At 66.2% G+C, this 56148-nt stretch carries 52 protein-coding genes and 1 pseudogene (2 of these 53 only partly in view); 27 read left to right on the forward strand and 26 right to left on the reverse strand.

Annotated features, from left to right (window positions below; genetic code table 11):
- On the reverse strand, positions 1-309 hold the 5' portion of the coding sequence (gene gspG, locus LOY42_RS12050) for a type II secretion system major pseudopilin GspG (protein ID WP_102683924.1). The gene continues 117 nt to the left of window position 1, outside the view; the window shows 309 of its 426 coding nt (coding positions 1-309); its start codon is at positions 307-309; its stop codon lies off the left edge, out of view.
- A 186-nt stretch (positions 310-495) separates the two neighbouring features.
- On the opposite strand from gspG, the gene LOY42_RS12055 reads away from it, so the two are divergent.
- The 4 genes from LOY42_RS12055 to LOY42_RS12070 all read left to right on the forward strand — a co-directional run bounded on the left by LOY42_RS12055 (position 496) and on the right by LOY42_RS12070 (position 5822).
- A complete protein-coding gene (locus tag LOY42_RS12055) occupies positions 496-1095 on the forward strand; it encodes a lytic transglycosylase domain-containing protein (protein ID WP_139671241.1) in 600 nt (199 codons plus the stop codon).
- A 98-nt stretch (positions 1096-1193) separates the two neighbouring features.
- Complete coding sequence (locus LOY42_RS12060; RefSeq protein ID WP_110699227.1) at positions 1194-2639, forward strand: ATP-binding protein; 1446 nt, start codon at positions 1194-1196, stop codon at positions 2637-2639.
- Positions 2640-2932: 293 nt separating this feature from the next.
- Positions 2933-4426: a sensor histidine kinase gene (locus LOY42_RS12065; protein ID WP_102685490.1), complete on the forward strand. Its 1494-nt coding sequence runs from the start codon at positions 2933-2935 to the stop codon at positions 4424-4426.
- Positions 4395-5822 carry a sigma-54 dependent transcriptional regulator gene (locus tag LOY42_RS12070; RefSeq protein ID WP_139671239.1) on the forward strand — a complete coding sequence of 476 codons (1428 nt, stop codon included), beginning with the start codon at positions 4395-4397 and terminating at the stop codon, positions 5820-5822. Before LOY42_RS12065 ends, LOY42_RS12070 begins: the two co-directional genes overlap by 32 nt.
- A 168-nt stretch (positions 5823-5990) precedes the next feature.
- On the opposite strand, the gene LOY42_RS12075 is transcribed toward LOY42_RS12070, so the two are convergent.
- The 3 genes from LOY42_RS12075 to LOY42_RS12085 all read right to left on the reverse strand — a co-directional run bounded on the left by LOY42_RS12075 (position 5991) and on the right by LOY42_RS12085 (position 8405).
- Positions 5991-6290, reverse strand: a complete 300-nt coding sequence (locus LOY42_RS12075) for a hypothetical protein (RefSeq protein ID WP_139671235.1) — start codon at positions 6288-6290, stop codon at positions 5991-5993.
- Between the two features lie 108 nt (positions 6291-6398).
- A complete protein-coding gene (locus tag LOY42_RS12080; RefSeq protein WP_038706074.1) occupies positions 6399-7751 on the reverse strand; it encodes a GntP family permease in 1353 nt (450 codons plus the stop codon).
- Positions 7752-7865: 114 nt separating this feature from the next.
- On the reverse strand, positions 7866-8405 hold the full coding sequence (locus LOY42_RS12085) for a gluconokinase (RefSeq protein ID WP_102685267.1): 540 nt from the start codon (positions 8403-8405) through the stop codon (positions 7866-7868).
- Between the two features lie 207 nt (positions 8406-8612).
- On the opposite strand from LOY42_RS12085, the gene LOY42_RS12090 reads away from it, so the two are divergent.
- Positions 8613-9632 (forward strand): LacI family DNA-binding transcriptional regulator, encoded by a 1020-nt coding sequence (locus LOY42_RS12090; RefSeq protein ID WP_102685268.1) that lies wholly within the window; start codon positions 8613-8615, stop codon positions 9630-9632.
- Positions 9633-9748: 116 nt separating this feature from the next.
- Here the strand turns inward: LOY42_RS12090 and LOY42_RS12095 are convergent, their stop codons facing one another.
- Positions 9749-10639 (reverse strand): bile acid:sodium symporter family protein, encoded by an 891-nt coding sequence (locus LOY42_RS12095; RefSeq protein WP_258600786.1) that lies wholly within the window; start codon positions 10637-10639, stop codon positions 9749-9751.
- A gap of 173 nt (positions 10640-10812) precedes the next feature.
- Between LOY42_RS12095 and LOY42_RS12100 the strand changes: the two genes are divergently transcribed.
- Complete coding sequence (locus tag LOY42_RS12100) at positions 10813-11691, forward strand: Dyp-type peroxidase (protein WP_139671230.1); 879 nt, start codon at positions 10813-10815, stop codon at positions 11689-11691.
- A 78-nt stretch (positions 11692-11769) separates the two neighbouring features.
- Here the strand turns inward: LOY42_RS12100 and LOY42_RS12105 are convergent, their stop codons facing one another.
- From LOY42_RS12105 to LOY42_RS12130, 6 genes are all read right to left on the reverse strand, one after another.
- Positions 11770-13056 (reverse strand): alginate export family protein, encoded by a 1287-nt coding sequence (locus LOY42_RS12105; protein ID WP_256582611.1) that lies wholly within the window; start codon positions 13054-13056, stop codon positions 11770-11772.
- A gap of 168 nt (positions 13057-13224) precedes the next feature.
- Positions 13225-13992: an SDR family oxidoreductase gene (locus tag LOY42_RS12110; protein ID WP_139671226.1), complete on the reverse strand. Its 768-nt coding sequence runs from the start codon at positions 13990-13992 to the stop codon at positions 13225-13227.
- The gene (locus LOY42_RS12115) at positions 13989-14780 is read right to left on the reverse strand and encodes an SDR family NAD(P)-dependent oxidoreductase (protein ID WP_258600789.1); all 792 of its coding nucleotides are present in this window, start codon (positions 14778-14780) and stop codon (positions 13989-13991) included. Before LOY42_RS12115 ends, LOY42_RS12110 begins: the two co-directional genes overlap by 4 nt.
- Complete coding sequence (locus tag LOY42_RS12120; RefSeq protein ID WP_258600791.1) at positions 14777-15595, reverse strand: molybdenum cofactor biosynthesis F family protein; 819 nt, start codon at positions 15593-15595, stop codon at positions 14777-14779. The genes LOY42_RS12115 and LOY42_RS12120 overlap by 4 nt, the downstream gene beginning before the upstream one ends.
- A 75-nt stretch (positions 15596-15670) precedes the next feature.
- Entirely contained in the window at positions 15671-16330 is a 660-nt protein-coding gene (locus LOY42_RS12125; RefSeq protein WP_139671220.1) for a helix-turn-helix transcriptional regulator, read from the reverse strand.
- A 2-nt stretch (positions 16331-16332) separates the two neighbouring features.
- Positions 16333-17820, reverse strand: coding sequence for an aldehyde dehydrogenase family protein (locus LOY42_RS12130; protein ID WP_139671217.1), 1488 nt, complete (start codon positions 17818-17820; stop codon positions 16333-16335).
- Between the two features lie 283 nt (positions 17821-18103).
- On the opposite strand from LOY42_RS12130, the gene LOY42_RS12135 reads away from it, so the two are divergent.
- From LOY42_RS12135 to feaR, 5 genes and pseudogenes are all read left to right on the forward strand, one after another.
- Positions 18104-19273: a p-hydroxyphenylacetate 3-hydroxylase oxygenase component gene (locus tag LOY42_RS12135; protein ID WP_139671214.1), complete on the forward strand. Its 1170-nt coding sequence runs from the start codon at positions 18104-18106 to the stop codon at positions 19271-19273.
- A gap of 74 nt (positions 19274-19347) precedes the next feature.
- Positions 19348-19857: pseudogene (locus tag LOY42_RS12140) on the forward strand (flavin reductase family protein); the annotation flags it as partial.
- Positions 19858-20111: 254 nt separating this feature from the next.
- Entirely contained in the window at positions 20112-21611 is a 1500-nt protein-coding gene (locus tag LOY42_RS12145; protein WP_258600794.1) for an APC family permease, read from the forward strand.
- Entirely contained in the window at positions 21592-22155 is a 564-nt protein-coding gene (locus LOY42_RS12150) for a DUF3156 family protein (RefSeq protein ID WP_258600796.1), read from the forward strand. The genes LOY42_RS12145 and LOY42_RS12150 overlap by 20 nt, the downstream gene beginning before the upstream one ends.
- 172 nt (positions 22156-22327) lie before the next feature.
- Positions 22328-23293: a transcriptional regulator FeaR gene (gene feaR / locus LOY42_RS12155; RefSeq protein WP_139671387.1), complete on the forward strand. Its 966-nt coding sequence runs from the start codon at positions 22328-22330 to the stop codon at positions 23291-23293.
- 66 nt (positions 23294-23359) lie between these two features.
- Here the strand turns inward: feaR and LOY42_RS12160 are convergent, their stop codons facing one another.
- The 8 genes from LOY42_RS12160 to LOY42_RS12195 all read right to left on the reverse strand — a co-directional run bounded on the left by LOY42_RS12160 (position 23360) and on the right by LOY42_RS12195 (position 33868).
- Positions 23360-23725: a cupin domain-containing protein gene (locus tag LOY42_RS12160; RefSeq protein WP_023631207.1), complete on the reverse strand. Its 366-nt coding sequence runs from the start codon at positions 23723-23725 to the stop codon at positions 23360-23362.
- Between the two features lie 31 nt (positions 23726-23756).
- Positions 23757-25055 carry an FAD-binding oxidoreductase gene (locus LOY42_RS12165; protein ID WP_139671202.1) on the reverse strand — a complete coding sequence of 433 codons (1299 nt, stop codon included), beginning with the start codon at positions 25053-25055 and terminating at the stop codon, positions 23757-23759.
- Positions 25056-25447: 392 nt separating this feature from the next.
- Positions 25448-26605, reverse strand: a complete 1158-nt coding sequence (cprA, locus tag LOY42_RS12170) for a cationic peptide resistance protein CprA (RefSeq protein ID WP_139671196.1) — start codon at positions 26603-26605, stop codon at positions 25448-25450.
- A gap of 366 nt (positions 26606-26971) precedes the next feature.
- The gene (gene pdeM, locus LOY42_RS12175; RefSeq protein ID WP_102685247.1) at positions 26972-27652 is read right to left on the reverse strand and encodes a ligase-associated DNA damage response endonuclease PdeM; all 681 of its coding nucleotides are present in this window, start codon (positions 27650-27652) and stop codon (positions 26972-26974) included.
- 4 nt (positions 27653-27656) lie between these two features.
- Positions 27657-30251: a ligase-associated DNA damage response DEXH box helicase gene (locus tag LOY42_RS12180; protein WP_139671192.1), complete on the reverse strand. Its 2595-nt coding sequence runs from the start codon at positions 30249-30251 to the stop codon at positions 27657-27659.
- Positions 30251-31906, reverse strand: coding sequence for an ATP-dependent DNA ligase (locus tag LOY42_RS12185; protein WP_258600801.1), 1656 nt, complete (start codon positions 31904-31906; stop codon positions 30251-30253). Before LOY42_RS12185 ends, LOY42_RS12180 begins: the two co-directional genes overlap by 1 nt.
- Positions 31906-32916, reverse strand: coding sequence for a ligase-associated DNA damage response exonuclease (locus LOY42_RS12190; RefSeq protein ID WP_139671186.1), 1011 nt, complete (start codon positions 32914-32916; stop codon positions 31906-31908). Before LOY42_RS12190 ends, LOY42_RS12185 begins: the two co-directional genes overlap by 1 nt.
- A 121-nt stretch (positions 32917-33037) precedes the next feature.
- The gene (locus tag LOY42_RS12195) at positions 33038-33868 is read right to left on the reverse strand and encodes an alpha/beta fold hydrolase (RefSeq protein ID WP_139671184.1); all 831 of its coding nucleotides are present in this window, start codon (positions 33866-33868) and stop codon (positions 33038-33040) included.
- A gap of 121 nt (positions 33869-33989) precedes the next feature.
- Between LOY42_RS12195 and LOY42_RS12200 the strand changes: the two genes are divergently transcribed.
- Positions 33990-34427, forward strand: a complete 438-nt coding sequence (locus LOY42_RS12200; RefSeq protein WP_102685253.1) for a MerR family transcriptional regulator — start codon at positions 33990-33992, stop codon at positions 34425-34427.
- Positions 34428-34459: 32 nt separating this feature from the next.
- Here LOY42_RS12200 and LOY42_RS12205 read toward each other — a convergent pair whose 3' ends face one another.
- The gene (locus LOY42_RS12205) at positions 34460-35410 is read right to left on the reverse strand and encodes an acetoacetate decarboxylase (ADC) (protein WP_408981080.1); all 951 of its coding nucleotides are present in this window, start codon (positions 35408-35410) and stop codon (positions 34460-34462) included.
- A 197-nt stretch (positions 35411-35607) separates the two neighbouring features.
- On the opposite strand from LOY42_RS12205, the gene LOY42_RS12210 reads away from it, so the two are divergent.
- The 3 genes from LOY42_RS12210 to katB all read left to right on the forward strand — a co-directional run bounded on the left by LOY42_RS12210 (position 35608) and on the right by katB (position 39000).
- Complete coding sequence (locus LOY42_RS12210; protein WP_258600805.1) at positions 35608-36834, forward strand: NADH:flavin oxidoreductase/NADH oxidase family protein; 1227 nt, start codon at positions 35608-35610, stop codon at positions 36832-36834.
- A gap of 46 nt (positions 36835-36880) precedes the next feature.
- Positions 36881-37294: an alternative ribosome rescue aminoacyl-tRNA hydrolase ArfB gene (arfB, locus tag LOY42_RS12215; RefSeq protein WP_139671177.1), complete on the forward strand. Its 414-nt coding sequence runs from the start codon at positions 36881-36883 to the stop codon at positions 37292-37294.
- Positions 37295-37458: 164 nt separating this feature from the next.
- Entirely contained in the window at positions 37459-39000 is a 1542-nt protein-coding gene (gene katB / locus LOY42_RS12220) for a catalase KatB (protein ID WP_139671174.1), read from the forward strand.
- Positions 39001-39127: 127 nt separating this feature from the next.
- On the opposite strand, the gene LOY42_RS12225 is transcribed toward katB, so the two are convergent.
- From LOY42_RS12225 to LOY42_RS12250, 6 genes are all read right to left on the reverse strand, one after another.
- Entirely contained in the window at positions 39128-40033 is a 906-nt protein-coding gene (locus LOY42_RS12225) for a MurR/RpiR family transcriptional regulator (protein ID WP_102685257.1), read from the reverse strand.
- 81 nt (positions 40034-40114) lie between these two features.
- Complete coding sequence (locus tag LOY42_RS12230; RefSeq protein WP_102685258.1) at positions 40115-40879, reverse strand: ABC transporter ATP-binding protein; 765 nt, start codon at positions 40877-40879, stop codon at positions 40115-40117.
- A 19-nt stretch (positions 40880-40898) separates the two neighbouring features.
- On the reverse strand, positions 40899-42011 hold the full coding sequence (locus tag LOY42_RS12235) for a succinylglutamate desuccinylase/aspartoacylase family protein (protein WP_110699177.1): 1113 nt from the start codon (positions 42009-42011) through the stop codon (positions 40899-40901).
- Between the two features lie 9 nt (positions 42012-42020).
- A complete protein-coding gene (locus LOY42_RS12240) occupies positions 42021-42719 on the reverse strand; it encodes an ABC transporter permease (RefSeq protein WP_258600815.1) in 699 nt (232 codons plus the stop codon).
- Between the two features lie 12 nt (positions 42720-42731).
- A complete protein-coding gene (locus LOY42_RS12245) occupies positions 42732-43421 on the reverse strand; it encodes an ABC transporter permease (protein ID WP_139671169.1) in 690 nt (229 codons plus the stop codon).
- Positions 43422-43445: 24 nt separating this feature from the next.
- A complete protein-coding gene (locus LOY42_RS12250) occupies positions 43446-44222 on the reverse strand; it encodes an ABC transporter substrate-binding protein (protein ID WP_102685262.1) in 777 nt (258 codons plus the stop codon).
- Positions 44223-44867: 645 nt separating this feature from the next.
- Here LOY42_RS12250 and LOY42_RS12255 point away from each other — a divergent pair.
- The 12 genes from LOY42_RS12255 to LOY42_RS12310 all read left to right on the forward strand — a co-directional run.
- Entirely contained in the window at positions 44868-46847 is a 1980-nt protein-coding gene (locus tag LOY42_RS12255; protein ID WP_258601179.1) for a cytochrome D1 domain-containing protein, read from the forward strand.
- Positions 46844-47497 carry an SCO family protein gene (locus tag LOY42_RS12260; RefSeq protein ID WP_258600817.1) on the forward strand — a complete coding sequence of 218 codons (654 nt, stop codon included), beginning with the start codon at positions 46844-46846 and terminating at the stop codon, positions 47495-47497. Before LOY42_RS12255 ends, LOY42_RS12260 begins: the two co-directional genes overlap by 4 nt.
- Positions 47494-48150: an SCO family protein gene (locus tag LOY42_RS12265; protein ID WP_258600819.1), complete on the forward strand. Its 657-nt coding sequence runs from the start codon at positions 47494-47496 to the stop codon at positions 48148-48150. Before LOY42_RS12260 ends, LOY42_RS12265 begins: the two co-directional genes overlap by 4 nt.
- Positions 48151-48184: 34 nt before the next feature.
- Positions 48185-49666, forward strand: coding sequence for an ABC transporter substrate-binding protein (locus LOY42_RS12270; RefSeq protein WP_372241237.1), 1482 nt, complete (start codon positions 48185-48187; stop codon positions 49664-49666).
- A 19-nt stretch (positions 49667-49685) separates the two neighbouring features.
- Entirely contained in the window at positions 49686-50327 is a 642-nt protein-coding gene (locus tag LOY42_RS12275) for a SurA N-terminal domain-containing protein (RefSeq protein WP_258600821.1), read from the forward strand.
- A gap of 238 nt (positions 50328-50565) precedes the next feature.
- Positions 50566-51099, forward strand: coding sequence for a response regulator (locus tag LOY42_RS12280; RefSeq protein WP_173862474.1), 534 nt, complete (start codon positions 50566-50568; stop codon positions 51097-51099).
- Positions 51100-51153: 54 nt separating this feature from the next.
- A complete protein-coding gene (locus LOY42_RS12285) occupies positions 51154-52842 on the forward strand; it encodes a GspE/PulE family protein (protein ID WP_258600823.1) in 1689 nt (562 codons plus the stop codon).
- The gene (locus LOY42_RS12290; protein ID WP_139671151.1) at positions 52823-53605 is read left to right on the forward strand and encodes a hypothetical protein; all 783 of its coding nucleotides are present in this window, start codon (positions 52823-52825) and stop codon (positions 53603-53605) included. Before LOY42_RS12285 ends, LOY42_RS12290 begins: the two co-directional genes overlap by 20 nt.
- Position 53606: 1 nt before the next feature.
- A complete protein-coding gene (locus LOY42_RS12295; RefSeq protein ID WP_046855693.1) occupies positions 53607-54149 on the forward strand; it encodes a pilus assembly protein in 543 nt (180 codons plus the stop codon).
- Positions 54136-54687, forward strand: a complete 552-nt coding sequence (gene pilO / locus LOY42_RS12300) for a type 4a pilus biogenesis protein PilO (RefSeq protein WP_198754290.1) — start codon at positions 54136-54138, stop codon at positions 54685-54687. The genes LOY42_RS12295 and pilO overlap by 14 nt, the downstream gene beginning before the upstream one ends.
- A complete protein-coding gene (locus LOY42_RS12305) occupies positions 54687-55190 on the forward strand; it encodes a hypothetical protein (protein ID WP_258600833.1) in 504 nt (167 codons plus the stop codon). The genes pilO and LOY42_RS12305 overlap by 1 nt, the downstream gene beginning before the upstream one ends.
- Positions 55187-56148, forward strand: partial view of a secretin N-terminal domain-containing protein gene (locus LOY42_RS12310; RefSeq protein ID WP_046855690.1) — the 5' portion only. It continues 916 nt past the right edge of the window; the window shows 962 of its 1878 coding nt (coding positions 1-962); it begins with the start codon at positions 55187-55189; its stop codon lies off the right edge, out of view. The genes LOY42_RS12305 and LOY42_RS12310 overlap by 4 nt, the downstream gene beginning before the upstream one ends.

Here is a 56148-nt window from a genome sequence, read left to right on the forward strand (position 1 = left end):
GCGGCCCCAAGGGTCCTGTGGCACGGTCTTCTGCAGGTAGGGGCCAGACCAGCGCGCTTCGCCACCAGGCGCGACCACCAGGGCTTGCAGGCCCTGCTCGCTGCTGGGGTAGTGGCCGACCTCCAGGCGGTAGAGGTCCAGGGCCTTGCCCAACCCCTCTATCTGTGCCCGGGCCACCTTGGCCTCGGAGCGTCCCAGTTGGCTGAAGTACTTGGGCGCGACGATGCCGGCCAACAGGCCCAGCACCACCAGCACCACCAACAGTTCGAGCAGGGTGAAGCCGCGTTGGGGACGGATGCTGCGTTGCATGGTGAAACCCTCCGTTGCATTTATCCCTGATATGCAACAGCCGTGCACGTCTGCGCCGGGCCCTTGCGCCATGGGCTGCGGCGGGCGGCACGCGGCTTGCGTCGCAGTCGAAAAGCCCGGGTTAACGGGGCATCTCCCCCACATCGGGGGCCACGCTTGGGTTATTTGCGGCGGGAGGCGAACGACATGCGAGGACTGATCCTGGGATTGGCGGCGGGGCTGATGGCGTTCGGCGCCCAAGCCGACATCTATGTCTCCAGCGACGGCAAGGGCGGCTTCGTGCTGTCCAATGTGCACCGGCCTGGCCGGCATTACGACCGGGTCATCAGCGAACGTGCGACAGCGGGCGGGCCAGTCAATGCGCAACTGATCACCGGGCGGCCCTATGCAGACCTGGTGGCGGCCGCGGCGTTGGCCCACGGTGTGCCCCCGGCGTTGCTGCACGCGCTGATCAAGGCCGAGTCCGGCTACAACCCCAAGGCTCGCTCGGCCAAGGGCGCGGCGGGGCTGATGCAACTGATGCCGGACACGGCGAAGGAGATGGGCGTCAAGGATGTACTCGATCCACAGGCCAACGTGCAGGGAGGGGCGCGCTACCTCAAGCGCATGCTCACGCTGTTCGACAACGACATCACGTTGGCCGTGGCGGCCTACAACGCGGGGCCTGAGGCGGTTCTCAGCCGTGGACGGGTGGTGCCGCCGTTCGCCGAGACCCTGCGCTACGTGCCGAATGTGTTGCGCGACTATCGCCTGCTGCGCGGGCTGGCTGGGGATGCGCCGCTTTGAGCGGCAAGGTGTTCTCCGTGATCAATAGCCTCACCTCACCCATGCTTTCCCCAACTCTGGGCTATAACCTGTAGAGGTGCCCAGCCGCGGAGCCCGCCATGGACCTCGCCCCCCGTCCCGACACATTGCTGCCCGCCGAAATCGGCCAGGCGCGCAAGCCGTTCGACCTGCTGCGCTGGTACGCCTGGGTCAGCCTGGCGATCATCCTGTCGGTGGGGGTTGGCCTGGGCCTGATCTCAAGCCGCTTCATCATTGACGAGAGCGTCGAGCGCGATGCCTTGCTCACCGCCCAGTTCATCACCTCCATCGCCGACGCCGAAGTGCGCCATGTCTCGATTCCCAACGTGCGGACCATGGGTGAGCTGCTAGATCCGCGCACCGACCATGCCTTGCCCGATGTCGACCCTGAGGCCCGGCGCCGGGCCCGTGGCGAGTTCCTCGACCATATCGCGCACCTGCCGGACATGCTCCTGGCCAACATCTATGCCCCTGATCGCACGGTGATCTGGTCGAGCAACCCGGCGCTGATCGGCAAGCTGATCGAATCGGACGACGACCTCGACCGGGCATTCGAGTACAAGATGCGGGTGTCGGCCAGCTACCACAACTTCGAGCAGGCGCGCAGCGAGCAGAAGTTCGTCACCCCGCCCGAGCAGCTATTCATCGAGAACTACATCCCCTTGTTCGACGCCGACGGCGAAAACGTCATGGCGATGGTCGAGATCTACAAGGAACCCCATGATCTGATCGTGCGTATCGAGCACGGCCTGCTGCTGATATGGCTGGCCATCGCCGCGGGTGCCGGCCTGGTGTATGTCGGTCTGTACGGCATCATGCGCCGCGCCGCCCGGCTGGTGGCGGTGCAGCAGAAACGGCTGATCGGCAACGAAACCTTCGTGGCCCTGGGCGAGGTGTCGTCGGCGGTGGCCCACAGCCTGCGCAACCCGCTGGCCAGCATCCGCTCCAGCGCCGAGCTGGCCCAGGCCTTCGACGATGGCCCGGCGCAGAAGAACATCAGCGACATCATCAGCCAGGTCGACCGCATGTCGCAGTGGGTGCGTGAGCTGCTGCAATCGCTGCGCCCGCTTGGCGATGAAGCCGTGGCGGTGGATGTAGCCCAGAGCCTGCGCGACAGCTTGCAGGCGTTTGCCCACGCGCTGGAGCGCGGCGGCGTGCGGTTGCTGCTGCCTGAGCTGCCAAGCGTGCAGGTGCTGGGCCAGCCGGCGCTGCTCGGGCAAATCTTCAGCAGCCTGATCGCCAACGCCCTGGAGTCGATGGAGGCCGGTGGCGAGCTGCGTGTTGAAGTGGTGCGCAATGATCGGCGTAATCTGAGCCTGCGGCTCTCGGATACCGGCAAGGGCATGAACGAGCAACAGCAGCGCATGGCCTTCCGGCCATTCTTCACTACCAAGCAAGGCGGCGTGGGCGTGGGGCTGATGCTGGTGAAAAGGATCATGGAGCGCTTCGGCGGCTCGGTGCGGTTGAGCAGTCGTGAGGGGGCAGGGACCCGGGTACTGCTGAATTTTCGGGTGGCATCAACTTAACCTTAAGCTGTAGATATTGAGTCCAAAACACTGATTTATAAGGAAATTATCAAAAATGGGTGAGCGTTACCCAAAAGTGGGGAATTATCCAACAAGCAAGATTAATAATAATCTTCAACATAATGATTTATAAAGAAAAATCATAAATTCAAGTTGCTGGCTGGTTTTTTGCTAGACCTCTCGCAAGCCTGCGCTGACACCTTCAGCAAAGGTTCGATGGAGTCACTTTGCTACCACCGGTAGCAGAGCAGCATGCCGGTGAACCTCATCGGCGTTCAGGTGGGAACGACGCGATGCAGACGCTCGAAAACGGTGCCCCCGACAAGGCCGCGCCTCCCGCCAGTGGGTTGGCAACGCCGCTGCACGAGTTCAACCTGCTGCGCTGGTTCTCGCTGGTCAGCCTGCTGATCATCGCCTCGGTCGCCGGTGGATTGGGCTATGTGTCGACACGTTTCGTGGTGCGCGACAGCGTCGAGCGCGATGCCATGCTCACCGCCCAGTTCATCCAGGCCATGGCCCAGGCCGAGGTGCGGCACTCGCAGCTGCCGCCGGGCATCACCATGGGCGAGTTGCTCGATCCGCGCCTCGACCAGCAGCACCTGCAGTTCACTCCGCAGTTGGCCGAGTCGACCCGGGTGGAGTTCCTCGACCACGTCGAGCACCTGCCCGACACCTTGCTGGCCAATGTCTATGCCCGCGACCGCACGGTGGTGTGGTCGACCAACCCGCACCTGATCGGCAAGCGCATCGATGAAGATGACGATCTGGAACGCGCCTTCCGCTCGCGCAAGTCGGTGTCGGCCAGCTATCACAAGGCCGACGAGGACCGCGAAGAGCAGAAGTTCCAGCGCGAGCCCCGGCACCTGTTCATCGAGAACTACATCCCGCTGTTCGACAGCCAGGGCGAGCAGGTGCTGGCGATGGTCGAGATCTACAAGGAGCCGCATGACCTGGTGCGGCGCATCCATCGCGGTTATGTGCTGATCTGGGCTTCCACCTTGGTCGGAGGGGCGTTGATCTACTTCGGCCTGTTCTGGATCGTGCGCCGCGCCGCCAGCCTGCTGCATCACCAGCAAGACCGCCTGGTGGCCAGCGAGACCTATGTGGCCCTGGGCGAGATGTCCTCGGCGGTGGCTCACAGTTTGCGCAACCCATTGGCCAATATCCGCTCCAGCGCAGAACTGGCCCAGGACATCGCCAGCCCGGCGGCGCAGAAGAACATCGGTGACATCATTACCCAGGTCGATCGCATGTCGCGCTGGGTCCGCGACCTGCTGGTATCGCTGCGCCCGACCAGCGACGAAGCCGAGTCGGTCGACCTGGTGGCGGCCATCGAGGATGCGCGGCAGGCCTTCGCTCCTCAGATCGAGCGCAACAACGTGCGCTTCGCCTTCGTCGGGCCTGCGACGCAATGGGTGGCCAGCCAACCGTTGCAACTGACGCAGATCCTCAACAGCCTGTTTGCCAACGCCCTGGAGGCCATGCCCCAAGGCGGCGAGCTGCGCGCCGAGGTGCGCCAGCTGGAGGGGCAGCAGGCGCAACTGCAGCTCAGCGATACCGGGAAGGGCATGAGCGAGCAGCAGCGGCGCATGGTGTTCAAGCCGTTCTTCACCACCAAACAAGGCGGCCTGGGTGTTGGCCTGGCCCTGGTCAAAAGGATCATGGAACGCTTTGGCGGCGCGGTCGAACTGACCAGCCGCGAAGAGGAAGGAACCCGCGTCAGCCTGACTTTCAATATTGCAGCGGGAGGGGACCATGGAGCACAGCATCCTGGTGGTCGAGGATGATGAAATCCTTGCCGACAACATTCGCACCTACCTGAACCTCAAAGGGTTCGAGGTCACGGTGTGCCACAGCGCGGAACTGGCGCTGGAGCAGATCAAGCGTGCCCGGCCTGACGCCGTGCTGACCGACAATTCGCTGCCCGGCATGAGCGGCCACGACCTGTTGCGCTCGCTGGTAGCCCAGGCGCCGGAGCTCAAAGTGATCATGATGACCGGCTACGGCAACGTCGAAGACGCCGTGCTGGCCATGAAGGAGGGCGCGTTCCACTACCTCACCAAGCCGGTAGTGTTGGCCGAGCTCAAGCTGATGCTGGACAAGGCCCTGGCCGCCGAACGCATGGAGCGCACGCTGTCGTTCTACCAGGAACGCGAGGCGCAGAAGTCCGGTTTGCAGGCATTGATCGGCGAGTCGCCGGCCATGCTAGAGCTCAAGCACACCTTGCAGCAGCTGCTCGATGCCGAACGGCGCATGGCCAGCGGCGACCTGCCGCCGGTGTTGGTCGAGGGCGAGACCGGTACCGGCAAGGAGCTGGTGGCGCGCGCCCTGCATTTCGACGGCAGCCGGGCCAAGGGGCCGTTCATCGAGTTCAACTGCGCCTCGATTCCCGCCAACCTGCTGGAGGCCGAACTGTTCGGCCACGAAAAAGGCGCGTTCACCGATGCCAAGGAGCGTCGCGTGGGCCTGGTCGAGGCGGCTGACGGCGGCACCCTGTTCCTCGACGAGATCGGCGAGATGGACCTGGTGCTGCAGGCCAAGCTGCTCAAACTGCTGGAGGACCGCACCATCCGCCGCATCGGCGCGGTCAAGGAGCGCAAGGTTGACCTGCGGGTGATCAGCGCCACCAACTGCAACCTCGAGCAAATGGTCCAGCAGGGCAAGTTCCGCCGCGACCTGTTCTTCCGCCTGCGCATCATCGCCCTCAAGGTGCCGCGCCTGTTTGCCCGTGGCCAGGACATCCTGCGCCTGGCCCGGCACTTCCTGGCCCACCACGGGCGGCGCTATGGCAAGCCCAACCTGCGCTTCTCGGCCGAAGCCGAGGCGCTGATGCTGGGCTACGGTTGGCCGGGCAATGTGCGGGAACTGCGAAACATGCTCGAGCAGACGGTGCTACTGGCACCGAGCGAAGTGATCGGCGCCCATCAGTTGAACCTGTGCCTGACCCTGGTCGACGAGCCACAGGCGCAACCTGCGCAGGTGCTGGCGTTCGAAGCGCCGCGCCACGAGCTCCCCGGTACCGCCAGCCTGCCGGATATGGAACGCGACATGGTCTGCCGCACCCTGGACCGCACCGACTGGAACGTCACCAAGTCGGCGCGTTTGTTGGGGTTGTCGAGGGATATGCTGCGCTACAAGATCGAAAAACTTGGGCTGACACGGCCGGACAAGCGGCAGTGGTGAGCGGGCGGGCTGATTGCCTGTCAGTTTCGCGTTTGTGGGGCTGCCATGCAGCCCATCGCCGGCAAGCCGGCTCCCACAGGTACAGCGCAGAATTCAGCAATTGCGCGGTCCCTGTGGGAGCCGGCTGGATTTTCCTACTGTGCTGAGTAACGCCTGGTTTCACAAAGCTTAAGGCTTGCCGCCGTTGCCCGACCCTCCGCCGTCACGCCCCATCCCCTCCGAGCCGCTGTCCCCCATCCCCGGCAGATCACGATCATCGTTCTGCTCGGCTGGCGGGCTGTCCGGGTCATTGCCTTTGATCCGCGGGTCGGTATCCCGTGGCATGGGCTTCTCGATCGGGTTGAGGGTGCTGTCCACGCCGGGCTTGGGCGCCGGGTTGTGCGGGTCGTCAGGGTAGGTGGCGCCGGTACCGGCGGCGAAGGCCAGGGGCGAGACGAGCAGGGCGGCAAGCAGGAAGGAACGGTTCATGCGGGCAAGCTCCTTTGCAATGACAAGAAGTCGGCCCCGCCTGCGCAGGGCCTCGTTCTCATATGGGCCATGGCCCCATCAGCAAGGTGCCATCACGGCGACCAACGGTCACACCACCATCGACAGCAGCATGATGAAGATAATGCCGACCACCGAGAGGATGGTTTCCATCATGCTCCAGGTCTTGAACGTCTCGGCCACGGTCATGTTGAAGTACTGCTTGACCAGCCAGAAGCCGGCGTCGTTGACGTGGGACAGGATCAGCGAGCCGGCGCCGGTGGCCAGCACCAGCAGTTCGCGGTTGACGCCCGGCACCAGGTCGATCACCGGGGCGACGATGCCGGCGCCGGTGATGGTGGCCACCGTGGCGGAGCCGGTGGCGATGCGGATCACCGCTGCCACCAGCCAGGCCAGCATGATCGGCGAAATCTCGGCCTGCACCGCCATCTGCCCGATCACGTTGCCCACGCCGGTGTCGACCAGCATCTGCTTGAAGCCACCGCCAGCGCCGACGATCAGCACGATGGCGGCGGTGGGGGCCAGGCTCTGGTCGAGCATCTTCATGATCTGCTGGCGGTTGAAGCCACGGGCCGAACCGAAGGTGTAGAAGGCCAGCAGCAGTGCGGCGAGCAGGGCGGTGATCGGGTGGCCGATCAGGTCCATCCACTGACGCACGATGTGCTCGGCCGGCAGCACCACGTCGGCGAAGGTCTTGAGCAGCATCAGCACCACCGGCAGCAGCACGGTGATCAGGGTCACGCTGAAGCTGGGCAGGTTCTGCTGGTTCGACTCGCGGGCGATCTGGTCCATCAGCTCCTGGGACGGGTTGCCCGGGATGTAGCGCGAAATGAAATTACCGAACAGGGGGCCGGCAATCACCGCCGTAGGCAGGGCCACCAGCAGGCCATAGAAGATGGTCTTGCCGATGTCGGCGTGGAAAATGCCGATCGCCAGCAGCGGGCCCGGGTGCGGCGGTACCAGGCCGTGCACCACCGAAAGGCCCGCCAGCAGCGGGATGCCGATCTTCACCAGCGATACGCCGGAGCGGCGGGCGACGATGAACACCAGCGGGATCAGCAGCACGAAGCCGATCTCGAAGAACAGCGGGATGCCCACCAGGAAGGCGGCGAACATCATCGCCCAGTGCACCTTCTGCTTGCCGAAGGCGCGGATCAGGGTCTGGGCGATCTGGTCCGCGCCGCCGGAGTCGGCCATCAGCTTGCCGAGCATGGTGCCCAGGGCCAGGACGATGCCGACGAAGCCGAGCACGCCGCCGAAGCCGTCCTGGAACGACTTCATCACCTTGGCCACCGGCATGCCGGAGGTCAGGCCGAGAAAGCCCGCGGCTATGGTGAGGGCGACGAAGGGGTGGACCTTGAAATGGGTGATCAGCAGGATGAGTCCGACGATGGTGACCAGCGCGTCGAGTAGCAGGAAGGTATCGGTAGCCAGTCCGAACATGGTTCGTGAACCTCGGTCTTTTCGTTGTTGTTTTGGTATCGCGTGTCTTGCGGTAATCAGCCTTGAGAGGCCTGGAGACAGCGCTGTCTTTGGTGAGCCGGAAAAACCGCCGGGTCAGGCAGTCCGCGCCAACGCCTGCTCACCGCAAGGCTTTAGCCACTGATGCACGTCCTCGGCCAGCGTGGGCAGCGGGCGGGTGGCGTCCAGGGCCAGGGTCAGGGGCTCTGCGTGCGGCGGCTCGAGCGCTGCGAACTGGCTGTCGATCAGGCTGGCCGGCATGAAGTGACCGGGGCGCGCGAGTACGCGTTTCTCGGCTTCCTGCGGGGTCAGCTCGAGGAACACGAAGCACAACTCGGGCACGGCCAGGCGCAGGGTGTCCCGATAGCGGCGCTTGAGGGCCGAGCAAGTGAGGATCGGGCGTTCACCGGCGGCGAGGGTGGCCTGCAGCTCCTCGCCCAGGCGCACCAGCCAGCCGGCACGGTCGTCGTCGTTCAGGGGAATGCCGGCGCTCATCTTGGCGATGTTGGCGGCGGGGTGGAAGGCATCGCCTTCGATCAGGCGGCCGCCGCTGCGGGTGGCAATTGCAGCACCGACGCTGCTTTTACCGCAGCCGGCCACGCCCATGACCACGATCGCGGACAGGGAAGGGTTCATCTGTACCTCCTGCTGGGTGAGATAGCGCTGTCTCGGTCGCGACGAGCCGAACACCATGCGCCACCCTCCCGGGTGTTATTGATCTTGTCTTTGGCAGTATGGACGCTGAACGCATGCCTGCTACCAAGATTGCATTGCCTGCATCCAGAGACAGCGCTACCTTAGTGACCGTTCCCCATTCCTGCAAGCAGTAAAATTACAATACTCATGTCCCGTACTGGCTCGCGTACTACCGGTCGTCCCACCCTGGCGGAAGTCGCCAGGCTTTCCGGGGTTTCCCCGATCACCGCCTCCCGCGCCTTGCGTGGCGTCAGCACCGTCGCGCCGGAGCTGGCACAGAAGGTCATGGCCGCGGCGGCGAGCCTCGGCTATGTCGCCAACCCGGCCGCCCGTGCCCTGGCGTCGGCGCGCAGCCAGTCGGTGGTGGTGTTGATCCCCTCACTGTCCAACCAGCTGTTCATCGACACCCTCGAGGCCATTCACGAGGTGATGCGCCCCCGTGGCCTGGAGGTGCTCATTGGCAACTATCACTACGATGTCGCCGAGGAAGAGAACCTGATCCGCAATTACCTGGCCTACCAGCCGTGCGGCGTGTTGCTCACCGGCTTCGAGCGCAGCGAGGCCTCGCGGCAGATGCTGGCCGCGAGCCAAGTACCGTGCGTGCACATGATGGAGCTGGGCGGCGAGGGCGATGCCTTGTCGGTAGGGTTCTCCCAGCACGCGGCCGGGCGCGCCGCGGCGCGTCACTTGATCGAGCGTGGCCGCCGACGTCTGGGGTTCATCGCCGCGCAGCTCGACCCTCGGGTGATGCAGCGCGCCGAAGGCTTCCGTCAGGCGCTCGCCGAGGCCGGTCTGCAAGCCCCCGAGCTTGAAGTGCTCGACCCGCAACCCTCGTCCATCGGCCTGGGCGGCACGCTGTTCAGCCGCCTGCTGGCCCAGGCGCCGGATGTCGACGGTATCTTCTTCTGCAACGACGACCTGGCCCAGGGCGCGGTGCTGCAGGCCCTGCGCGAAGGCATCGAGGTGCCGCGCAGGGTGGCGATGGTGGGCTTCAACGACCTGCCGGCCTCGGCGCACATGGTCCCGCGGCTGACTTCGATCCGTACCCCGCGCGCGGCAGTCGGCCGTGGCGCGGCGCAGGCGTTGCTGGCGCTGCTCGACGGCAAGCGGGTGGCTACTGGGCAGCAGGACTTGGGCTTCGAGCTGATGGTGCGGGAGAGTTCCTGAACGGCCACAGGCGCTCTGCCTGCACAAGACGGATGCGGATATCCCCACCCATGGACCTGACCCGGCTTGAACAATAATGATCAAGGCTCTGGCCATGTCCCTGGGATTCGTCTATCTCACGATGGCTGCTCTGCCACGTTCTCCAGTGCTTGCCCGCGGCTGACCCACCAGCCGAACCCTGCCGCGGTGAAGAACATGATCAGGCTGTAGATCGCCGCCGGCACCGCCATGGTCGCGTTGTTCAGCAGCGACGGGCTCAGGGCCAGCGCGATGGCCAGGGTGCCGTTGTGGATGCCGATTTCCATGCCGATGGCGATCGCCTGGCGTTTCGGGATGTTCAACAGGCGTGGCACCCAGTAACCCACGCCAAGGCTGAGCAGATTGAACAGCAACGCGGCGCCACCGACGATCGGCGCGTACTCGACCACGGTCTGCCAGTCCTTGGCCAGGGCCAGGACGATGGTGAAGGCCAGGAACAGCGCCGCGACGATCTTCATCGGCTTTTGCATGCGCGCGGCGAAACGCGGCGCCCAGTGACGGATCAGCATGCCCAGCGCCACCGGCAGCAGGATGATGGCGAACACCTGCATGACCTTGGCGAATTGCAGGGGGATGGCCTGGTCCGATGCCATGAACCACATCAGCGACAGGTTCACCAGCAGCGGCATGGTGAGGATGGCGATCAGCGAGTTGACCGCGGTGAGGGTGATGTTCAGCGCCACGTCGCCGTGGGCCAGGTGGCTGAACAGGTTGGCCGTGGTACCGCCGGGCGAGGCGGCCAGCAGCATCAGGCCCACCGCCAGTGCCGACTCGAGGCCAAAGCCGTTGGCGATCAGAAAGCACACCAGCGGCAGCAGCAGGATCTGGCAGGCCAGGCCGATCACCACCGGCTTGGGGTACTTCACCACCCGGGCGAAGTCGGCGAGGGTCAGCGACAGGCCCAGGCCGAGCATGATGATGCCCAAGGCCAGCGGCAGCAGGGCGGTGAGCAAGGGGGAGGCGGTCATGGGCGGTCTCTCGGGCGAAGGATCCCGAGGAGTGTAGGTGGGTGCGCAATGATAGCTAATCGTGTCTGGACGATCTTGGTAACCGTTTGTTACTGGCCTGGTGACGCCATGTCGCGTTGCGATGCCGGGCCTGTGGCAGTAGCATTCGCGCTTTTGCCGAGGATTAGCCCGTCATGCCGTTCCAGCAAGGTCTGCTTTCCACCCCGGTGCCGGCCCATGCCCGTCACCTGTTCTTTGCCCTCGATTCCCTGGAAGCACTGCCCGCGGTACTGGATCAGCTGTTGCCGCAGGTCGATGGCCACAGCCTGATCCTGGCCGTCGGCGCGCCACTGGCCAAGGCCCTGGGCCGCGAGGTGCCGGGCCTGCGCAGTTTCCCGCAACTGGACGCGGTGGTGGAGAATCCGGCGACCCAGCACGCCCTGTGGCTGTGGCTGCGCGGTGCCGAGCGCGGCGAGCTGTTCCTGCGCGCCCAGGCCTTGCAGCAGGTAATGGCGCCGGCCCTGCGCCTGGTCGACGGCGTCGAGGGTTTCCTGCACCGCGGCGGCCATGACCTGACCGGCTACGAGGACGGCACCGAGAACCCGGTGGACGCAGACGCCGTCGCTGCCGCCATCGTGCCGGGCGACATCCCAGGCCTGTCGGGCTCGAGCTTTGCCGCCTTCCAGCTGTGGAAGCACGACCTTGGCTACTTCAAGTCGCTGCCCCAGGCCGAGCAGGACAACATCATCGGTCGCCGCCTGAGCGACAACGAAGAACTCGACGACGCCCCCGAATCCGCTCACGTCAAGCGCACCGCCCAGGAGAGCTTCGCCCCCGAGGCGTTCGTGGTGCGTCGCTCGGTGGCCTGGACCGATGAACGCGGCGCGGGCCTGGCGTTCGTCGCCCTGGGCTTCTCGCTGGACGCCTTCGAGGTGCAGCTGCGGCGCATGAGCGGGCTGGAGGATGGCGTGGTCGATGGCCTGTACCGCTTCAGCCGGCCGTTGAGCGGCGGCTATTACTGGTGCCCGCCGCTGGGTGAGCAGGGCGCCGACCTGAGCCTGTTGCTGGGCTGACAGGTCCTCATCGCGGGGCAAGCCCGCTCCCATGCCTCGGGCCTGATGCCCATCGGCGTGGGCTTGCCCCGCGATGACTCAGAACGGCACCGCCACCGTCAGCTGGCTATAAACGTTGGTCCCGCTACCCACCTGGTTGCCACCATTGCTTTCATCCTTGCGCGGCTTGAACAGCCCCAACAGCGGGGTGACGATCAGGTGCTCGTTGACTGCCCATTCCACATACAGGTCCAGCTCCTGCGCATCGAGGTCCAAGGTGTCGCGGCTACGCACCGTGTCGAAGTCGAAGAACAGCGCGCCGAGGGTCAGATTGTCCCGTGGCGTGGCCTTCAGGCCGACATGGTGGATGCCGCTGTTGGTGTTGAACGGCCCGGCGTAGTTGCCGGCGACCTCGCCCTGGATCCAGGTGCCGTAGCCGCTGGAAAGCCCTGTGAACAGCAGGTCCCAGCCTGCGGAGTAGCGGGTGTAGCGGTAGGTCAGCTGCGGCGTCCAGGGGGTGTTGGCGAAGGTGTAGGCCGCTTCGGCGTACCAGGCCGTCTCATGCCCGCCGCGCTTGTCCTGCCAGGCATACTCAAAGGCCAACCGGGTGTTTGCCAGGCCCGCGCCGCCTTCGCCGCGCAGGCTGTAGACATCCATGCCTTCGCGGGCCTTCTGGAACTCGCTGGCCCACTGGTCGGTCACGTCGATGCCGTGGATGTAGGTCAGGCCCAGGGTGCCCAGGTCATGGGTGTAGTCCAGGGTGCCGGCCGCCAGCTCGGTTTCGGCCTGGGCGCGGTTGTCGGACTTGAGCCACAGCACACTGCCATGCAGCCCCTCCTGGCCGCCCAGGCGCAGCACCGCGGTACGGTCGAAGGCGTGGCGCGCGCCCAGATAGAAGCCGCCACCACGGTTGAGCTGGCCGTCGGCCGGGCCCTTGCCCAGGTTGGGGCCGTCGTCGTTGATCAGGAAGCCGCTGCCCAGGCGGATCACCTGGCGGCCGCCGGACAGGTCCACGCCATCCTTGCCCAGCAACGGGAACAGGTCGCCCGAGCGCCAGCCCAGGTAGGCGTCCTCGATCTTGGTGGTGCGTTCGGAGCCGTCCTGGTTGCCGCCGGCGTCGCCGTCGCCCCAGGCGCCTGAGCTGACCCAGTTGAGGGCGCCATACAGGCTGCCGTTGCCGGCCAGGCCCTGGTCGCCGCTGAGGCCGTACTTGATGAAACCTTCGCGCCAGGTCGAGCCGCCCGGGGTGCCGTCGTAGTTGTGGCGGCTGTTGAACATGCCCCAGACCGCGAGCAGATCGGCGTTCAGGTGGCTGTCGTCGTCGGCGTACAGCTCGTAGGCCGGGCTGGCCTGGCCATGGACCAGCAGGGTCAGTGCCGTGACCATTGCGGTGTGACGTGGAGTGAGACGCATGGATCGATCCTCGTTTTTTGTGTGCGGTCTTGAGTGCCGCGTTGTTGTGGAGGCAGTGTCGAAAGGCGACGGGCTATTAGCGCGTGGAACGCTGGCAGTGGTCTTGCCCGTGGCTGCCAGCGCCCTTGCATGTCGCCGCCATCACAGGCTCGCGGTGGTCTCCGGCAGGGTGGCGCCGCCGTCGACCACCAGGGTCTGGCCGGTGATGTAGCGGGCCGCGTCGGAGGCCAGGAACAGCATCGCCGCGGCGATATCGGCCGGCTCGCCCAGCCGCCCCAAGGGCACGCTGGCGGCGATCCGGGCGTTCACGGCGGTATCGCCGAGGTTGTCCATGGCCGGGGTGCGCACCATCCCCGGCTCCACGCCGTTGACCCGTACATTGAATTGCGCCAGCTCCAACGCGGCGTTGCGGATGAAACCGTTGACCCCGGCCTTGGACGCGGCGTAATGGCTCAGGCCCGGATAGGCCACCCGCGGGCCGGTCACCGAGGAGGTGGCCAGCACGCAGCCGCCTCCTTGGTGGCGGAACAGTGGCAGGGCGCCCTGGGTGAGCCAGAACAACGCCTCCAGGTTCACCGCCAGGGTGCGTTGCAGCAGCGCCGGGTCAATCCTGGCGAACGCGGTGAGCGGGAAATACGCGGCGTTGTGCACCAGCACATCCAGGTGTTCCAGCTTGGCCAGCAAGGTGCCGATCGCAGCAGGGTCGGCCAGGTCCAGCGTTTCCCCGCGCACGTCGTGACCCAGGGCCCGTTGTGCCTCCATCAGGCGCTCAAATGCTGGCGAATCGAGATCCACGGCCAGCACCTGGGCACCGCCCCGGGCGAAACCTTCGACGATGGCCTGGCCAATCCCGCCCGCCGCGCCGGTGACCAGCACCGTGCGCCCCTCGAAGTCGTAGGGCGTGTTCATGCCGACGGCTCCAGGTGGGTGAAGGCCAGGGTCGGCAGGTCGACCACGGTCGAACCGCCGTCGGCGGCGATCACCGCGCCGGTGACGATGCTGGCCTCGGTGCCGACCAGGAACTGGCACACGGCGGCTATTTCATCACTGCTGGCCGGGCGGCGCAGCGGTACGTCGGCGGTGACCCGGCGGTAGGCAGCGTCGAGGTCTTCCTGATAGTGATCCATCAGTAACTGCATCTCCTGGTCCGCCATGGGCGTGCGCACCCAGCCCGGGCAGACGCAGTTGACCCGCACGCCGAATGGTCCGTAGTCGCGGGCCAGTGAGCGGGTCAGGCCGACCAGCGCATGCTTGGCGGTGGTGTAGCCGCACACCTCGGGCCCGGCGCCCAGCGCGGCGATGGAGCCCAGCAGCACCAGGCTGCCACGCCGCTCGCGCAGCAACGGCAGGCACGCCCGGGCGGTGTGGAAGGCGCTGTCGAGGTTGCTACGCAGAGCCTCGCGCCAGGCGCTGTCGCAGGTCTGCTCGACCGCGCCCAGGCCATGGCCGCCGGCGCAGGCAATCACCGCGTCGAGGCCGCCGAAGCGCGCGCGTACCTGCTCGATGAACCCCACCCAGTTGGCACTGTCCGCGGCATCGCCGGCCAGCACCAGGCCATCGCACTGCTGCGCGACGCGCTCCAGCGTTTCACGACGGCGGCCCACCAGCGCCACCTGCCAGCCCTGGCGGGCCAGGCGCAAAACACAGGCTTCACCGATGCCGCTGCCGGCCCCGGTGACCAGCACGCTGCGGTTCACTGCGCATGCTCCGTGCGGTTGAGCACCCGGCAATGGGATGACACCGGGAAGTTGGTCAGCGCATCGAAGCCGCCGCCCTGGTAGCCGAAGATCTTGCCGTCGCTGCGGTGCCGCGCCAGGTCGATCATCACCAGGCCCAGGGTGGGCACGATCTTCTCGCACCAGACGAACAGGTACAGCTGCTCGGCGATCTTGTAGTAGTACGCCCGGTCGGTGTCGCACAGGCCTTGCTCGACACCCTTCAGGCATTGCCAGCTGTAGTAGTCGGCATTCAGGTAGACGTGCTCGTATTCCTCGGTGGGGCTGTAGCGGTAGTGGTTGCGCAGGCCCACCAGTTCGGTGGTCGGCGCGTGGGGGCAGGCGCCGGCCTGCCAGGGGCGGTCGAGGCTGCCGTGCAGGAAGCGGGCTTCGACGCCGGTCAACGTCTCGCCGGCCAGGGCCAGTGCGTACAGGCCGCGCTGGGTGCGCGCCTGATCGGGCAAGCGGCCGAGCACGGCGGTGAAGGCCTGGTTGTGGCTGTCGAGCACCAGCGACACCGACCAGGCCTGACCGGCCTCGTACTTGATGAAATCGACCAGGTAGATGCCGGGGCGCATCGAAGTGGCTCGGTAGCCGGCGCTGCCGCTGCTGTGGCCGTCTGCCGCATGCCAGTGCAGGCGCTCGCTGTCGAAGCGATGCTCGATGATCCAGCCATTGGCGAAGTGCAGGGTGAGCGTGCGCCCGGCCAGGTCGGCCAGTTGCGGGAGGATGAAGGCCTCGGGTGCGAAGCCCTCGGCGAGGGCGCCCACGGTGATCCAGTCGGCTGGGTTCGGCATGCTGTTGACTCCTGTGTTGGGATGCCGACAGCGTGCCGCGCCGTTTCGCACGGGGGTATCAACCGGAAGGTTGGGTCACAGGTAGAGGGCCGCCACCAGTTCGGTGCGGTTGCGCACGCCGACCTTGCGGAACAGGTTGATCAGGTGGGTTTTCACCGTCGGCAGGCCGACGCCCAGGGCGCGCGCAAGCAGTTTGTTGCTGGTGCCCAAGCGCAGCAGTTCGGCGATCTGCCGTTCGCGTGGGGTGAGTTCGACGTGCCCGTGGCCGGTGCTCAGCGGCTGGCTGGCCACGGCTAGCTGCATCAGCCCGTGCAGGGGCAGCAGGCGTTCAAGCTCGTCGCGCTGGAACTCACCCAGGCTTGGGCTGCGCAGCAGCGAGACGCCGGCCACGGGGCGGCCATCCGCCTGGGCGATGATCTCCACCACGTCCACCACCTGGTGCTGCGCAAGGAAGCGGCGGTAGGTCCGGCCCTGTGCTTCGGGCAAGCAGGCCAGGCCCTGGCGCAACGACACCACGGGCCGGCCGATGGCCAGGCAGCGCCCGGGCTGTAACGGGTCGAACGCCCGGTAGTGCGCAAGGTAGCGGGCGTGCATTGGCGCCTGCAGGTCCTGCAGCAGGAAATCGCAGGCCTGCTGCCCGGCATCGATACGGTAGAACGCCGCCAGCGACGCCGGTACCTGCTGACTGAAGGCCTGCAGGCAGTAGCGGCCCAGGTCGTGGTTGGCGCCGGCCATGGTCAGTAGCGGATCATCACCGACTTAAGCTCGGTGAAGTCGTCGATGAAGGCCGAGCCGAATTCGCGGCCGATACCGGAAGCCTTGATGCCGCCGAACGGCACCGCCGGGTCGAGCAGGGTGTGCATGTTGACCCACAGGGTGCCGGCCTGGATCTGCGGGATCAGGCGCATGGCCTTGCCCAGGTCGTTGCTCCACAGGCTCGCGCTCAGGCCGTAGGGCGAGGCGTTGATCAGCTGCAGCAACTCGTCCTCGTCGTCATAGGGCAGGAAGGTCGCCACCGGGCCGAAGGTTTCCTGGTTGAGCAGGGTATCGTCCGCGCTGTTGGCGAGGATCACGGTAGGCTCGACGAAGCAGCCCGGGCCTTCGCCAAGGCGCCCGCCATGAACGATGCGGTTGCCTTCGGCACGGGCGGTGGCGAACAGCTCACCGAGCCTCTGTTGATGCGGCTTGTTGGCCACAGGACCGAACTGAGTGGTTTCGTCCAGCGGGGAGCCGATCTTCAGTCGGCCCAGGCGCTGGGACAGTGCGTCGAGCAATGGGTCAAGGCGTGAGCGATGCACGTAGAAACGCTCGCCGGCGGCGCAGATCTGCCCGGAGTGCAGGAAACCGGCCTCGATGATGCCGTCCAGCGCCTTGTCGAGGTCGACATCGGGCAGGAACGCCACGGCGTTCTTGCCGCCCAGCTCCAGGGTCGCCCGCGTCAGCCTGGCGCCCATTGCCGCCTGGCCGACGGCGATGCCGGTGGGCACGGAGCCGGTGAACGACACCTTGTCGGTGCCGGGGTGTTCGACCAGCGCCTTGCCCACCTGGCCACCGCCGGTCAGCACGTTGAGGGCGCCCGGTGGCAGGCCGGCCTCGCTGGCCAGTTCGGCGATGCGCAGCAGGGTCAGCGGGGTGAACTCGCTGGGCTTGAGCACGATGCTGCAGCCGGTGGTCAGGGCCGAGGCCAGCTTCCACAGGGCGATCATGGTGGCGAAGTTCCATGGCACGATGCCCACCACCACGCCCACCGGCTCGCGCAGGGTAAAGGCGCTGTAGCGCTCGCCGGCGAAGGAGGGCAGCGACGGGGTGATGGTCTGGCCGGTGATCTTGGTGGCCCAGCCGGCGTAGTAGCGCAGGAAGTGCGCGGCCTGCTCCACCTCGAAGGCGCGGGCGATGCCGATCAGCTTGCCCGATTGCAGGGTTTCCAGCTGGGCCAGTTCCTCGCGGTTGGCCTCCAGCAGGTCGGCCAGACGCAGCAGCACCGCGGCGCGGGCGGCGGGGCGGGTGCGCGACCAGCTGGCAAAGCCCTGGCGGGACGATTCGACGGCGTGCTCGACATCGGCCGGGTTGGCATTGGCGACCTGGGCGATGGCTTCGCCGTTGGCCGGGTTGTGCACGGTGATGCGGGCGCTGGATTGGCTGGCGACCGTTTTGCCGTGGATGTACAGGCCGTGGTCACGGGCGAGGAAGGCGCTGACGCTGGGGAGGAGGGGGATATCGCTCATGGCAGGACTCCGGGTGGGTTGCCGAGGACTTCGTGGCAGTGGACTGCCCCGCGATGGGCCGCAGCGGCCCGATTTGCGCAGGTTAAAGCGCGGCAAACGGGCGTTCTTGTCTGCCCATGCCAGCCACCATGACTCAGCCTGCCAACCCCATGAAAAGTGCAATCCGAGGTGCGGAAGTTGCATTTTCGGCCTCGACCACGGCTCCCATACTGACCCGGCATTCATCAGCGAGTCGCGCATTTCAGGCAGCGCTCGCCAGGGTCCAATAACAATGAGCCAGACCATGAAAAAGCCAAATTCCCTGCTTGAAGACCTCAAATCCCTGTTGCCGGCCATCGCCGCCCGCGCCGACCAGGCCGAGCAAAAGCGCAGCGTGCCCGCCGAGAACATCGCCGCGCTCAAGGCCATCGGCCTGCACAAGGCTTTCCTGCCCAGGCATTACGGCGGCCTGGAGATCAGCCTGCCGCAGTTCGCCGAATGCATCGCCGCGCTGGCCGGCGCCTGTGCCAGCACTGCCTGGGCGATGAGCCTGCTGTGCACCCACAGCCACCAGTTGGCGATGTTCCCGGCACGCCTGCAGGACGAGATCTGGGGCCACGATCCGGACGCCACCGCCAGTAGCAGCATCGCCCCGTTCGGGCGTACCGAAGAGGTCGAGGGCGGCGTGCTGTTCAGTGGCGAGATGGGCTGGAGCAGCGGCTGCGATCATGCCGAGTGGGCGATCATGGGCTTTCGCCGGACCAACCCCGAAGGCGGCCAGGACTACTGCTTCGCCGTGCTGCCGCGCAGCGACTACCAGATCCGCGACGACTGGTTCGCCGCCGGCATGCGCGCCAGTGGCAGCCGCACGCTGATCGTCGAGCGCGCCTTCGTGCCCGAGCACCGCATCCAGAAGGCCAGGGACATGATGGAGGGCCACTCGGCGGGCTTCGGGCTGTATCCGGACAGCGCGATCTACTTCAACCCGTACCGGCCGTATTTTGCCAGCGGCTTCTCCACGGTCAGCCTGGGCATCGCCGAACGCATGCTCGAGGCGTTCAAGGACAAGACCCGCCACCGCGTGCGCGCCTACACCGGCGCCGCCGTCGGCGCAGCCACCCCGGCGCTGATGCGCCTGGCCGAGTCCACCCATCAGGTCGCTGCGGCGCGCGCGCTGCTGGAAAAGAGCTGGGAGCAGATCGCCGAATACAGCGCCCGCCGCCAGTACCCGACGCGCACGGAGCTGGCCTACTGGCGTACCAACCAGGGCTATGCGGTCAAGCTGTGCATCCAGGCCGTGGATCGGCTGATGGAGGCGGCCGGCGGTGGCGCCTGGTTTGACGGCAACGAGCTGCAGCGGCTGTTCCGCGATGCGCACATGACCGGGGCGCACGCCTATACCGACTATGACGTCTGCGCGCAGATCCTGGGGCGCGAGCTGATGGGGCTGGAGCCGGATCCGGCGATGACCTGAGCTTCAACCGATGAACATGGCTGGAGCAATGTGAGAGCGCCCCAGCCAGACCAATAACAATGATGGAGCCTTGCATGTCCATTCCCTTCGATAGCCGCGCCTTCCGCCGCGCCCTGGGCAACTTCGCCACCGGCGTTACCGTGATCACTGCCAGCGACCCCTCGGGGCGCAAGGTCGGGGTCACCGCCAACAGCTTCAACTCGGTATCCCTCGAACCGCCGCTGGTGCTCTGGAGCATCGACAAGCGCTCCAGCAGCCATGCGGTGTTCGAGGCTGCCGGGCACTTTGCCGTGAATGTGCTGGCGGCCGACCAGGTCGACCTGTCCAACACCTTCGCCCGCCCCAGCGAAGACCGCTTCGCCGGTATCGAGCACGAGACCGGCGAAGGTGGCGCGCCCTTGCTGCCAGGCTGCGCGGCGCGCTTTCGCTGCGAGAAGTTCCAGCAGATCGACGGCGGTGATCACTGGATTCTCATTGGCCGGGTACTAGCCTTCGACGACCTAGGGGGGGCGCCGCTGCTCTATCACCAAGGCGCCTATTCCAGGGTCCTGCCGCATGAGCTGATGGATCGCTGCGCGCAGGGGTAACTGCGTCGAGGTGTTCGACGCCAGTGTTGCAGTGCCTGTGAAATCGAGCGCCGCGCGGGCGGCGCTCGATCTCAAGAGCGCTGCAAGGCTATCGTCTGGCACCTGGCAACACGGATCAAGATCGGCGGCAGACAGTGGCAAGACCTGCCTGGGTGGAGGCCGCAAAGTGACGGGGAAGACCCGGCGCACGCCAGCACTTGCGGCGCGCCGGGTAAGCGGTCATCTTTCTCTCGTCCACCCAGGGCCCACCCATGACATCCAATAATAAGCTCACCGAGCACTTGAACCGTGGCAGCGTCGGCTTCCCCACCGCGCTGGCAAGCACCGTCGGCCTGATCATGGCCAGCCCGGTGATCCTCACCGCGACCATGGGCTTCGGCATCGGCGGCAGCGCCTTCGCCGTGGCCATGCTGATCGCCGCAGTGATGATGCTGGCGCAATCGACCACCTTCGCCGAGGCGGCGGCGATCCTGCCCACCACCGGCTCTGTCTATGACTACATCAACTGCGGCATGGGCCGCTTTTTCGCCATCACCGGTACCCTGTCGGCGTACCTGATCGTGCATGTGTTCGCCGGCACCGCCGAGACCATCCTGTCCGGGGTCATGGCCCTGGTGAACTTCGAGCACCTCAATACCCTGGCCGAGTCGGCCGGCGGCTCCTGGCTGCTGGGGGTGGCCTTCGTGCTGGTGTTCGGCGTGCTCAACGCCTTTGGCGTGAGCGCTTTCGGCCGCGCCGAGGTGGTGCTGACCTTCGGCATGTGGACCACGCTGATGGTATTCGGCGTGCTCGGCCTGATCGCCGCGCCCGCCGTCGAGCTGGAAGGGCCATTCGGCGTGTCGCTGGTCGGCACCGACCTGATGACCATCCTGTCGTTGGTGGGCATGGCCATGTTCATGTTCGTCGGTTGCGAGTTCGTCACTCCCCTGGCCCCGGAGTTGCGCCGTTCGGCCTGGGTGATGCCCAAGGCCATGGCGCTGGGGTTGTTCGGCGTGGCCAGTTGCATGTTCATCTACGGCGCGGCGATGAAGCGCCAGGTGGAGAACGTGGTGCTCGATGCGGCAAGCGGCGTGCACCTGCTGGACACCCCCATGGCCATCCCGCGTTTCGCCGAGCAGGTGATGGGCGATATCGGCCCGGTGTGGCTGGGCATCGGCTTCCTGTTCGCCGGCGCGGCCACCATCAACACGCTGATGGCCGGGGTGCCGCGGATTCTCTACGGCATGGCGGTGGATGGGGCGTTGCCCAAGGTGTTCACCTACCTGCACCCGCGCTTCAAGACCCCGCTGCTGTGCATCCTGGTGGTGGCGCTGATCCCCTGCCTGCATGCCTGGTACCTGGGTGGCAACACCGACAACATCCTGCACCTGGTGCTGGCGGCGGTATGTGCATGGAGCACCGCGTACCTGCTGGTGACCCTGTCGGTGGTGATCCTGCGCATCCGTCGCCCGGACCTGCCGCGGGCCTATCGCTCGCCGCTGTTCCCGCTGCCGCAGATCGTCTCCAGCATCGGCATCCTGCTGGGGATGTGGTTCATCACCCCGCCGGGCATGAACCCGGCCGATGTCTATGTGCCGTTCGCCGTGATGCTTGGCGCCACCGCCGTCTACGCGCTGTTCTGGACCCTGTGCGTGCAGAAGGTCAACCCGTTCCGGCCGGCCAGGGTCGAGGATGTGCTGGAGAAGGAGTTCGCCGCCGAGCCCGGTCAGCCTCATAGCGATCAGGTGCGCCATGTCGGCAAGCTGGCTTGAGCGCCTGAGCGGGCCACGCGCTCCGGCCGGGTATCGGCCTGGGGCGACCCTGGCGCGTTTGGGGCGCAACCTCGGAATACCGGATTTGCAATCCGCAGCATCCTTTACCTACCGCGAGGATGGTCCGCGTATCGAGGTGCGTGAGCGCACCGAAAGCCACCTGCTGATGCACCTGGTCATGTGCGAGTTCATCCTGCGCGTGCCAGCCAGTGGCCAGGGCACGCTGCGCGCCGAACTGCACCACACCGGCATGCTGCGGCGCAGCGGGCTGGGCTGCCGCCTGCGCGGCGGTGACCGGCTATTGTTCGAAGCGCTCGAGGCGCGCCTTGCAACGCTGCAGGCCACCCTGATGCCCCTGGACTTCAAGCGCCTGGCCATCGACTGCAGTAACGGCCAGTGGCAGGTGACCCTGGAGCACATGGGCGCCAGCGAAGTGGTCAACCGGATGCCCGCCTTGCGTCGCTATATCCCCCTCACAACCGAACAGCGCCACCATCTCTGGCTGGCGTTCGACGGGTTGGCGTACGCCCTGCGCGACCTCTGAATCCTGTAGGAGCGGCTTTAGCCGCGATCACCCGCAAAGCGGGTGCCAGGCACCGCGACACCTGCATCGCGACTGAAGCCGGTCCTACAAGAGATGACAGTTGTACGTTCATTGATAACATGTTAACAATTACTCCATAACAACAACCGTTGCTGTGGAGGTCGCCATGCCCATGCCCCAGCCCGCTTCAGTTCACAGCGCAAGCCCGCCCCAGGACGGCCTGGAGCGCTGGACGACGGCCATGCAGAAAGTCTGCGGCCAGTTCCAGACCGAACTTGCCTTCAACCGCTCGCTGTTCATCGGCGAGATATCGACCTACAACCGCGCCGGCCTGGCCCTGGCCAATCTGCGCACCAATGCCGGCAATATCCGCCGCCTGGGCGACAACCCCGACCGCGACGACGACCAGCATTGCTTTCTGGTCAGCCAGCGCATGGGCTACTCGCAGATCACCCAGGGCGGCGCGAGTATCCAGCTTTCGCCAGGCGAGCTGCTGTTGATGGATTCGGTGGGCCCGTGCGAGATCACTCCGTTCGGCCTGATCGAGCATGTTTCGCTGTCACTGTCCCGCGAGCAGGTGCGCAAGCATCTTGCGAAGCAGGGCGCGACCTTCGGCAAGATCTCCTCGACCAACGCCTGCGGGCGCATGCTGCACCTGCTGATGGACCAGCTGTGCCGTGAAGGCGACGAGGCCGGGGCAACCCAGGGTGAGGCGCTGCAGGCGGCGTTCATCGCTCTGCTGGAGCCGGGCTTCGAGCGCGGTGATGACAACCCCGGCTCGGTGGCCGGGCTCGGCGGCGTCAGCCTGCGGGGCTATGTGCAAAAGGTCATCGACGAGTCGCTGGGCCAGCCCGGGTTGACCCCGGCAAACCTGGCCGAGCGCCTGAGCATTTCGGTGCGCCATCTGTACCGGTTGTTCGAGGAGGAGGGTGACAGCGTGTGCCGTTACATCCAGCGCTCGCGGCTCAAGCGCAGCGCCGATGATCTGTCCAACCCGTTCCTCAAGCGCGAGTCGATCACCTCGATCGCCTACAAGTGGGGGTTCACCGATTCGGCGCATTTCAGCCGGGCATTCAAGAAGCAGTTCGAGCAGTCGCCGAAGGATTTCCGAGCGATGGCGTTGATGGCGGGGCGCTAAAGCATCGCCGGCTTGTCCTTGCGACAAACCGCGTGGAAAGGGCCGCAAAGCGGCCCCAAGGATTTATCACGCTAGCGCAAGGTAATGCTTCACAAATGTCTCGCTCAACACTTCCCACAGCACCGGTGTGCCCTTGGTCACGAACCACGCATCACCCGCTTTGTAGCGTGTCACCTGCCCGGTGGATTCATCGGTCAGCTGGATCTCGCCGGTCACGATCACCGCCTGCTCGCTGAACGGATAGACCATGCGGAACTTGCCTTGGGTGGTGCCGAAGTAGGCACTGCTGACCGGGTCGGTCGGGGCGCCGTGGGTCATCTTGCCGTAGCACTTTACCTCGCCTTCGAGGATGGTCGAGCCGAGGTCGGCAACGGTGCCCCAGGCGTCGAGTTCGGACAGCTGCACACCCTGGCGGACGGCGGTGAGGGTCATGGTGGTTCTCCTGGTTTTTGTTCAAAAGGAATCAACGGCGGCCGTTGAAGAAGCCCGACAGCTGATGCACGGTCTTGCCGGCGGTCAGCAGCAGTGGGCGGATATGGTCCTTGCCGAGGATGCGCGCGTGCTTGACCGAACTGATCAGGTCATAGCGGGCCGAGCCTTCGCTCATGCCCTCGGCGAGGATCTTGCAGATGATGTGGCTGGGGGTGACGCCAAAGCCCGAGTAGCCCTGCACGTAGAAGGCGTTGGGGCGGTTGCTCAGGGTGCCGATCTGCGGGAACAGGTTGGCGCTGGTGGCCATCGGCCCGCCCCAGGCCAGGTCGATGCGCACGTCCTTGAGGTAGGGGAAGATCTTCAGCATCAGGTTGCGGTTCCAGGCCTTGAGGTCCTTGGGAATATGCTCCACGAACGGCGTGGCGGCACCGAACAGCAGGCGGTTCTCGCGGGTGACGCGGTAGTAGTCGATCACCGGGCGGATATCGCTGTAGGCGCCGCGGATCGGGCTGATGCGCTGTATGAGCTCGTCCGATAGTGGCTCGGTCATCAACTGGAAGGCATAGGTGTTGACGGTGCGCGCATGCAGTTCGGGTTCGAGCTTGTTGAGGAAGCTGTCGCAGGCCCACAGCAGCTTGCTGGCCTTGACCGAACCGCGCCCGGTGCGCACGGTGATGCGCTCGCCGTAGTGCACTTCCAGGGCCGGGCTGTGCTCGAAGATCCGGGCACCATGGCCGACCAGGGCCTGGGCCTCGCCAAGCAGCAGGTTTAGTGAGTGCACGTGGCCGCCGCCCATGTGCAGCAGGGCGCTGCTGTAGGCGTCGGAGCCGATGATCTGCCTGACCTCCGAGCCACCGAGGAAGCGGATCTCGTCCTTGCCGTTGATGGCCTTGAAGTCCTTCTCCCAGGCGCGCAGGGTCTTTTCCTGGCGGGCGTTGAAGCCCATGTAGCCGTAGCCGTGGCAGAAGTCGGCGTCGATCTGGTAGCGGGCGATGCGCGCCTTGATGATGCTGGCGCCCAGCTCGCTGATCTCGAAGATCTCGCGCAGGCCTTGGTCGCCCACGCTGCTCTTGATCTTCTCCAGGTCGTGGCCGATGCCGGCCATGATCTGCCCGCCGTTGCGCCCGGTGCCGCCGAAGCCCAGGTAGCGGGCCTCGAGCACGACGACATTGGTGATACCTTGCTCGGCCAGTTCCAGGGCGGTGTTGATGCCCGAGAAGCCGCCGCCGATCACCACGACATCGGCTTCGATGTCGCTTTCCAGGGTGGGGAAGCTGAGGTTGTACTTCTTGGTGGCGGTGTAGTACGTCGGCGTTTCGATGTTGATCATGGCGCAGCCTGGACAGTTGGAATTGTTGGACAGCACGGCTTGCACAAGCGCTGGCGGTTGCAAGTATTGAGCACCTAACGACAGGTAGGTGTCTTGCCTGGGACTGCCAGGGTTTTGCTTCAGGCTGCCACGTTGTCCATCGCGTCCAACACCGTAGGCATACGGCGGCAGCATGACCTCCACGGGAGAAGTGGTGATCATGCGCCTCATGAATATGTTAAGTAAATCAACCTCTGTGGCTAACGCCAGTCAGTTTAGCGATAGGGGCCGCTTTGCGGCCCATCGCCGGCAAGCCGGCTCCCACAGATACAGCGCAGGCCTTACTAATTGCGCGGTCCCTGTGGGAGCCGGCTTGCCGGCGATAGGCTGCGTAGCAGCCCCTGTGACGCTTATTACTTGAAATCCCACTGCATCTGCGTGGCGATGCTCACACCGCTGGACGACCTGACACAGACGTCCAGGTAGTCAGTGAAGCGTGGCGGCATGGCAATGCCTTCTTCCAGCAGGCGGCTGTTGTCGAACAGGTAGTTGAGGTCGGCGAAGCCGCTGTACAGGCGCAAGGCACGCAGCACCAGCCGTGGGTTGGCCGGGCCGATGCGGGTCTCGAAATCGCCGGCCAGCGATTTCAGGTCGTCTACCTCGACCTTGCGATAGCGCTCGCCCACCGGCTCCGCGCCATTGGCCAAGGCGAAGGCCTGGTCGATCTCTGCGAAGGTGCAGGCTGAATGATGGCCGGCGGAGATATGGTAGAGGTCATGGCTCAGGCGTGGCTTGAGCGCCAGGCCGATCAACGCCTCGGCGCAGTAGTCCACCGGGATCACGTCGATCTGCTCGTCCAGACCGCAGGTGAAGCTCTCCAGGGCGAAGCCCATGCGGAACACCCAGAAGATGCTCCCCGAGGCCTGGCAGCCGAGGCTGCGGTGGCCGACCACGATGGATGGCCGCGCCACCACCAGCGGCAGGCTGGGCAGCTCTTCACGCATGCGCCGTTCGATCTCCGCCTTCGAGGCGGTGTAGTCCACCAGTTGCTGCGCGGCCTCGGGGAACTCCCACGATTCGCTGATCGGTGACTCGCGCTGCGGGCCGCAGCACATGGCGGTGCCGACGTGGAGGAAACGCTTGAGACGGCTGGAGCGGCTCAGTACCTGGGCAAAGGCGTAGGTGCCCTCGACGTTTACCGGCCAGATATTGGGGTTCTTCGAGAACGAGGCCACGGCGGCGCAATTGATCACTCGGTCGAGCTGCATCAGACGCGGCGTCTCGCGAGCCAGCCAAGTGGTGTCGAGGAAGTCGCCGCAGAGGATCTGCGCTTCGCTCAGGGCCTGGCCCTGGCTGTCGTCGACACCGTGCTGGCGCAGGTTGTCGCGCAGGCGTTGCAGGCCCTGCGCCGGGTTATCGGCGCGAACGAGGAAGCACAGGGCCTCGGCATGCCCTTCGGCGATCATCTGGGCGGCGACGGCGCCACCGAGAAAACCTGTGGCACCGGTCAGCAGAATACGCTCCTGGGCTGGACACGGGAGGGTGGGCGTATGAATGGCGGGGGTGTTCATAGGTTTCCTCGGCAAGTAATTTGCCACTTTTTCATTCTTTGGAATGGGTGTGAAAGTTGCGTGAAAAGTTTGCTCGTGCGACTAATTCAAGTCCGGAGCTATTGGTTTTTTGATAAGCATGGCGCGAGCCGATATCACGTCGGAAAGCGCGTCGTATGGGAATCATGGCCTTGCACCGCGCAGGCAGATAGCGGCGAAGAGCAGGGCGGCGAGACATTGTCTGGCGGACCGATGGTTATTTCAATTAACTGTTGGCGCAGTTATGCAGGTTTTTGGTGAAACAATTTTAATGGGCTATGAGCAGATGTAAGCAGCTATATCAAATATGTAAATATATTTAAATTTGCACGCGGTTAATTGTTGGTATCACTTCAATTGTCCGGGCACTTCCCAGATCCCTCCATCACCGATGACATAGACCCGCTGACCCGTTCCCGGCTGCAGCGTCATCGCGCCGGTGAAGCTGCCGAACGACGGCAACAAGGTCAGGTGCTCGCCGACCAGGAAACAGGGCAGGCGCACCTGTTGGCGGCCACGGCCGCGCAGGCGATACGCCGGATGCACATGGCCCGCCAGTACATGCCGCTGCGGGTGCGCGCAGGGCTCGTGGTGCAGGGCGAACGGGCCGAGCGGCAGCGGCTCGGCCACCACCTCGATGCCCAGCCCGGCCGGCGGATCACCGGCCTGTCGGTCATGGTTGCCACGCACCAGGGTGATGGGCAGCGCCGCATGGCGGGCGCGCCACTCGGCAAGCGCTGCCAGGGTTCGCGGGGTCCTGCCTTTGGCGCTGTGCAGGAAGTCGCCGAGAAATACCAGGTGCTGGCAGGCAAAGCGCTGCAGCAGGGCATCCAGGCGTTGCAGGTTGCAGGCGGTGGTGCCACTGGGCACCGGCTGGCCCAGTGCCCGGTAGCCGGCGGCCTTGCCCAGATGCAGGTCGGCGATCAGCAGGGTCCGCCGCTCTGGCCACCACAGGGCTTTTTCCGCCAGCAGGCAGAGCTCGGTGCCGGCCACCTTTACGCTGATGTGCGAAGGAAGGGTGCTGGCCATGGCCTCAGGACCGCTGCCTGGCCGGGCGTGGCCGGCCGTCCTTGCTGCGCCTGGCCTTGTGCGCGCGGTCAGGTTCACGCGTGTCATCCTCGACCATCAGCGTGGTCAACGCCGCAGGCTCCTGTGCCCCGGCACCTGCGGCCTGCTCCAGGTCGCTGACCATGCGCCGGATCCGGTCGGCGAGTTTTTCCGAGCTGAGGCTCTCGCGAAAGCGCTCGACCATCAGCGGAAAGGCGAACGGTGTGGCGCGCCTGATGCTTCGCAGTTGCAGCGGCAGAGGCTGCAAGCGCTGCAGGGTCTGGCGCAGGCGTTGCACATCCAGTTCCTGGCTCAGCACCTCCTGGCGGGCCTGGGTCAGTAGCAGGTTTTCCGGGTCGTGCTGCCTGAACACATCGAAGTACAGCCCGCTGGAGGCCTGCAACTGGCGCGCGCTCTTCGGCGCACCGGGGTAGCCGGTGAACACCAGTCCGGCGATCCGGGCGATCTCGCGAAAGCGCCGGCGCGCCAGCTCGCCGGCATTGAGGCTGGCAAGCACCTCGGGTAGCAAGTCATGGCTGTCGAACAGCGCCGGGGTCAGGGCGCCAGCATAGTCGATGGCGCTGGCGCACAGCAGCTCCAGGCCGTAGTCGTTGACCGCGATGGAGAAACTCAGCGGTGTATCCCGGGCCAGGCGCCAAGCCAGCAGGCTAGCCAGGCCCAGGTGCACCGAGCGTCCGGCGAAGGGGTAGAGAAACAAGTGCCAGCCTTCGCGGGACTGCAGGGTCTCGGCCAGCAGGACGTTTTTGCCGGGTAGCGCCGACCAGGCTTTCTGTACCTCCAGCAACGGGCGCAGCAGGCGCATTTCCGGGCCTTGGAAGACACCCTGGTCCGCCGCGTCCAGTTCGGCCAGCATCGCCTCGGCCAGTTCGCCCGAGAGCGGCATGCGCCCGCCGTTCCAGCGCGGGATGGCGGCCTTGCGGTCGCTGGCGCGGCGCACGTAGACAGTCATTTCGCGCACCTCTACCAGCTCCAGGGTGCGGCCGGCGAACAGGAAATGGTCGCCTGGGCGCAGGCGGGCAATGAAGCTTTCCTCGATGCTGCCCAGCGATCCGCTGCCGCCGCGCGCCCAGAACTTCACGGTCAGGCTGGCATCGCTGACCAGGGTACCGATGCTCATGCGGTGACGCCGTGCCAGGCGTGCATCGGGCACCCGCCAGCGGCCTTCTGCGTCCGGCTCGGCGCGGCGGAAATCGGGGTAGGCCGTGAGCGAGAGACCGCCGTGGCGGATGAACGCCAGGGCCCATGCCCATTGCGTGTCGCTCAGGTCGCGGTACGACCAGGCGCTGCGCACTTCGGCGAGCATGTCCTGGGCCTCAAAGCCATCGCCGAGGGCCATGCTCACCAGGTGCTGGACCAGCACATCCAGTGGCCGCTCGGGGGCCTGGCGCGCCTCGACCTTGCCCTGGGCCACCGCCCTGCGTGCGGCTGCCGCCTCCAGCAGTTCCAGGCTGTGGGTCGGCACCAGCGTGGCGCGCGAGGGCCGACCGGGGGCGTGGCCGGAGCGCCCGGCGCGCTGCATCAGGCGCGCCACTCCTTTGGCCGAGCCGACCTGTAGCACGCGCTCCACGGGCAGGAAGTCGACCCCCAGGTCCAGGCTGGACGTACAGACCACCGCCTTCAACTGGCCTTTCTTCAAGGCCAGCTCCACCCAGTCGCGCACCTCACGCGACAGCGAACCATGGTGCAGTGCCAACAGCCCAGCCCAATCGGGCCGCGCCTGCAACAGCGCCTGGTACCAGGTCTCCGCCTGCGAGCGGGTGTTGGTGAACACCAGCGTGGTGGCGCTGCCTTGCAATTGCTCGACGACCTGCCCGAGCATGCGCAGGCCCAAGTGCCCGGCCCAGGGAAAGCGTTCGATGGCGGGCGGCAGCAGGGTGTCGATACGCAGGTCCTTGGCGTCGTGCCCCTGCACCAGGCGGCCCGCCGGCATCAGCACTTGCCGCGCGTGATCCAGGTTGCCCAGCGTGGCCGAAAGCGCCCAGACCAGCAGCGACGGCTGCCAGCAGCGCAGGCGGGCGAGGGCCAGTTGCAACTGCACGCCCCGTTTGTTGCCGAGCAACTCGTGCCATTCATCCACCACCAGCATGCGCAGGCCGGCGAACGCCTCGCGTGCATTGGCCTGGGTCAGCAGCAGCGTCAGGCTTTCCGGTGTGGTGATCAGGACGCTGGGCAGGCGCCGTGCCTGGCGGGCGCGTTCGGCGCTGCCGGTGTCGCCGGTGCGCAGGCCGATGCTCCAGCCGATCCCCAGGTCGTCCAGGGGGGCCTGCAGCGCCCTGGCTGTGTCGGCAGCCAGGGCTCGCATGGGGGTGACCCACAGCAGGGTCAGCGGCGCCATGGCGGGCTTGGCGCGACGTGCCGGCATGGGCTGGGAGGCATACTGCCCGGCGAAGCGATCCAGCGCGGCGAACCACACGGCATAGGTCTTGCCGGCGCCGGTGGCGGCGTGCAGCAGCCCCGATTCGCCGTCGGCCACGGCTTGCCAGACGGCCTTCTGGAAGGTGAACGGCTTCCAGCTGCGCTCGGCGAACCAGCGGCTGGAAGGCTGGCGGCGCTTGACCATCACAGCAGCCCCTGCAAGGTGGCCAGCGTGTCAGCCTGTTCGATGGTCTTGTCGGTGCGCCAGCGCAGCATGCGTGGGAAACGCACCGCGATGCCGCTCTTGTGGCGCTTGGACAGGGCGATGCCTTCGAAACCCAGTTCGAACACCAGGGTCGGGGTGACGCTGCGTACCGGGCCGAACTTGTCCACCGTGGTCCTGCGCACGATGGCGTCGACCTTGCGCATCTCTTCGTCGGTGAGACCGGAGTAGGCCTTGGCGAAGGGCACCAGCACCCGCTCGCCCGGGGCACTGTCGTCCCATACCGCGAAGGTGTAATCGCTGTACAGGCTGGCGCGCCGGCCATGGCCGCGCTGGGCATAGATCAACACCGCGTCGATGCTGAACGGGTCGATCTTCCATTTCCACCACAGGCCCAGGTCGCGGGTGCGGCCCACGCCATACAACGAGTCACGGCGCTTGAGCATCATGCCCTCGACGCCCAGCTGGCGCGAGGCCTCGCGCTGGCGGGCGAGTGCCTGCCAGTCGTCGCCGGCCACGCGCGGCGACAGGCGCAAATGCGCATCGCCGATGCTATCGACCAGCGCCTCGAGCTGCTCCCGACGCTGTTCCTGGCTGCGGCTGCGCCAGTCTTCGCCTTGCCACTCCAGCAGGTCATAGGCCAGCAGCGCGGCGGGCAACTCGTCCAGCAGCTTCTTGCCCAAGGTCTTGCGCCCGATGCGTTGCTGCAGCAGGGCGAACGGCTGGACGCCGAACGGGGAGTCGCCATTGTCGGCAGGTGCTTTCCAGATCACCAGCTCGCCATCGAGCACGGTGCCATCGGGCAGCGCGGCGGCCAGGCGGGCGAGTTCGGGGAAGCGCTCGGTGATCAGCTCCTCGCCCCGCGACCACAGCCAGGCACGCCCATCCCGTTTCACCAGTTGGGCGCGGATGCCGTCCCACTTCCATTCCACCAGCCACTGCTGGGGCGGGCCGAGCACCGCGTCGAAACGCTCGAGCGGCTCCTGCAGCGGGTGGGCGAGGAAGAACGGGTAGGGCTGACCGCCGCGCTGGGCATGTTCCTCGGCCGACTCCTGGGCGACCAACGCCAGGTAGCGCTGGGGCGTCGGCTGGTGCGCAAGGTCGGTGTAGCCGACCATGCGCTGCGCGACACGCTTGGCGTCGACCCCGGCCAGCGCGGCCAGGGCGCGGGTCACCAGCAGTTTCGAGACACCGACGCGAAAACCACCGGTGAGCAGCTTGAGGCTGACCATCAGGCTTTGCCGGTCGAGCCGCGTCCACAGCGCCTGCAAGCGCGGCGCGAGTTCCTCGGGGGGCAGGCCGCGCAGCGGCAGCAGTTGCTCCAGCCACCACTGCAAACTTTCATCCGCGACCTGGGTGGACTCTGGCAGCAACAGCGAAAGGGTTTCGGCGAAGTCGCCGACGGCCTGGTAGCTCTCCTCGAACAACCACTCGGGCAGGTCGCACAGGCGGATCGCCAGGTCGCGCAGCACACGGGTCGGCACCACCTGGCGGGGGCGCCCGCCAGCGAGGAAGTACACCGCCCAGGCGGCATCGGCAGGTGGTGCGGCAGCCAGGTAGTCCTGCAGCGCGGCGAGCTTGGCATTGCTCGAGGTAGTGGCATCGAGCCGGGCGTAGAGTTCGGCGAAGGCTCTCATCAGTTGGTCGGCTCCAGGCTGTCGTCTTCCTCGCCGTACTCGGTCTGGAAGGCTCGGGCATCCAGGCCCCGTTCGGTCAGGTAGCGAACCAGCACGTTGACCTGGCCGTGGGTCACCATCACCCGTTCGGCGCCGCTCTGCTCGATGGCCCAGAGTAGGCCGGGCCAGTCGGCGTGGTCGGAGAGCACGAAGCCCCGGTCAACGCCGCGCCGACGGCGCGCCCCGCGCAGCAGCATCCAGCCGCTGGCGAAGGCGTCGCTGTAGTCGCCGAAACGGCGCATCCAGGTACTGCCGCCCGCCGAGGGTGGGGCGAGGACCAGCGCCCGCTGCAGCAAGGGATCGCCCTTGGCGGTCGCCGTGGCGGGCAGGGTTTCGGGCAGGCGCACACCGGCGGCGCGATAGACCCGGTTCAGCGGCTCCACCGCGCCATGCACCAGCACCGGGCCGATGCTGGCGTCGATGCCGTGGAGAATCCGCTGGGCCTTGCCGAAGGCGTAGGCGAACAGCACGCTCGGCCGCCCGGCGGCGGCATTGGCGCGCCACCAGGCGTCGATGTCGGCGAAAACGCAGGCCTGGGGTTGCCAACGGTAGATCGGCAGGCCGAAGGTCGATTCGCTGATGAAGGTGTGGCAACGCACCGGTTCGAAGGCTTCGCAGGTGCCGTCCGGCTCGACCTTGTAGTCGCCTGAGGCGACCCACACCTCGCCGCGGTATGCCAGGCGCACCTGGGCCGAACCGAGCACGTGGCCGGCGGGGTGAAAGCTCAGGGTCACGCCGTGGTGCGCAAGCGGCGTGCCGTAGGGCAGGGTCTGCAGGTCGATGTCCTCGCCCAGGCGGGCGCGCAGTATCCCGGCGCCGGGCGTCGCGGCGAGGTAGTGGCGATTGCCGCGCCGGGCATGGTCACCGTGAGCGTGGGTGATCACTGCCCGATCGACCGGCCGCCAGGGGTCGATGTAGAAATCACCGGGTGGGCAGTACAGCCCTTCGGGGCGCGCGACGATCAGCTCCATGGCTCACCTTGGCCTGGGGGTTAACAGCTCAGAGCATCGGCAGGCGCGCCAGGTTCATTGTTCCTGTCAGTGGGGTAATGGGCCGGCGCCAAATGTGACGCCGGCCAGGCGTCACCCATTATCAGCTACGAAAAAACGCCAGCAGGTCTTGGTTGATCACGTCGGCGTGGGTGGTGGGCATGCCATGGGGGTAGCCCTTGTAGGTCTTCAGGGTGCCCTTGGGCAGCAACTTGGCCGAGAGTGGCCCCGAATTGTCGTAGGGCACGATCTGGTCGTCGTCGCCATGCATGACCAGTACCGGCACCGTCACCTTTTTTAGCGATTCGGTGAAATCGGTCTGGGAGAACGCGACGATGCCGTCGTAGTGCGCCTGGGCGCCGCCCATCATGCCCTGGCGCCACCAGTTGAGGATCACGCCCTGATCCGCCTTGGCGCCGGGGCGGTTGTAGCCGTAGAACGGCCCCGCCGGGATATCGTGGTAGAACTGCGCGCGGTTGGCCTTGAGCTGGGCCTGAAGGTCGTCGAACACTGACTTGGGCAGGCCGCCGGGGTTGCTGGCGGTCTGGACCATCAGCGGCGGCACGGCGGCGATGATGGCTGCCTTGGGCACCTTGTCCTCGGGATGGCGGGCCATGTAGTGGATCACCTCGCCACCGCCGGTGGAGTGCCCGACATGAATCGCCCCCTCGACACCCAGGTGCTTGACCACCGCCGCCACGTCGTCGGCGTAGTGGTCCATGTCATGGCCGTCCCAGACCTGGCTCGAACGGCCATGACCGCGGCGGTCATGGGCCACCACGCGGTAGCCTTCGGCAACGAAGAACAGCAGTTGCGCGTCCCAGTCGTCGGCGCTGAGCGGCCAGCCGTGATGGAAGAAGATCACCTGGGCGTCCCGCGGGCCCCAGTCCTTGTAGAAGATCTCGAGTCCTTCCGGGGTTGTGACGTATGCCATTTCGCGTCTCCTGATTCTTGGGTGAGGAGCTGGTGAAGGTGGGCAGTGAGGGGGCACTGGCCACCGGACAACTCTAGGATTAAAGTGCACTTCAAGGTCAATGCAATTGCAAAGGTGCCGCATGAGAATAGGAGAGCTGGCCAAGCTTACGGGCCTGGCCCCTTCGCGTATCCGCTTCTACGAGGCCAGTGGGCTGATCAGCTCGGTCGAGCGCAAGGCCAATGGATACCGCGACTACGACGCCGATGCGGTGTGGGTGCTGGAGATGATCACCAACGCCCAGGCCGCCGGGTTCTCGCTGGAGGAGATCCGCCAGTTGCTACCGGCCAAGGCCAAGGGCTGGCAGCACGATGAACTGCTCGCTGGGCTCAGGCGCAAGGTCGAGGAAATCGAACGCCTGCAGGCGCGCCTGGCACGCAACAAGGCGCAGTTGTTGCTGGTGATCGAAGGGATCGAGAGCAAGCCCGAAGGCATGCAGTGCGTGGACAATTCGCAGCGGGTGCTGGAGCGGCTGCGTGAGGAAATGGCTCAGGAAAAGGCGCGGGTCGCGGACCTGTAGCAGCGCCGCTGCCACAGGGGGCCTGCATCGTTTCAGTCAAGCGCCGCCAATGGCTTGGGCGCATACAGCGCGCTCTGGAACTCGGGCACATACTCGTACTTGACCATCCGCCCCAGCTGCAGATCACGGATATAGCGCGACAGTTCGCCATCCCCCAGCACCAGTTCCACTGAATCAGCCTTCATGCTGGAGGCATGGCTGACCTGCCGCGAGGTGGCGTAGCCGTAGGCCAACCGGCTCTGGTGATCGAGGTTGGTGAAACTGTTGGTCACAAGGTCTGGCTCGTGGGACAACCCGTCGAGCTTCCTGGCCCTGAACACCACGTCCACCTCGCCGCTTCGCGCATCGCCGATGGTGTAGGTTACCGCCTGGGCGTCCTCGCGCCGGTCGATCCCGGTCAGCCACTTGGGCAGGTTGTAGCCCACCACGCCGCGCACCCGTGCAAGCTCGGTGTTGACCGGCAGCTTGAGCACATAGCCCCAGAAGTCCTTGGCCATCGATTGCCGCGCCAGGCTTAAAGGCCCCAGGTTCGCTGAGCCGGGCCTGTTGGTGATGATCGACACGGCCACCTCGTTGTAGCTGTCGTTGTCGCAATAGTCGTAGGTGTAGGCGGTGAACGCCACCAGGCCGCGTCCAGGCCAGACTTGCAGGGGCTGCACCTGCTCCAGCACAGCGGCGGGCATGAGCGCCCGCAGGCGTTCGAGATCGGCGGTGTAGACGGCGGTGACACGGCTATTGCGGTAGTAGAAGTTTGGCGAGTACGACTCGAAACCCATGTCGACCCGGGTCTTCTCCAGGCCCTTGAACCAGCTCAGGTCAATGTCCGGCGCCTCGGCCTGGATCACTGGCAGCGGCGGGTTGGAGCGGTAACGGTCGTACAGCCCGCCCTTGAGCACGGGTACCGGGTGCCCGGCGATGTCGATCTGCGTTGTGGTGGCGTGCTCAGGGAGGCCATTGGCGGCGTGGGTGACGGGTATCAGCAGGGCGCCGGCCAGGGCGGTGGCGGTTCCGAGTTTCACGGTGCTGTATCTCCAGGGTAGATGATGTCGGGGCTGCGTAATCACCCTAACGTTCAACCCAACTTGAGAGTCAATGGCGAAATTTTTGCCGGTTCAGGGCTTGACCTTAAAGTTGACTTTAAAGCTAACGTCTGCGGCACGTACTTGTTGAGGTATTGCCGATGGACGTGTTCTCCCCCCTGACCCTGCCCAATGGCGCGGTCATCCCCAACCGCATTGCCAAGGCCGCCATGGAAGAAAACATGGCCGACGCCAACCATGCGCCCTCCGACCGACTGATGCGCTTGTACAAAGCTTGGGCGCAAGGTGGCGCCGGCCTGCTCATCAGCGGTAACGTCATGGTCGACAACCGCGCCATGACCGGCCCCGGCGGCGTGGTGCTGGAGGATGACCGGCACCTGGCGCGTTTTCGCCAGTGGGCCGCCATCGGCCGCTCGAAGGGCGCGCAGTTCTGGTTGCAGGTCAATCACCCCGGCCGGCAGATGCCCGCCAACCTGGGGCAGGTGACCTGGGCACCCTCGGCCGTGGCGCTGGACCTGGGGAGCATGTCCAGGCATTTCTCCACCCCGCAGGCGATGACCCACGAAGTGATCGAGGATGTGATACGCCGCTTCGCCGAGACCGCGCGGCTCGCGGAGCAGGCGGGCTTCAGTGGGGTGCAGATCCACGCGGCCCATGGCTACCTGCTCAGCCAGTTCCTTTCGCCCCTGAGCAACCAGCGTACCGACCAGTGGGGCGGCACCTTGGAAAATCGTGCGCGACTGCTGCTGGAGGTGGTCAAGGCGGTGCGTGCAGTGGTGTCCCCCGGCTTCGCCGTGGCCGTCAAGCTCAACTCGGCGGACTTCCAGCGCGGCGGCTTCAGCGCGGACGATGCCCGGCAGGTGGTAGCCCTGCTCAATGAGCTGGCGGTCGACCTGGTGGAGCTGTCCGGTGGCAGCTACGAAGCCCCGGCGATGCAGGGCCAGGCCAGGGATGGCCGCACGCTGGCGCGGGAGGCGTACTTCCTCGAGTTTGCCCGGGACATTCGCAGGGTGGCGAAGATGCCGATGATGGTCACCGGCGGCATCCGCCGCCGACCGGTCGCCGAGCAGGTGGTGCACAGCGGGGTCGAGATGGTCGGTATCGGTACCGCGCTGGCCATCGCGCCGGCCTTGCCCCGTGACTGGCAGGCGGGGGAGGAGGCGGTACCGGAACTGCGCCCGATCACCTGGAAGAACAAGGCGCTGGCCTCGCTGGGCAATATGGCGATGGTCAAGTTCCAGCTGCGCAGGCTGAGCGAGGCCAAGGCGCCCGATCCGCAGGTGGCGCCCTGGTGGGCGCTGCTGCGCCAGCAATGGAGCGACGCCGCCCGTGCCAGGCAATATCGGCGGCACATGGCGCGGCAGTGAAGCCAAGGAGATGTGATAATGGCTGCGCTATCACAAGAGGCACACCATGCTGACCATCTCCAACAACGTGCAGGTACCGGATGCCGAGATCGAGCTGAGCTATATTCGCGCGCAGGGCGCCGGCGGCCAGAACGTCAACAAGGTCTCCAGCGCCGTGCACCTGCGCTTCGACATCGCGGCCTCGTCGCTGCCCGCCTTCTACAAGGAGCGACTGCTGGCATTGCGTGACAGCCGCATCACCGCTGACGGCGTGCTGATCCTCAAGGCCCAGCAGTACCGCACCCAGGAACAGAACCGCATCGACGCCCTGGAGCGTCTGGCCGAACTGATCATCGGCGCCGGCAAGGTCGAGAAGAAGCGCCGGCCGACCAAGCCAACCCTCGGTTCAAAGACCCGCCGCCTCGACTCGAAGTCCAAGCGCGGCACGATCAAGGCGGGGCGCGGCAAGGTGGACTTCTGAGCTTGGCCAGGCCACCTATGCCTGCCTGTAGCATTCATGAATAAAAAACAGGATTGAAATTACCAATTGCACTGATGAGCAGGATCAATTTAGGGATCGGTCACGGGCTACTTACCCTTTTCGAGGCGCATCAAGACGCCTGAAAGAACCTTTAGGAGTACCCCATGATCCCTTTGCTCAAGCTGTTCCAACCCGGTCGCCTGCTGGTGGCGAGCAGTCTCGCCGCCAGTCTGCTGTCACTGTCCGTGCAGGCCGCGACCCTGACCCGTGATAACGGCGCGCCGGTGGGCGACAACCAGAACTCGCAGACTGCTGGCCCCAACGGCTCGGTGCTGCTACAGGACGTGCAACTGCTGCAGAAGCTGCAGCGTTTCGACCGTGAACGCATCCCCGAGCGCGTGGTGCACGCACGTGGCACCGGCGCCCATGGCCAGTTCACCGCCAGTGCCGACATCAGCGACCTGAGCATGGCCAAGGTGTTCCGCCCCGGCGAGAAGACCCCGGTGTTCGTGCGCTTCTCCTCGGTGGTGCACGGCAATCACTCGCCGGAAACCCTGCGTGACCCGCGCGGCTTCGCCACCAAGTTCTACACCGCCGACGGCAACTGGGATCTGGTCGGCAACAACTTCCCGACCTTCTTCATCCGCGACGCGATCAAGTTCCCTGACATGGTTCACGCCTTCAAGCCCGACCCACGGAGCAACCTCGATGACGACTCGCGTCGCTTCGATTTCTTCTCCCATGTACCGGAAGCTACCCGCACCCTGACCCTGCTGTACTCCAACGAAGGCACGCCGGCCAGTTACCGCGAGATGGACGGCAACAGCGTGCACGCCTACAAGCTGGTCAACGCCAAGGGCCAGGTGCACTACGTGAAGTTCCACTGGAAGAGCCTGCAAGGGCAGAAGAACCTCGACCCGAAACAGGTCGCCCAGGTCCAGGGCCGCGACTACAGCCACATGACCCACGATCTGGTCAGCGCGATCAACCAGGGCAAGCTGCCGAAATGGGACCTGTACATCCAGGTGCTCAAGCCCGAGGAGTTGGCCAAGTTCGACTTCGACCCGCTGGACGCGACCAAGATCTGGCCCGACGTGCCGGAGCGCAAGATTGGCCAGATGGTGCTCGACCGTAACGTCGACAACTTCTTCCAGGAGACCGAGCAGGTGGCCATGGCGCCGTCGAACCTGGTACCGGGTATCGAACCGTCCGAGGACCGCCTGCTCCAGGGACGTTTGTTCGCCTACGCCGATACCCAGATGTACCGGGTTGGCGCCAATGGCCTGAGCCTGCCGGTGAACCGCCCGCGTGCCGAGGTCAATACCGTCAACCAGGATGGCGCGATGAACGCCGGGCACACCGACAGCGGCGTGAACTACCAGCCGAGCCGTCGCCAGCTGCGTGACGAGCAGGCCGACGCCCGTTATGTGCAGACCCCGCTGAGCGGCAGCACCCAGCAGGCGAGGATTCAGCGCGAGCAGAACTTCAAGCAGGCGGGCGAGCTGTTCCGTTCCTACGGCAAGAAGGACCAGACCGACCTGATCAACAGCCTCGGCCAGGCCCTGGCGACCGCGGACGAGGAGAGCCGTTACATCATGCTGTCGTTCTTCTACAAGGCGGATGCGGACTATGGCACCGGCCTGGCCAAGGTGGCCAAGGCCGACCTCGAGCGGGTCCGGCAGTTGGCGGCGAAGCTGCAGGACTGAGCGGCCACTGCTGCCCAGATCCATTGACATGACATGAGCCTGCGGGAACGGATTCATCGGTGCAGCCGGATCGCCGCGACCACCGGTAAATCCGTTCCCGCACGACGACCATGTTGTCCGGCGCGTCTTATTTTCTGGTGAGCTTGTCACCCGGCACATGCAGATACGACATCACGCTTTCGGTCAGCTCCGTGGCCAGTTTCACCGCCTCCTTGTTGCGCGCCATGACCCCGGCCACCAACCCTTCGATCAATGCCAGCACGGCGATGTTGGAGCTGGTCAGCACCGGATGATCGGCGGGCGCGTACAACACATGGTGGGCCATGGGCGCCAGCGGCGAGGCGGGTGAGTCGGTGATCGCCAGTACCGTTGCGTTGCGCTCATGGGCGAAACGCGACAGTTGCAGGGTGTCCTGCGAATAGCGTGGCAGGGCGATGGCCAGCAGCACGTCCTGCTCGGTGATCGCCGCCAGGCGGTAGGCGGCATTCTCGTTGCCACCTTCCATGCTGATGGCACAGGTGTCCCTGCAGAACGGCACCAGGGTCGAGGCGGCCAGCCCGGCCAGGTATACGCTGTTGCCGAAGCCCAGCACGTAGACCTTGCGCGCCGCGATCAGGCTGTCGACGAACGCCTCGAAGGCATCGGCCTGGTTGTTGCTGGCGGTGGTCGCCAGGTTGCTGGTGGCGCTCTGGATCTGCTCATGCAAGCCAAAGTCGCCGCCCGGGCGTTGGGCCAGCTCGTTACGCAGCTTGTCCACCGGCGAGACCATCTGTTGCAGGGTGCTCACCAGCTCGGCCTTCATGCCGCTGTAGCCGCCCAGGTCCAGGGCCTTGGCCAGGCGATTGACCGCCGCCGGCGAGGTCGCGGTAGCCTGGGCCATGTCCTCGATGGTCAGGGTCGCGGCCTTCAGCGGGTGGCGCAGGATGTACTCGGCGACCTTGCGCAACGACGGTGGCAGTTCGGCCAGGCTCTCCGACAGCTTGCGCATGACCGGCGCGGCGTAGACCGTGGTGTTCTTGGTATGGCTCGACATCCGGCGCGAGGCTCCCTGTGAATTGCCGGGTAGTGTATCCCAAGGCGCTCTGCGGCGGGCCGCCACAGCGCGCCACGGGGGTCACTTCAGGCTGCCGGCGAGGAACTGGCGCAGGCGCTCGGACTGCGGCCGTGCCAGCACCTCGCGCGGGTCGCCGCGTTCCTCGGCCAGGCCCTGATGGAGGAATAGCAGCTGGTTGGACACCTCGCGGGCAAAGCCCATCTCGTGAGTGACCACGACCATGGTCCGGCCCTCCTGCGCCAGGTCCTGCATGACCTTGAGCACATCACCGACCAGTTCCGGGTCGAGCGCCGAGGTCGGTTCGTCGAACAGCATCACCTCGGGCTCCATGGCCAGCGCCCGGGCAATGGCCACCCGTTGCTGCTCGCCACCGGACATGTGCGCCGGGTAGGCGTCGCGGCGATGGCTGACGCCGACCTTGGCCAGGTAGTGCTCGGCTTTCTCGCGGGCTTCCTTGCGGTTCATGCCGAGTACGTGCACCGGGGCTTCCATGACGTTGTCCAAGGCGCTCATGTGCGCCCACAGGTTGAAGTGCTGGAAGACCATGCTCAACCGCGCCCGCAGGCGCTGCAACTGGCGTGGGTCCGCCGCGCGCAGCCCGCCACGGGGGCACTCGCGCAGCTTGAGCTGTTCGCCGTTGACCAGGATCTGCCCGGCGTTGGGTTGCTCGAGCAGGTTGATGCAGCGCAGGAAAGTGCTCTTGCCCGATCCGCTGGAGCCGATGATGCTGATCACGTCGCCGGCATCGGCCTGCAACGAAACGCCCTTGAGCACCTGGTGGTTGCCGTAGCTTTTGTGCAACTCGTGGATATGCAGTTTGTTCATCAGACGGTACTCGCAGGGTTCAGTCGCTGAGCAGGCGACCTTGGCGGATGGAGGTGTTGCCGGCAACCTTGGCCAGCCACAGGCCGGGCTGGGCGAAGCGCAGGCGTTCACGGGCATAGAGGATGCCGTCGGTGGTGGCCCTGACCACGCTGTGGCGGTCGCTGAGCGGGTCGAGCACTTCGAACAGCGGATCACCCACGCGCACCTGCGCGCCCAGCGGCTGCAGGTAGCTGACCACGCCCGGGTGCTCGGCGTAGGCGTATTGCGCGCCAGCGAAGGGCGTGGCTTGGCAGCAGTGTTGCGGGGCGGCCGGCCAGGGGCCGCGGATCATGCCCTGGTCGGCGAGGTAGCCGAGGATCTGCTCGGCGCTGGCCTGGCATTGCTCACGCCCGGTGTCGGCCATGCCGCGCAACTCGATGGTGGTCGCAACGCAGGCCAGGGGGATCTCGGCATCAGGGTAGTACTCGCGCAGGTGCAGCCAGGGCGCGGCGCAGGCTTCGTCGAAGGCGTCGCCACCGGCGCCCTCGGCCAGCAGCGCCGCTTGCGCGCCGAGGCGGGCGGCCAGCGGACGCAACTGCGCCCAGTGGTGCGGCATGGCGTACAGCAGCATCACCGACTCGAAATCGCAGTGCAGGTCCAGCACCAGGTCGGCGTCGCAGGCATGGCGCAGCAGCAGGCGGCGCAGGCCATCGAGCTCCGAGTGTGGCGCGGGCAGTTCATCAAGGAGTTCGAGCATGGCCCGGCGGATAGTCGTGACGTTGGCCTGGCCATCGCCGCCCAGGCGGCCTTCGAGGTGCGCGGCCAGCGCTTCGGTCAGTGCCGGGAAATCGCGATTGAAGTTCTTGCCGCTATTGAACTCGAAGCGGCCCTGGTGGGTGGCTTGGAACATCTGGCCGATACCGATCGGGTTGGCCAGGGGCACCAGTTCGATCACCGCGTCCAGCAGGCCCTGCGCCTCGAGCTCCAGCAACCTGCGCTTGAGTTCGATGGCCACGCGCATCCCGGGCAGTTCATCGGCGTGCAGCGAAGCCTGGATATAGGCCTTGCGCGGGCCGCTGCCAAAGCGCAGCACGCGCAGCGAACGCTCGGTGCCGCAGGCGCTCCAAGGCAGGGTATGGTCAATGTGCTGCATGAAAGCTCCTTAGTGCTTGCGCGGTGCCAGGTAGGCCAGCCAATGGCGCTCGGCCATCTTGAACAGGCGCACCAGCATGAACGTCAGGGCCAGGTAGATCAGCCCGGCGGTGATGAAGGCCTCGAAAGGCAGGTAATAGCGTGCGTTGAAGGTCTTCGCCGCCCCGGTGATGTTCACCAGGGTGACGATCGACGCCAGGCTGGTGGTCTGCAGCATCATCAGTACTTCGTTGCTGTACTGCGGCAGGGCGCGGCGCAAGGCCGAGGGCAGCAGGATGCGCCGGTACAGCGTCAACCGTGACATGCCCATGGCACGGGCAGCCTCGACCTCGCCCCGGGGCGTCGAGCGCAGGCTCCCGGCCAGCAGCTCGGCGCTGTAGGCGCTGGTGTTGAGGGCGAAGGCAAGGCAGGTGCAGAACGTCGCGCTGGACAGGTACGGCCAAAGCGGGCTCTGGCGCACGGCCTCGAACTGGGCCAGGCCGTAGTACACCAGGAACAGCTGCACCAGCATCGGCGTGCCGCGGATCACGTAGGCGTAGAGCCAGGCGGGGTAGCGCAGCAGGCACGTGCGCGAGACGCGCATCAGCGCCAGGGGGATCGCCAGCGCCAGGCCGCAGGCCAGCGAAATCAGCAGCACCTTGAGGGTCAGGGCAACGCCGTTCAGGTACAGCGGCAGGTTCTGCCAGATCAGTTGATAGTCGAGCGTCATCGGGCAGCTCCCCTAGAGTTCGGCGGCTTTGAAGCCGACCGAGTAACGTTGTTCAACACCGCGCAACAGCAGCAGCGACACGCTGGTCAGCAGCAGGTACAGCGCGGCCACGGCGAGGAAGAAGGTGAACGGCTGGTGGGTGGCGTCGGCGGCGTTCTTGGCCTTGAACATCATGTCCTGCAGGCCGATCACCGAGATCAGCGCGGTGGACTTGGTCAGCACCAGCCAGTTGTTGGTGAAGCCCGGCAGGGCCAGGCGCACCATCTGCGGCAGGCTGATCCGCCAGAACACTTGCAGGCCGCTCATGCCGTAGGCGGCGCCAGCCTCGGCCTGGCCCTTGGGGATCGCCAGGAAGGCGCCGCGAAAGGTCTCCGAGAGGTAGGCGCCGAAGATGAAGCCCATGGTGCACACCCCGGCAACAAACGGGTTGATGTCGATGTACTGTTCGTAGCCCAGCGCCAGTGCCAGGCGGTTGACCAGGTCCTGGCCGCCGTAGAACACCAGCAGGATCAGCACCAGGTCGGGGATGCCGCGTACTACCGTGGCATAGACCTCGCCCAGTGCCGCCAGCCATCGCAACGGTGACAAGCGGCAGGCCGCACCGAACAGGCCCAGGCCGATGGCCAAGGCCATCGCCAGCAGTGCCAGGCTGACGCTCAGCCACGCGCCATCGAGAATGCTCGATCCATAGCCATGAAGCATGATGAAAACCCTCGTCGGCCGGCGTTACTGGCCGTAGATGTCGAACGGGAAGTACTTGCCCTGCACCTGCTGGTAGATGCCGTTGGCGCGGATCGCGGCGATGGCGGCGTTGAGCCGCGCGAGGTTGGCGGTGTCGCCCTTGCGCACGGCAATCCCGGCGCCGCGGCCAAAATAGTGAGGGTCGCCGATGTCCGGGCCGACCAGTGCGAAGCCTTGGCCCGCCGGGGTCTTGATGAAGCTTTCCTCGGTGTTGACGATATCGGCGAGGGTGGCGTCCAGGCGCCCGGAAACCAGGTCGAGGAAGGCTTCGTTCTGCGAGGCGTAGCGCACGATTTCGACGCCCGCCGGTTCCAGTTGTTCGGTGGCGAAGCGGTCATAGGTCGAGGCCCGCTGCACGCCCACTTTGCGGCCCTTCAGGTCCACCATCGGGGTGTCCAGGCGGCTGCCGGCCTTCATCGCGAACTTGCCGGGGGTGTGGTAGTACTTGTCGGTGAAATCGACCGATTTCAAGCGATCCTCGGTGATCGACATCGACGACAGCACGGCGTCTATCTTGCGTACCTTCAGCGACGGGATCATGCCGTCGAACTCCTGGATCACCCACTGGCACTTGACCTGCATCTGCGCGCACAGCGCGTTGCCGATGTCGTAGTCAAAGCCGGCGAGCTCACCTTCTGGGGTGCGGTAGGAAAAGGGCGGGTAGGCGGCCTCGATGCCGATGCGCAGGCTGGCATCGTCGGCCTGGGCGAAGGCGCTGCAGGCACAGAGTGCCAGCGCGCCGAGAAGTCCGGTTTTATTCATGTTGTTGGCTCCGGTGGGGGCGTTACCAGCCATGGCCCGAAAGGAACCATGGGTTGGGTGCGGTCTGAAAATGACATTATTCATATCACAAATCAATATAGTGAAAATAAATGTGTCAGGTCAGCGCTCGCCTTGAGGTCGCCGTCCTTCTTCCTGAGCTGCTCGATCTTGCGGATCACACCCAGCGTTCTGGCCTCCAGCCTGCCGGCGGTTTCCAGATACTGCTCGAGATCGATAGGACACATTGCGCTGAATTGGGGGCGGAATGCCTTCGGCTGATGCTACATGGTACGTACTGCAACTGCCTGAAAATGGCCTAAATCAGTCAATTGTTTCATGCTTGATACGTACTATTTGTGTACTGAGCGGTAGGCTCGCCTGCACCACCAGATCGAGTGTGGGAATGGACAAGCATGGCGCCGGGTCAGGCAAATGAGCAGGGTCTTCTTATAAAGCGCGGGCCCGGCAGACAGCCCCCGGTATTGGGGCCGCCTCCCCAATATTCTCGGGTTGTTTGGCTAACCCGTTGATTTAAGGGCGTTTGTTTAATGGCATAACGCTTGCTTCCCCCTCCACAGAACCGTGATTCCTGTGGAGGTGCAGCATGACCATTCCCCTCGAAGGCGCTACCCCATGCGTGCCGGCATGAACCGCAAGCTGCGCCCTGCATACCTGGGCTTGCTGCTGGGCACCGCGCTGATCGGCCTCGGCGTGGCCTACGAAAAGCTCTGGTGCGACCCCCGCGAACTGCTGCAGGAGGCCGCCGATCCCCAGGCCCTGCACACGCTCAGCCGCGATGGCGTCACCGTTGAGTTCGAGGCGCGCCCCCTCAGCGGCGGTGAACTGCGTGAGGGCGACTTTGCCAATATCCGCTTCAAGGTCAGCGACCAGACCAGCGGCCAGCCGCTGTCGGGCATGGCCCCCGGCGCCTGGCTCGACCCCGCGCAGTCGGCACCGGTCGGCGACCGCGACAGCAGTTGCAAGGCGCGCGTGGCGTTGTTTCTCAAAAGCAGCATCGGCGCTCGTCCTTTGCTCGATCTGAACAGCTACTTCCTGCTGGTGCTGAACAAGGACGCCAGCCTGACGGTGATCGACCCGACCGTGTCGGTGGGCGGGGTCACCAGCACGCTGGCGCGCATCGACCTTCCGGGGCGGCCCATGGACTGGGTGGCCACCGGCGATGACAAGCAGGTGTTCGTGTCCATGCCCGAACGCAACCAGGTGGCGTTGATCGACACCGAGACCTTCACCCGCGTTGCCACCCTGGAGGCCGGCGAGCAGCCGCTGCGGGTGGCGCTGCAACCCGACCAGCGCCTGCTGTGGGTGGGCAACAACAGCCATGACCCGGCCAAGGGCGGGGTGACGGTGATCGACGTGCCCAGCCGGGCCAAGCTCAAGTCGTTCGTCACCGGCTCCGGCCACCACGAGATTGCCTTCAGCGCCGATTCGCGCTTTGCCTTCGTCAGCAACCGCGACGGCGGCACCCTGAGCGTCATCGACACCGCCCAGATGCGCCTGGTGAAGACCCTCGAAGTCGGCCCGCATCCGTTGTCGGTGGCTTACTCGCCCTTGTCGCAGGCAGTGTACGTGGTCGATGGCCAGGAGGGCACGGTGCGGGTGATCGACGCCCGCAGCCACACCCTGCGCCACACGGTCAAGGCCGAGCAGGGCCTGGGGCCGATGCGCTTCAGCCAGGATGGTCGTTATGGCGTGGTGCTCAACACCCTGGGGAACCAGGCGCTGGTGATCGATGCCAGTACCGACCAGTTGCTCCATCGGATACCGGTGGCCGCCGAGCCGTACCAACTGACCTTCACCAAGGCCTACGCCTATGTGCGTGGGCTGGCTTCTTCGAAGGTGAGCATGATCAACCTGGCAAGCCTCGGGCAGGGGCGCGAACCGATCGTCCAGGGCTTCGAGGCCGGCCCGGCGGCGCCGCGCCAGGCCGGCGACCTGCCGTTGGCCCAGGGGGTGAGCATTTCCCGCGACGACAACTCGGTGTTCGTGGTCAACCCCGTGGACAACACCACCTACTTCTACGCCGAGGGCATGAACGCGCCGATGTCGGGCTACAACAACCGCGGCCACCAGGCCCGCGCCGCGCGGGTCATCGACCGCAGCCTGCGCGAGCTGGCGCCCGGGGTGTACGGCTCGACGGTGAAGCTGCCGGCCGCCGGCACCTTCGACGTCGCGTTCCTGCTCAATCAGCCGCAGATCATCCACTGCTTCAGCACCGAAGTCGCGGCGTTGCCGCAGTCGGGCGTGCCCAAGCGTGCCCGCGCCGAGTTCATCGGCACCGACCAGCCGCTGCTGCAGCACACCCCCTACCTGGCCCGGGTGCGCATCCTCGGCGAGGACGGAAAACCACGCCCTGGGCTTGGCGACCTGAGCTTGCGCTACTTCCTGGCGCCTTCGTCGCTGCCACGCAACGTGGCGCTGGTCGAAGTGGGCGAGGGGCTCTACCAGGCGCCGCTGGAGCTGGCCGAGGCCGGCGCCTGGTACCTGCACGTACAGTCGCCGAGCCTCGGGCGTGCCTTCACCGAAGAAAACTACACCAGCCTGCGCGTCCTGCCGGCCGCCGAGGCGCCCACCGCTTCCCAAGGGGAACCCAGGAGTGTGCGATGAACCGTCTGCAGGGTGGAAAACTGCTGGGCCTGAGCCTGCTGTTGGCGAGCAACCTGGCGCTGGCCCACGCCGGCCACGATCACGGCGGCACGCCCGCGCAACCACCGGCCGCTCACCAGGAGAAAGCCAGCGTGCGCTTCGCCGATGTGGCGCTGCTCGACCAGGACGGCATGCCGGTGCGCCTGGAGAAGGACCTGGTGGGCGATCACCTGGTGGTCATGGGGTTCATCTACACCAGCTGCACCACGGTGTGCCCGGTGGTGTCGTCGATCATGAGCAAGGTCCAGCAGCAGTTGGGTGGGCGGGTGGGGGAGGAGATCCGTCTGGTGTCGATCAGCGTCGATCCACAGCGTGACGATTCCAGGCGCCTGGCCGGTTACGCCCGGGCATTCCAGCACGGGCCGGGGTGGAGCTGGCTGACCGGTTCACCCTATGCCATCAGCGAAACGCTCAAGGGGCTGGGCAGCTTCAGCGCCAACCTCAGCGAGCACCCGCCGTTGATCCTGGTGGGTGATGGGCGCAGCGGGCACTGGACCCGCTACTACGGCTTCAGCGACCCCAACGTGCTGATCGGCGAGGTCAACCGCCTGAGCGCGCGTCGCGTGCACGCCAAGAGCACCGCCATCGCCGGCCAGGAGGTACAGCCATGAGCGCCCACACCTCCCGCCATGCCAGCATGCGCAGCCTTGACTGGCTGGTGCTCGGCGCCTGCCTGTGGATCCTCGCCTCGGTGGCGTTCGCCCACGAGGGCCACGCGCCGACGCCACAACCGGCGCCGCAGACCATGACCAGCGGCGGTGGCACCCGCGATGCGCAGGCCTGGTTCACCGACACCGTGCTCAAGGACCAGGACGGCCGAGAGCTGCGTTTCTACAGCGATGTGCTCAAGGACAAGGTGGTGATGCTCAACGTGATCTTCACCCACTGCAACGATGCCTGCCCACTGATCACCCGCAAATTGCGCGAGGTGCGCGTGGCCATGGGCCCGGCACTGGCGGCGCAGGTGACGTTCGTGTCGCTGAGCAGCGATCCTCTGAACGACACGCCAGAGGTACTCAAGGCGTTTGCGCAGAAGCAGGGGGTGGATGGTCCGAACTGGCTGTTCCTGACCGGCGACAAGGCCAGCGTCGACCTGGTGCTGGGGCGGTTGGGCCAGTTCCTGCCCAGTCCCGAGCAGCACTCGACGCAGTTGATTGCCGGTGACGTGGCGGGCAAGCGCTGGAGCAAGATCCGCCCCGACGCGCCACCCGCGGCGATCGCCCAGCGCATGCAACTGCTGGCACAGCCGTTGGCGGGGCGCTGACATCATGGCCGCCGCTGCCAAGTGGGTCCTGCTCATGTTGTGGTGGTGCCTGTGCGGGGCAGTGCAACTGAGCGAGCAGGAACTCGCCGGCAAACGCCTCTACCGCGAAGGCGTCTCCAGCAGCGACGCCCAGTTGCTGGCCCGGGTCGGCCCCGGGGACATGCGCGTGCCGGCCAGCGTGCTGCCCTGTGCTGGTTGCCATGGCAACGACGGGCGCGGCCGCAGCGAAGGCGGAGTGCGCCCGCCGAGCCTGGACTGGCAACGCCTGGCCCTTGGCTCCGGCAATCGCGAGGCCAACAACCGGCGCTACCCGGCCTACACCGATGCCAGCCTGGCGCGGGTCATCCGCAGCGGCACCGACCCCGCCGGCAATCGCCTTGACCCGGCGATGCCACGCTTCGACCTGAGCCTGGCCGACCAACGCAATCTCACCGCCTACCTCAAGCGCCTGGGTGAAGACCGAGACCCCGGCGTGGAGGAGGGCACCTTGCGCCTGGGCACCTTGCTGCCCGAGCAGGGCCCGCTGTCCGAGGCCGGGCGGACAGTGCGGGCAGTGCTGGAGGATGGTGTCGCGCAGTTGAACCAACAGGGAGGCATCCATGGGCGACGCCTGCAACTGGTCGCGCTGGACCCCGGGCAGGACCCGGCCAGCACCGCACAGGCACTGGACACGCTGACACAACGAGAACGGGTGTTCGCCCTGGTCGCGCCCCTCGCACCACTGCTCGACAGCCGCCAGCTGGAGCAGGCCGGCCTGCCCCTGATCGGTGCCACGCCGCGTAGCGGTGGCAGCGCGCAGGTGTTCGATCCCTTGCCGGGCGTGCCCGGGCAATTGCTCAGCGTGGCGCTGCATGCCCGTGATGCCCTTGGCCTGGCGCCCGCTGCCTTGCGGGTGGTGTATGCCGGCGCAGAGCAGGCCGATGCGGCGCAGGTGCTGCAGCAGCGTTTGCTTCAACTGGGGTTCGCTACCGCGCCGCCCCTGGCGTTCATGGGCCAGGCCCCGGACGGCGAGGGTATCCTCTTCCTCGGCCACGCCCAGGCGTTCACCGCGCTGGCGTCGAGCCTGCAAGCAAGCGGGCGCAACCCTTACCTGTTCGCCGCGTCGGGCCAGGTGGCTGGTGCCGTGCCGGGGTTGGCGCCGTCCTGGTCGCAGCGGGTGCTGCTGGCCTATCCCTTCGTACCCGGCGACTGGACCGCGCAAGGCCGGGCGACCCTTGCCGGGGTGCAGTTGCGCCAGGGGCTGGAGCCGCGCCAGGCATCGTTGCAGGTCACTACCCTGTGCGCCTGGCAGTTGTTGGTCGAAGCCTTGAAGCAGATAGGGCGCGACGCCAGCCGTGAGCAGTTGCTGGTCGCCCTGGAGCAGTTGCATGACATCGATACCGGGCTCACGCCGTTGCTCGGTTTCGGCCCTGGACGCCGCCACGGCATGACAGGTGCGCATGTGGTGGAGGTAAGCCTGCCGGGGCCTGGTTTCATTGAAGTGGCGCCGTACCGAGCGGTGCCGGATAGCCCTTGAGACTCAGGAGAAGATCACCATGCGCACCCTGATTGCCTGCCTGTTGTCGCTGCTCGCCCTGGCCAGCCACGCCGACACCCCGGCGGCGCGGGTCAATGGCGTGGAGATCGGGGTGCTACGCCTCGAACGCTACTTCAGCGAATACCTCCAGGCCCAGGGGCGGGCGGTGGCGAGCATCCGCAACCCCAATCTTTACCAGCGCTTGCGCGCGCAGGCCCTGGATGAACTGATCGACAAGGAACTGCTTTGGCAGGAGGCCCAGCGCCAGGGCATCGACATCAATGATGCGCAGGTGACGGCGCGGGTCAGCGAGGTTGAGGCGGCCTTCGGCAGCCCCGCGGTGTTCGAGCAGCGCCTGGCGCAAGCCGGCTTCGATCGGGCAGGCTTCGCTGACTACACTCGACATGAGATGGCCGCCCAGCAGGTCTTTGCCCGGCTGAGTGCGGTCGAAGAACCCAGCAGCGCCGAAGTTGCGGCCTTCCATCAGGCCAACTGGCAAAGACTGCAAGGAATGCAGAACCAAAGTGATAATACTTCTGTCCTACCAGAACACGGCCTGCGCCTGGCCAGGGACGCGCTCGTCGCGCAACTCCAGGCCCAGGCCCGGCAAGCCGTACGCCAACGTTTGCGTGATTCCGCTACAGTGGAGCGCGTCGACTGAGGGGCGTGCAGGGCTTTCCCCATAGTTGGGGAAAACCTTCAGGGCAATGTGCCATCATCTTCCCCGGTTATGGGGAACGGCCAGCCGCCAAGGTCTGGGGTGACCGACGAGCTTCAACGATATCAGCGACTTGAAAGCGGTAAGCAGTGAATTTTCATGCCTGGCACGAAGCATGCTCAAGCCTCTACAAGGCCGCACTTCGCAGACCGGGAGACCGGGCAGTTCATGGGAGTGGACCTTGGTGAACAGAGTATTGGTAGTCGATGACGAACAGACCCTTGCGCAGAACCTGCAAGCCTATCTGCAGGCGCAAGGCCTGGAGGTCCATCTCGCCCACGACGGTACCACGGGTATCGAAGAGGCCGAGAGACAGGTACCGGACGTGATCGTGCTGGATTACCGCTTGCCCGACATGGAGGGGTTTCAGGTCCTGGAGACCGTGCGCAGGAACAGGCAATGCCATTTCGTGCTGATCACCGCCCACCCGACCGCCGAGGTCCGTGAGCGGGCCGCCGAACTGGGCGTGACCCATGTCCTGTTCAAGCCGTTCCCGCTGATGGAACTGGCCCGCGCCGTCTTCGACCTGATGGGCATCGAGCGCCAGCGCAGGAGCACCGACCAGCCGGCCGAAGGGTACGTCGAACGACGCCAGAACAGGAACGAGTCGTTCCCCTTGCAGTTGTACGATGGCAGCTGGGTCCTGGCCGACCGCCGACGCAATGGCGACAAGCCTGCCAAACCTGACGACGAACAACTGCTCACCGGGGAATAGCGGCGCCCAAGGCCCCCAGGCCCGCGGCGCCGCCCCTGAGCGGAGTCGCAGGCCATGTCCCAGGCATTCGATAAAGACCCACTGGACCCATCGCGGGGCTACCCCCGCGAACTCCTGGCCCAGGCCCGCCAGCAAGCCGGCCAAGAGCGTCTTCTGGCCTGCCTGGAACACCTGTCCAGCGACACCCCGGCCACCTTCACCCAGCGCCTGGCCATCACCCTGCATTACCCGGTGCTCGCCACCCAGGCCCTGTTCGCCTGCGCTCCGGCCTTCGACCGGGTCAGCCTGGCGCAGTGCCTGAAACACGAATTTGCCCTGGTCGAACACGACGGCGAGCGGGTCGGTGTGTTCGCCGACCCCTTCGACAGCGCCCGCCTGGCCTGGATCGACGACCGCCTGCAGGGCGCGCCGCTGTACCTGGCCCACGCCGCCGACCTGGCCGCGTTCCTGGCCCGCCACGAGGAAAGCTTCCACGCCGTCGAGGCCCTCGGCCACGAGGCTGAACCCGGCAGCGAGGCCGACCCGCTGCAGCGCCTGTCGCTGACCAGCATCAGCGAAGACCAGAGCCGCGTGGTCAAGCTGGTCAACTCCACCCTGTACGACGCGCTCAAGCTGCACGCCAGCGACATCCACCTAGGGATGACCGGCCAGGGCCTGACCATCAAGTACCGCATCGACGGCGTGCTCAACGGTGCCGGCAAGGCCAGCGGCAGCGCCTTCGCCGAGCAGGTGATCTCGCGGATCAAGGTAATGGCCGAGCTGGACATCGGCGAGAAGCGCGTGCCCCAGGACGGTCGCTTCAAGGTGGCCATCGGCGAGCGGCAGATCGATTTCCGCGTCTCGATCATGCCCAGCATCTTCGGCGAGGACGCGGTGCTGCGGGTGCTGGACAAGCAGGACCTGTCCGACCAGGTCAGCGGCGTGCAGCTGCAGGCCCTTGGCTTCGAGGCGCACACCCTGCAGGCCCTGCGCCGGCTGGCCGCCGAGCCCTACGGCATGATCTTGGTCACCGGCCCCACCGGCAGCGGCAAGACCACCACCCTCTACGCCATGCTCAGCGAGATCAACCACGGCATGGACAAGATCATCACCATCGAGGATCCGGTCGAGTACCAGCTGCCCGGCGTGCTGCAGATCCCGGTCAACGAGAAGAAGGGCCTGACCTTCGCCCGCGGCCTGCGCTCGATCCTGCGCCACGACCCGGACAAGATCCTCGTCGGAGAGATCCGTGACCCGGACACCGCGCAGATTGCCGTGCAGTCGGCGCTCACCGGGCACCTGGTGTTCACCACCATCCACGCCAACAACGTGTTCGACGTGATCGGCCGCTTCAGCCAGATGCAGGTCGACCCCTACAGCTTCGTCTCGGCGCTCAATGCCGTGCTGGCCCAGCGCCTGGTGCGCCTGGCCTGCCCGCACTGCGCGCAGGCCTGCGACCCGGATGACGACTTGCTGGCCGCCTCGGGCCTGACCCGTGATGCGGTGGCCGGCTGGCGCTTCGTGCGCGCCCAGGGCTGCGGCCAGTGCCGTGGCAGCGGCTACCGCGGGCGCAGCGCGATTGCCGAACTGTTGCACCTGGACGACGACCTGCGGCAGATGATCGTCGAACGTCGCCCGCTCTCGCAGATCAAGCAGCTGGCCTGCCAACGCGGCCTGCGCCTGTTGCGCGCTTCGGCCGTGGACCTGGTCCGCGATGGCCGTACCACACTCGAGGAGATCAACCGTGTCACATTTATCGCCTGATCGGTATTGCGCGGTGCTGGGCGCCGAGGGTGTCGGCCTGGGCCATTGGCACGGCCGGCAGCATCAATGGCTGGGCAGCCGCGCGTTCGCCTGCGACGCCGCCCAGCCGGCCTGGGCCTCGGCACTCCAGGCCCTGGCCGGGCTGCTGGGTGAGCATCCGGCACGCGGCGCGCAGTTGCGCGTGCTGCTCTCGGCCCGCTACAGCCGCTTCTGCCTGGTGCCCTGGAGCGATGCCATCGGTACCCCGCGCGAACTCGAGGCCTACGCGCGGGCCTGTTTCGAGAACCTCTACGGGCAGCCTCTGGATGACTGGCGCATCGTTCTATCGCCGGAGCCGGCCGGCGCCGCGCGCATCGCCACGGCGCTGCCCGAGGCGCTGCTCCAGGGCCTGCAGGCACTGGGGCGGGAAAGCCGCCTGAGCCTGCGCTCGGTGCAGCCGTACCTGATGGCCGCCTACAACCGCTGCTCGGCGCAACTGGCCCAAGGCGACTTCCTGTTCGTGCTGGCCGAGCCGCGCCGCAGCGTGCTGCTGCTGGCTTCAGGCGGTGCCTGGCAGCAGGTGCTGGCCCAGGGCTGCGCCGACAACGACCAGGCCCTGCAGGCGCTGATCGAGCGTACCTGCGAACTGTATGGCGAGCAGTTGCCTCGGGTGTACCTGCACGCACCGGGGCGCACGGCAGCCTCGCAACTGGCCGCGGTGCAGCTGTGCGCCGCCAGCGCCGAAGCCGATCCGTTGTGCGCCATGTGGCGGGCGGTGGCCTGACATGCGCCGCCTCGACCTGGAATTCCAACCCCGCCACAGCAGCCCCCTGGCCTGGTCGTTGCTGGCCCTGGGCGGCGCCGTGCTGGCCGTGCTGGTGCTGGCCCAGCAGCAACTGGTGAGCGAGCAGGTGCACCTGGAAGGCCGCGTGCACCAACTCGAACTCAAGCTTGGCCGACGCCCGGCCACCGCCGCGGTGCAGAGCAGCGCGGTGATCCGCGAGCAGGCCGAGCGCCTGGCGCAGATGCGCAGCGTCTCGCAGCAGTTGCAGCGGCCATGGCAGCAGCTGTTCGCCATGCTCGAGGCGATGCCGCAGGAAGACGTGGCGCTGCTCAGCCTTACCCCCGACGCCCGCAAAGGCCAGGTACGCATCAGTGCCGAGGCGCGCAACCTCGAGGCCATGCTGCAGTACCACCAGCGCCTGGAGCGCAGCGCCGAGCTGTCGGACGTGTCGCTGCTCAACCACGAGGTGGTGGCCGGGCAGGTCGAGCATCCGGTGCGCTTCAACCTCACCGCCACCTGGGAGACCGGCCATGCGCGTCCGTAGCCTGATCGTCCATGAAGCGCTGCGGCGCCTGGGCCGGGCAGGGCTGGCCGCGGTGCTGGTCGGCGGCCTGGCCCTGGCAGTCGCCCTGGCCGGGGTGCTGCCCCAATGGCAAGCGGTGCGCGAACTGCGTGCCAGCGAGGCCGATGCCAGCGTCCAGGTGCAGCGCCTGGCGCGTGGCGAGCTCAAGGTGCAGGCCAAGCCCGAGCAGCAGGCGCTGGACGACCTGCGCCAGCAACTGCCCGGCCAGCCCCAGGCCAGCGAGCTGATCGAGCGCCTGTACCACCTGGCCAGCGCCGAGCGCATCAGCCTGGCCCGGGGCGAGTACGCCCTGGGCGTTGACCCGAAGACCCAGCTGGCGCGCTACCAGATCGTCCTGCCGGTGCGCGGCAGCTACCCGCAGATCCGTGGCTTTCTCAAGGCACTGCTCGGCCAACTGCCGACCTTGGTGCTGGAAGACCTCGAACTGCAACGCAAGCGGATCGGTGACCGGGAACTGACCGGCCGTGTGCGCATGACCCTTTACCTGTCGAGGTCGTGATGAACACTCAGCGTGCGGTGATGTGGGCCGGGTTCCTGGGGTTGAGCGCGGCGCTGGCCTGGGCGCCGGGGCGCTGGTTCGGCGTGGTGGAGGATGAGCTGGCAGGCCCTGTCACGGAGCAAACCCGCCCCCAAGCGACACCCACGAACGTGGGAACGGGCTTGCCCCGCGATGAAGCCAAAAGCCCTTCACGCGACCTGTTCCCCAGCCAGCAATGGACCCCACCCCAGGCCCTGGCCACCGTCACCGAACAACCCGTGGTCAACACCCCGGAACCCGCCGCACCTACCGCCCCGACGCTGCCGTTTCGTTTCATCGGTCGCATGGGTGAGCGCGACGACCTGCAGATCTTCCTGCAGAGCGGCGAAAAGCTCTACGTCGTGCGCCAGGGCGATGTGATCGACGACACCTACCGTCTGGACCGCGTCTCGGCCACCGAGCTGAGCCTGGTCTACCTGCCACTGCATCAGCCACAGACCCTGTCTGTCGGGAGCGCACCATGAAACCGTCGAAGTTGTGCAAGCCTGCGCCGTTCGTGCTCCTGGCCCTGTGCGTGGCCATCGCCGGATGCGGCTCGAGCGCCGCGCGCAAGGACAGCCAGGAACTGATCAAGGAAGGCCAGTACGAGGCCGGCATCGCTCGCCTGGAAGAAGCCCTGCGCGAAGATCCGCGCGACACCGAGCTGAACATCGCCCTGGCCCACGGCCGCCAGGCCGCGGTCGAGGCACTGCTGACCCAGGCCGACAGCGACCGCGTGCGCCACGACTTCGCCGGCGCGCGCATGGGCTACGGTCGGGTGCTGACCATCGAGGCGAACAACCGCCGTGCCCAGGAGGGCATCCGCCAGCTGGAGCTGATCCGCACCCTCGACGACCGTGTCGCCCTTGGCCAGGCTGCATTGCGCCAGGGCGACCTGTTCGGCGCCGAGCGCTACATGCGCGAGGTGCTGCGCCTCGACCCGCAGAACCAGAAGGGCCAGATGCTGCGCAGCGACATCGAGAACGTCCAGGCCCGTACCGCCACGCCTTACCCGCAACTGCGCAGCAAGCTGGAGCGCCCGGTTACCCTGGAGTTTCGCGATGCCGACCTGAAGACCATCTTCGAGGTGCTGGCCCAGGTCGCCGGGATCAACTTCATCTTCGACAAGGACCTGCGCCCGGACATGAAGGCCACCATCTTCGTGCGCGAGGTGCGCATCGAGGATGCCGTGGCCCTGCTGCTGGAGCAGAACCAGCTGCGCCAGAAGATCGTCAACGACAACACCTTGCTGCTCTACCCGGACTCGCCGCAGAAGACCAAGGACTACCAGGAACTGGTCATGCGCACCTTCTACCTGACCAGCATCGACGCCAACACCGCGCTGAACATGGTCAAGACCATGCTCAAGACCCGCGACGTGTTCGTCGACGAGCGCCTCAACACCCTGACCATGCGCGACACCCCCGACGCCGTGCGCATGGC

This window comes from Pseudomonas sp. B21-023, from assembly GCF_024749165.1.
Taxonomy (GTDB): Bacteria; Pseudomonadota; Gammaproteobacteria; order Pseudomonadales; family Pseudomonadaceae; genus Aquipseudomonas.

Bases quoted from the DNA above. Each gene is read 5' to 3' on its own strand.
- LOY42_RS12055 (WP_139671241.1), top strand. From the start codon at position 496: ATGCGAGGACTGATCCTGGGATTGGCGGCGGGGCTGATGGCGTTCGGC.
- LOY42_RS12060 (WP_110699227.1), top strand. From the start codon at position 1,194: ATGGACCTCGCCCCCCGTCCCGACACATTGCTGCCCGCCGAAATCGGC.
- LOY42_RS12065 (WP_102685490.1), top strand. From the start codon at position 2,933: ATGCAGACGCTCGAAAACGGTGCCCCCGACAAGGCCGCGCCTCCCGCC.
- LOY42_RS12070 (WP_139671239.1), top strand. From the start codon at position 4,395: ATGGAGCACAGCATCCTGGTGGTCGAGGATGATGAAATCCTTGCCGAC.
- LOY42_RS12075 (WP_139671235.1), bottom strand. From the start codon at position 6,290: ATGAACCGTTCCTTCCTGCTTGCCGCCCTGCTCGTCTCGCCCCTGGCC.
- LOY42_RS12080 (WP_038706074.1), bottom strand. From the start codon at position 7,751: ATGTTCGGACTGGCTACCGATACCTTCCTGCTACTCGACGCGCTGGTC.
- LOY42_RS12085 (WP_102685267.1), bottom strand. From the start codon at position 8,405: ATGAACCCTTCCCTGTCCGCGATCGTGGTCATGGGCGTGGCCGGCTGC.
- LOY42_RS12090 (WP_102685268.1), top strand. From the start codon at position 8,613: ATGTCCCGTACTGGCTCGCGTACTACCGGTCGTCCCACCCTGGCGGAA.
- LOY42_RS12095 (WP_258600786.1), bottom strand. From the start codon at position 10,639: ATGACCGCCTCCCCCTTGCTCACCGCCCTGCTGCCGCTGGCCTTGGGC.
- LOY42_RS12100 (WP_139671230.1), top strand. From the start codon at position 10,813: ATGCCGTTCCAGCAAGGTCTGCTTTCCACCCCGGTGCCGGCCCATGCC.
- LOY42_RS12105 (WP_256582611.1), bottom strand. From the start codon at position 13,056: ATGGTCACGGCACTGACCCTGCTGGTCCATGGCCAGGCCAGCCCGGCC.
- LOY42_RS12110 (WP_139671226.1), bottom strand. From the start codon at position 13,992: ATGAACACGCCCTACGACTTCGAGGGGCGCACGGTGCTGGTCACCGGC.
- LOY42_RS12120 (WP_258600791.1), bottom strand. From the start codon at position 15,595: ATGCCGAACCCAGCCGACTGGATCACCGTGGGCGCCCTCGCCGAGGGC.
- LOY42_RS12125 (WP_139671220.1), bottom strand. From the start codon at position 16,330: ATGGCCGGCGCCAACCACGACCTGGGCCGCTACTGCCTGCAGGCCTTC.
- LOY42_RS12130 (WP_139671217.1), bottom strand. From the start codon at position 17,820: ATGAGCGATATCCCCCTCCTCCCCAGCGTCAGCGCCTTCCTCGCCCGT.
- LOY42_RS12135 (WP_139671214.1), top strand. From the start codon at position 18,104: ATGAAAAAGCCAAATTCCCTGCTTGAAGACCTCAAATCCCTGTTGCCG.
- LOY42_RS12145 (WP_258600794.1), top strand. From the start codon at position 20,112: ATGACATCCAATAATAAGCTCACCGAGCACTTGAACCGTGGCAGCGTC.
- LOY42_RS12150 (WP_258600796.1), top strand. From the start codon at position 21,592: ATGTCGGCAAGCTGGCTTGAGCGCCTGAGCGGGCCACGCGCTCCGGCC.
- feaR (WP_139671387.1), top strand. From the start codon at position 22,328: ATGCCCCAGCCCGCTTCAGTTCACAGCGCAAGCCCGCCCCAGGACGGC.
- LOY42_RS12160 (WP_023631207.1), bottom strand. From the start codon at position 23,725: ATGACCCTCACCGCCGTCCGCCAGGGTGTGCAGCTGTCCGAACTCGAC.
- LOY42_RS12165 (WP_139671202.1), bottom strand. From the start codon at position 25,055: ATGATCAACATCGAAACGCCGACGTACTACACCGCCACCAAGAAGTAC.
- cprA (WP_139671196.1), bottom strand. From the start codon at position 26,605: ATGAACACCCCCGCCATTCATACGCCCACCCTCCCGTGTCCAGCCCAG.
- pdeM (WP_102685247.1), bottom strand. From the start codon at position 27,652: ATGGCCAGCACCCTTCCTTCGCACATCAGCGTAAAGGTGGCCGGCACC.
- LOY42_RS12180 (WP_139671192.1), bottom strand. From the start codon at position 30,251: ATGGTCAAGCGCCGCCAGCCTTCCAGCCGCTGGTTCGCCGAGCGCAGC.
- LOY42_RS12185 (WP_258600801.1), bottom strand. From the start codon at position 31,906: ATGAGAGCCTTCGCCGAACTCTACGCCCGGCTCGATGCCACTACCTCG.
- LOY42_RS12190 (WP_139671186.1), bottom strand. From the start codon at position 32,916: ATGGAGCTGATCGTCGCGCGCCCCGAAGGGCTGTACTGCCCACCCGGT.
- LOY42_RS12195 (WP_139671184.1), bottom strand. From the start codon at position 33,868: ATGGCATACGTCACAACCCCGGAAGGACTCGAGATCTTCTACAAGGAC.
- LOY42_RS12200 (WP_102685253.1), top strand. From the start codon at position 33,990: ATGAGAATAGGAGAGCTGGCCAAGCTTACGGGCCTGGCCCCTTCGCGT.
- LOY42_RS12210 (WP_258600805.1), top strand. From the start codon at position 35,608: ATGGACGTGTTCTCCCCCCTGACCCTGCCCAATGGCGCGGTCATCCCC.
- arfB (WP_139671177.1), top strand. From the start codon at position 36,881: ATGCTGACCATCTCCAACAACGTGCAGGTACCGGATGCCGAGATCGAG.
- katB (WP_139671174.1), top strand. From the start codon at position 37,459: ATGATCCCTTTGCTCAAGCTGTTCCAACCCGGTCGCCTGCTGGTGGCG.
- LOY42_RS12225 (WP_102685257.1), bottom strand. From the start codon at position 40,033: ATGTCGAGCCATACCAAGAACACCACGGTCTACGCCGCGCCGGTCATG.
- LOY42_RS12230 (WP_102685258.1), bottom strand. From the start codon at position 40,879: ATGAACAAACTGCATATCCACGAGTTGCACAAAAGCTACGGCAACCAC.
- LOY42_RS12235 (WP_110699177.1), bottom strand. From the start codon at position 42,011: ATGCAGCACATTGACCATACCCTGCCTTGGAGCGCCTGCGGCACCGAG.
- LOY42_RS12240 (WP_258600815.1), bottom strand. From the start codon at position 42,719: ATGACGCTCGACTATCAACTGATCTGGCAGAACCTGCCGCTGTACCTG.
- LOY42_RS12245 (WP_139671169.1), bottom strand. From the start codon at position 43,421: ATGCTTCATGGCTATGGATCGAGCATTCTCGATGGCGCGTGGCTGAGC.
- LOY42_RS12250 (WP_102685262.1), bottom strand. From the start codon at position 44,222: ATGAATAAAACCGGACTTCTCGGCGCGCTGGCACTCTGTGCCTGCAGC.
- LOY42_RS12255 (WP_258601179.1), top strand. From the start codon at position 44,868: ATGAACCGCAAGCTGCGCCCTGCATACCTGGGCTTGCTGCTGGGCACC.
- LOY42_RS12260 (WP_258600817.1), top strand. From the start codon at position 46,844: ATGAACCGTCTGCAGGGTGGAAAACTGCTGGGCCTGAGCCTGCTGTTG.
- LOY42_RS12265 (WP_258600819.1), top strand. From the start codon at position 47,494: ATGAGCGCCCACACCTCCCGCCATGCCAGCATGCGCAGCCTTGACTGG.
- LOY42_RS12270 (WP_372241237.1), top strand. From the start codon at position 48,185: ATGTTGTGGTGGTGCCTGTGCGGGGCAGTGCAACTGAGCGAGCAGGAA.
- LOY42_RS12275 (WP_258600821.1), top strand. From the start codon at position 49,686: ATGCGCACCCTGATTGCCTGCCTGTTGTCGCTGCTCGCCCTGGCCAGC.
- LOY42_RS12285 (WP_258600823.1), top strand. From the start codon at position 51,154: ATGTCCCAGGCATTCGATAAAGACCCACTGGACCCATCGCGGGGCTAC.
- LOY42_RS12295 (WP_046855693.1), top strand. From the start codon at position 53,607: ATGCGCCGCCTCGACCTGGAATTCCAACCCCGCCACAGCAGCCCCCTG.
- pilO (WP_198754290.1), top strand. From the start codon at position 54,136: ATGCGCGTCCGTAGCCTGATCGTCCATGAAGCGCTGCGGCGCCTGGGC.
- LOY42_RS12305 (WP_258600833.1), top strand. From the start codon at position 54,687: ATGAACACTCAGCGTGCGGTGATGTGGGCCGGGTTCCTGGGGTTGAGC.